The 57,671-nt window shown below is 33.7% G+C and carries 46 protein-coding genes (2 of these 46 cut by a window edge); 22 read left to right on the top strand and 24 right to left on the bottom strand.

Going from position 1 to position 57,671, the window contains the following annotated elements:
* A protein-coding gene (locus tag H593_RS0102975) for an MlaE family ABC transporter permease (RefSeq protein WP_028871056.1) crosses the window boundary here: on the bottom strand, positions 1–413 show its 5' portion. 328 nt of this gene lie to the left of the window's left edge; the window shows 413 of its 741 coding nt (coding positions 1–413); its start codon is at positions 411–413; its stop codon lies off the left edge, out of view.
* A 201-nt stretch (positions 414–614) separates the two neighbouring features.
* On the opposite strand from H593_RS0102975, the gene pafA reads away from it, so the two are divergent.
* The gene (gene pafA, locus H593_RS0102980; protein ID WP_028871057.1) at positions 615–2,279 is read left to right on the top strand and encodes an alkaline phosphatase PafA; all 1,665 of its coding nucleotides are present in this window, start codon (positions 615–617) and stop codon (positions 2,277–2,279) included.
* A gap of 2 nt (positions 2,280–2,281) precedes the next feature.
* Complete coding sequence (locus H593_RS0102985; protein ID WP_028871058.1) at positions 2,282–3,091, top strand: DNA/RNA non-specific endonuclease; 810 nt, start codon at positions 2,282–2,284, stop codon at positions 3,089–3,091.
* A gap of 51 nt (positions 3,092–3,142) precedes the next feature.
* On the opposite strand, the gene H593_RS0102990 is transcribed toward H593_RS0102985, so the two are convergent.
* The 4 genes from H593_RS0102990 to gcvP form a co-directional block, all read right to left on the bottom strand.
* Positions 3,143–3,991: a glycosyltransferase family 2 protein gene (locus H593_RS0102990; protein WP_028871059.1), complete on the bottom strand. Its 849-nt coding sequence runs from the start codon at positions 3,989–3,991 to the stop codon at positions 3,143–3,145.
* A 64-nt stretch (positions 3,992–4,055) separates the two neighbouring features.
* Positions 4,056–4,592: a class I SAM-dependent methyltransferase gene (locus H593_RS0102995; protein ID WP_028871060.1), complete on the bottom strand. Its 537-nt coding sequence runs from the start codon at positions 4,590–4,592 to the stop codon at positions 4,056–4,058.
* A gap of 33 nt (positions 4,593–4,625) precedes the next feature.
* Positions 4,626–5,684, bottom strand: coding sequence for a 3-oxoacyl-ACP synthase III family protein (locus tag H593_RS0103000; RefSeq protein WP_028871061.1), 1,059 nt, complete (start codon positions 5,682–5,684; stop codon positions 4,626–4,628).
* A 106-nt stretch (positions 5,685–5,790) separates the two neighbouring features.
* Entirely contained in the window at positions 5,791–8,643 is a 2,853-nt protein-coding gene (gene gcvP / locus H593_RS0103005; protein ID WP_028871062.1) for an aminomethyl-transferring glycine dehydrogenase, read from the bottom strand.
* 122 nt (positions 8,644–8,765) lie between these two features.
* Here gcvP and H593_RS0103010 point away from each other — a divergent pair, with 122 nt between their 5' ends.
* Positions 8,766–9,599, top strand: coding sequence for a hypothetical protein (locus H593_RS0103010; RefSeq protein WP_028871063.1), 834 nt, complete (start codon positions 8,766–8,768; stop codon positions 9,597–9,599).
* Between the two features lie 235 nt (positions 9,600–9,834).
* Here H593_RS0103010 and H593_RS0103020 read toward each other — a convergent pair whose 3' ends face one another.
* The 8 genes from H593_RS0103020 to H593_RS0103055 all read right to left on the bottom strand — a co-directional run bounded on the left by H593_RS0103020 (position 9,835) and on the right by H593_RS0103055 (position 17,725).
* Positions 9,835–10,386, bottom strand: a complete 552-nt coding sequence (locus H593_RS0103020) for a sigma-70 family RNA polymerase sigma factor (RefSeq protein ID WP_028871065.1) — start codon at positions 10,384–10,386, stop codon at positions 9,835–9,837.
* A 60-nt stretch (positions 10,387–10,446) separates the two neighbouring features.
* Entirely contained in the window at positions 10,447–11,145 is a 699-nt protein-coding gene (locus tag H593_RS0103025; RefSeq protein ID WP_028871066.1) for a YqjF family protein, read from the bottom strand.
* 5 nt (positions 11,146–11,150) lie between these two features.
* Complete coding sequence (locus H593_RS0103030; protein WP_028871067.1) at positions 11,151–12,050, bottom strand: TIGR01777 family oxidoreductase; 900 nt, start codon at positions 12,048–12,050, stop codon at positions 11,151–11,153.
* A gap of 53 nt (positions 12,051–12,103) precedes the next feature.
* Positions 12,104–12,928, bottom strand: a complete 825-nt coding sequence (locus H593_RS0103035; protein ID WP_028871068.1) for a thiol-disulfide oxidoreductase DCC family protein — start codon at positions 12,926–12,928, stop codon at positions 12,104–12,106.
* 270 nt (positions 12,929–13,198) lie between these two features.
* Positions 13,199–13,702 (bottom strand): GbsR/MarR family transcriptional regulator, encoded by a 504-nt coding sequence (locus tag H593_RS0103040; protein WP_028871069.1) that lies wholly within the window; start codon positions 13,700–13,702, stop codon positions 13,199–13,201.
* A 114-nt stretch (positions 13,703–13,816) separates the two neighbouring features.
* Positions 13,817–15,850, bottom strand: a complete 2,034-nt coding sequence (locus H593_RS0103045; protein WP_028871070.1) for a M3 family metallopeptidase — start codon at positions 15,848–15,850, stop codon at positions 13,817–13,819.
* A gap of 208 nt (positions 15,851–16,058) precedes the next feature.
* The gene (gene purE, locus H593_RS0103050; protein ID WP_028871071.1) at positions 16,059–16,541 is read right to left on the bottom strand and encodes a 5-(carboxyamino)imidazole ribonucleotide mutase; all 483 of its coding nucleotides are present in this window, start codon (positions 16,539–16,541) and stop codon (positions 16,059–16,061) included.
* Positions 16,542–16,543: 2 nt separating this feature from the next.
* Complete coding sequence (locus H593_RS0103055) at positions 16,544–17,725, bottom strand: 5-(carboxyamino)imidazole ribonucleotide synthase (protein ID WP_245585004.1); 1,182 nt, start codon at positions 17,723–17,725, stop codon at positions 16,544–16,546.
* Between the two features lie 152 nt (positions 17,726–17,877).
* Here H593_RS0103055 and H593_RS20385 point away from each other — a divergent pair, with 152 nt between their 5' ends.
* From H593_RS20385 to H593_RS0103075, 4 genes are all read left to right on the top strand, one after another.
* On the top strand, positions 17,878–18,987 hold the full coding sequence (locus H593_RS20385) for an adenylate kinase (RefSeq protein ID WP_084142254.1): 1,110 nt from the start codon (positions 17,878–17,880) through the stop codon (positions 18,985–18,987).
* Positions 18,988–19,199: 212 nt separating this feature from the next.
* The gene (gene obgE, locus H593_RS0103065; protein WP_028871074.1) at positions 19,200–20,198 is read left to right on the top strand and encodes a GTPase ObgE; all 999 of its coding nucleotides are present in this window, start codon (positions 19,200–19,202) and stop codon (positions 20,196–20,198) included.
* A gap of 51 nt (positions 20,199–20,249) precedes the next feature.
* A complete protein-coding gene (locus tag H593_RS0103070) occupies positions 20,250–20,960 on the top strand; it encodes an ion transporter (RefSeq protein ID WP_028871075.1) in 711 nt (236 codons plus the stop codon).
* 161 nt (positions 20,961–21,121) lie between these two features.
* Entirely contained in the window at positions 21,122–21,646 is a 525-nt protein-coding gene (locus tag H593_RS0103075) for a DUF4136 domain-containing protein (protein WP_028871076.1), read from the top strand.
* Positions 21,647–22,042: 396 nt separating this feature from the next.
* On the opposite strand, the gene H593_RS0103085 is transcribed toward H593_RS0103075, so the two are convergent.
* Positions 22,043–28,174, bottom strand: coding sequence for an alpha-2-macroglobulin family protein (locus H593_RS0103085; protein WP_028871078.1), 6,132 nt, complete (start codon positions 28,172–28,174; stop codon positions 22,043–22,045).
* Between the two features lie 420 nt (positions 28,175–28,594).
* Between H593_RS0103085 and H593_RS0103090 the strand changes: the two genes are divergently transcribed.
* From H593_RS0103090 to H593_RS0103110, 5 genes are all read left to right on the top strand, one after another.
* Positions 28,595–29,548, top strand: a complete 954-nt coding sequence (locus H593_RS0103090; protein WP_028871079.1) for a tetratricopeptide repeat protein — start codon at positions 28,595–28,597, stop codon at positions 29,546–29,548.
* A gap of 81 nt (positions 29,549–29,629) precedes the next feature.
* Positions 29,630–30,988, top strand: a complete 1,359-nt coding sequence (locus H593_RS0103095; RefSeq protein WP_028871080.1) for a UDP-N-acetylmuramate--L-alanine ligase — start codon at positions 29,630–29,632, stop codon at positions 30,986–30,988.
* Between the two features lie 143 nt (positions 30,989–31,131).
* Positions 31,132–31,815 carry a hypothetical protein gene (locus tag H593_RS0103100; protein WP_028871081.1) on the top strand — a complete coding sequence of 228 codons (684 nt, stop codon included), beginning with the start codon at positions 31,132–31,134 and terminating at the stop codon, positions 31,813–31,815.
* 213 nt (positions 31,816–32,028) lie between these two features.
* The gene (locus tag H593_RS0103105; protein ID WP_028871082.1) at positions 32,029–32,544 is read left to right on the top strand and encodes a hypothetical protein; all 516 of its coding nucleotides are present in this window, start codon (positions 32,029–32,031) and stop codon (positions 32,542–32,544) included.
* A gap of 100 nt (positions 32,545–32,644) precedes the next feature.
* Positions 32,645–33,283, top strand: coding sequence for a hypothetical protein (locus H593_RS0103110; protein ID WP_147231979.1), 639 nt, complete (start codon positions 32,645–32,647; stop codon positions 33,281–33,283).
* Between the two features lie 51 nt (positions 33,284–33,334).
* Here H593_RS0103110 and H593_RS0103115 read toward each other — a convergent pair whose 3' ends face one another.
* From H593_RS0103115 to H593_RS0103125, 3 genes are all read right to left on the bottom strand, one after another.
* Positions 33,335–34,504: an MFS transporter gene (locus tag H593_RS0103115; protein WP_028871084.1), complete on the bottom strand. Its 1,170-nt coding sequence runs from the start codon at positions 34,502–34,504 to the stop codon at positions 33,335–33,337.
* Between the two features lie 137 nt (positions 34,505–34,641).
* Entirely contained in the window at positions 34,642–35,541 is a 900-nt protein-coding gene (locus H593_RS0103120; protein ID WP_028871085.1) for a proline and serine-rich protein 1 family protein, read from the bottom strand.
* 58 nt (positions 35,542–35,599) lie between these two features.
* Entirely contained in the window at positions 35,600–36,196 is a 597-nt protein-coding gene (locus H593_RS0103125; protein WP_028871086.1) for an FMN-binding negative transcriptional regulator, read from the bottom strand.
* A gap of 187 nt (positions 36,197–36,383) precedes the next feature.
* On the opposite strand from H593_RS0103125, the gene H593_RS0103130 reads away from it, so the two are divergent.
* The 6 genes from H593_RS0103130 (at position 36,384) to H593_RS0103155 (ending at position 43,230) form a co-directional block, all read left to right on the top strand.
* Positions 36,384–37,565, top strand: coding sequence for an FIST signal transduction protein (locus H593_RS0103130; RefSeq protein ID WP_084142255.1), 1,182 nt, complete (start codon positions 36,384–36,386; stop codon positions 37,563–37,565).
* Positions 37,559–39,307 (top strand): ATP-binding protein, encoded by a 1,749-nt coding sequence (locus H593_RS18425; RefSeq protein ID WP_051229607.1) that lies wholly within the window; start codon positions 37,559–37,561, stop codon positions 39,305–39,307. The genes H593_RS0103130 and H593_RS18425 overlap by 7 nt, the downstream gene beginning before the upstream one ends.
* Before the next feature lie 154 nt (positions 39,308–39,461).
* Complete coding sequence (gene radC, locus H593_RS0103140) at positions 39,462–40,160, top strand: RadC family protein (RefSeq protein ID WP_028871088.1); 699 nt, start codon at positions 39,462–39,464, stop codon at positions 40,158–40,160.
* Positions 40,161–40,182: 22 nt separating this feature from the next.
* The gene (locus H593_RS0103145; protein ID WP_028871089.1) at positions 40,183–41,490 is read left to right on the top strand and encodes a polysaccharide deacetylase family protein; all 1,308 of its coding nucleotides are present in this window, start codon (positions 40,183–40,185) and stop codon (positions 41,488–41,490) included.
* Positions 41,491–41,541: 51 nt separating this feature from the next.
* Positions 41,542–42,231 carry a YjjG family noncanonical pyrimidine nucleotidase gene (locus H593_RS0103150; RefSeq protein WP_028871090.1) on the top strand — a complete coding sequence of 230 codons (690 nt, stop codon included), beginning with the start codon at positions 41,542–41,544 and terminating at the stop codon, positions 42,229–42,231.
* Between the two features lie 123 nt (positions 42,232–42,354).
* On the top strand, positions 42,355–43,230 hold the full coding sequence (locus tag H593_RS0103155; RefSeq protein WP_028871091.1) for a hypothetical protein: 876 nt from the start codon (positions 42,355–42,357) through the stop codon (positions 43,228–43,230).
* On the opposite strand, the gene H593_RS0103160 is transcribed toward H593_RS0103155, so the two are convergent.
* Entirely contained in the window at positions 43,227–44,507 is a 1,281-nt protein-coding gene (locus H593_RS0103160; protein WP_028871092.1) for a replication-associated recombination protein A, read from the bottom strand. The genes H593_RS0103155 and H593_RS0103160 overlap by 4 nt on opposite strands.
* Positions 44,508–44,588: 81 nt before the next feature.
* On the opposite strand from H593_RS0103160, the gene H593_RS0103165 reads away from it, so the two are divergent.
* Positions 44,589–45,335: a rhomboid family intramembrane serine protease gene (locus H593_RS0103165; protein WP_028871093.1), complete on the top strand. Its 747-nt coding sequence runs from the start codon at positions 44,589–44,591 to the stop codon at positions 45,333–45,335.
* On the opposite strand, the gene rlmB is transcribed toward H593_RS0103165, so the two are convergent.
* From rlmB to H593_RS0103195, 6 genes are all read right to left on the bottom strand, one after another.
* Positions 45,332–46,066, bottom strand: a complete 735-nt coding sequence (gene rlmB / locus H593_RS0103170) for a 23S rRNA (guanosine(2251)-2'-O)-methyltransferase RlmB (protein WP_028871094.1) — start codon at positions 46,064–46,066, stop codon at positions 45,332–45,334. The genes H593_RS0103165 and rlmB overlap by 4 nt on opposite strands.
* Before the next feature lie 214 nt (positions 46,067–46,280).
* The gene (locus H593_RS0103175) at positions 46,281–47,324 is read right to left on the bottom strand and encodes a hypothetical protein (protein WP_157588763.1); all 1,044 of its coding nucleotides are present in this window, start codon (positions 47,322–47,324) and stop codon (positions 46,281–46,283) included.
* A 13-nt stretch (positions 47,325–47,337) separates the two neighbouring features.
* Positions 47,338–48,201 (bottom strand): hypothetical protein, encoded by an 864-nt coding sequence (locus H593_RS0103180; protein WP_147231981.1) that lies wholly within the window; start codon positions 48,199–48,201, stop codon positions 47,338–47,340.
* Between the two features lie 11 nt (positions 48,202–48,212).
* Positions 48,213–49,730: a SusD/RagB family nutrient-binding outer membrane lipoprotein gene (locus H593_RS0103185; protein ID WP_028871097.1), complete on the bottom strand. Its 1,518-nt coding sequence runs from the start codon at positions 49,728–49,730 to the stop codon at positions 48,213–48,215.
* Between the two features lie 4 nt (positions 49,731–49,734).
* The gene (locus H593_RS0103190; RefSeq protein ID WP_084142256.1) at positions 49,735–52,767 is read right to left on the bottom strand and encodes a SusC/RagA family TonB-linked outer membrane protein; all 3,033 of its coding nucleotides are present in this window, start codon (positions 52,765–52,767) and stop codon (positions 49,735–49,737) included.
* Between the two features lie 208 nt (positions 52,768–52,975).
* Positions 52,976–54,586, bottom strand: a complete 1,611-nt coding sequence (locus tag H593_RS0103195; RefSeq protein ID WP_037051415.1) for a POTRA domain-containing protein — start codon at positions 54,584–54,586, stop codon at positions 52,976–52,978.
* A gap of 249 nt (positions 54,587–54,835) precedes the next feature.
* Here H593_RS0103195 and rpsL point away from each other — a divergent pair, with 249 nt between their 5' ends.
* The 3 genes in view from rpsL to fusA are tightly spaced (at most 22 nt apart) and all read left to right on the top strand, a layout consistent with a single transcriptional unit that may run on beyond the window.
* Positions 54,836–55,210: a 30S ribosomal protein S12 gene (rpsL, locus tag H593_RS0103200; RefSeq protein ID WP_008269190.1), complete on the top strand. Its 375-nt coding sequence runs from the start codon at positions 54,836–54,838 to the stop codon at positions 55,208–55,210.
* 22 nt (positions 55,211–55,232) lie between these two features.
* Complete coding sequence (gene rpsG / locus H593_RS0103205; RefSeq protein ID WP_028871100.1) at positions 55,233–55,709, top strand: 30S ribosomal protein S7; 477 nt, start codon at positions 55,233–55,235, stop codon at positions 55,707–55,709.
* A gap of 6 nt (positions 55,710–55,715) precedes the next feature.
* Positions 55,716–57,671, top strand: partial view of an elongation factor G gene (gene fusA, locus H593_RS0103210; protein ID WP_028871101.1) — the 5' portion only. The gene runs 171 nt beyond the window's last position; the window shows 1,956 of its 2,127 coding nt (coding positions 1–1,956); the start codon lies at positions 55,716–55,718; its stop codon lies off the right edge, out of view.

The following is a 57,671-nucleotide window of genomic DNA, read 5'->3' on the forward strand; positions in this document are numbered from 1 at the left end:
GCAATAAATTTTGGAAATACAAGGTAGTTTAAGGAGTTGATACCCATAACTTCTAAGGCGTCAATTTGCTCTGTAACTCGCATCGTACCAATACTAGAGGTAATAAAAGACCCTACTTTACCAGCCATAATAATAGAAATAAAAGTAGGAGCAAACTCTAGTATAATAGATTGTCTCGTAGCGAAACCTATGAGGTATTTAGGGATTAGAGGATTATCAATGTTTAATGCCGTTTGAATAGTTACAACACCACCAACAAAAAAGGAAATAAAGGCGACGATACCTAGTGAGCCAATGATTAAATCATCAATATCTTTCAATATCAAGGTTCGCATAACCGACCACTTAGTGGGTTTGCGAAACATCTCGGCAATCATTAAAAAATAAGCACCAATATTATGAAGGTATGACATAGTAAAATTTGTTATGGTAAAAGTAAAAAATTACAAAGACTTTTTTAATGTAAAGGTTAAAAGATGCTAAACAAAAAACTGTATTTTTGAAGATAGAAAATAGAACAATTTTATGAAACGAACGTGTTAAAAGTTATTTCATCTAAAGTGATGATTAATAGCCAATAGCGTGTAGCTTTTGAAAATAATAAATATAAATACATGAAAGTTATAATTAATCTTCTTCTCATGCTTGTGGTATTGACCTCATGTCATGCACAAAAGCCAATTTCCGAAGTAAAAAAGGAACAAACTACAATTAATAATAGCAATCCTAAGCTGGTTGTAGGTATTGTAGTTGATCAAATGCGTTATGACTATCTCACAAGATTTGCGAGTAAATATGGTGACGGCGGATTCAAACGTATGATTAATGAAGGGTTTAACTGTAAAAACAATCACTTTAATTACATCCCAACATATACGGGTCCCGGACATGCGTCAGTTTTTACAGGAACTACGCCTAAAAATCATGGTATTATTGGTAATAATTGGTTTGATAAGGAGATTAAAGATATGGTATACTGTGCTGGAGATGACAGCGTTTCTTCTGTTGGAACTCAAGATGATGCTGGTGAAATGTCACCACACAGAATGAAAACAACCACCTTTGGTGATGAAAATCGACTATTTACTCAAAAACAAGGAAAAACAATAGGTATCTCACTAAAAGATAGAGGTGCAATTTTACCTGCAGGTCATACCGCAAATGCCGCCTATTGGTTTCATGGTAGAGATGAGGGGTCTTGGATAACAAGTACGTTTTATATGAGTGAACTCCCAAAGTGGGTTTTAGATTTTAATACTTCAGATGCAGCAGAGTCTTACTTGAGAGTTTGGGATACCTTTTATGATATTGCATCCTATACTGAGAGTGATAGTGATGAAAATGAGTTTGAAGGTGGTTTTAGAGGAAAAGAAAAAGCGACATTTCCTTATGATTTGGCAAAATTAAAAGATGAGAATCGTGGTTTTGATATCCTTAAAGCGACGCCCTACGGAAATTCTCTAACTACAGATTTTGCTATAGCAGCCATTAAAGGAGAGCAATTGGGACAAGATGATATTACAGATGTGTTGACCGTAAGTTATTCCTCAACAGATTATGTAGGACACAATTTTGGTGTGAGTTCTAAAGAGATTGAAGACACGTATATCCGTTTAGATAAAGATTTAGAACGCTTTCTTAAATTTTTAGACCAGCAAGTCGGAGAAGGCAATTATACGGTTTTTTTAACCGCAGATCATGGAGCAGTTGAAGTGCCTTCCTATTTACAGAGTATGAAAATCCCATCTGGCTATTTAGATAATAAAGAAACAAATGCGCGTTTAATTGATCATTTAAGCGCGAAATTTAATTCATCAGATTTTGTTGAGAATATCAGCAATAACCAAATATTTTTAAACCGCAGACTTATTGATAGTTTAGATCTACATATAAATGATGTTCAAGAAGCCATTGTTAACGAGTTAATTGGATATAAGCATATTGAAAAAGTATTTTCTGCTCATACAATGACAACTACTAATTTCACAACTGGTATAGAGTTATTATTACAAAATGGTTACAACCAAAAACGTTCTGGAGATATTATATTGCTTTCAGATCCTGCATATATTTCATACGGAAAAACCGGATCTACACATGGTAGTGGATTAAATTATGACACACATGTACCTTTATTATTCTTCGGAAAAGGTATTAATCAAGGTGAGACCTATGATAAAACAGTAATTCCAGATATTGCACCAACGATTTCAGCACTCTTAGGAATTAGTTTTCCTAATGCCTCTACGGGACAAACTTTGGGATTTGTTATTGATTAGTAATGACTAAAAAAACAATTTATTCTTTAATCGCAATTATAATTGTTCTTGGTGTTTATGGTTACGAGCACTTCTTAAATGTTAAAGAAAGTACCGAAATCATAGAAGAAGGAGAAACAGTAAAAACTAGTACTAACGAATATTTCCTACCTACAAGTACAACAGGTCAAATTGTGCATCATGAAGGCTACTCATTGTCGTATAACGAAACACATGAGCAAGCAGAATGGGTTGCTTACGAATTAAAAAAAACACACTTATCTAATACTAATTTTAAACGTCCCTATTTTGAAATTGATAAAGCGGTAAAATCGGGTGCAGCGCATTGGAGAAATTATAAAAAGTCTGGTTATGATCGTGGGCATTTATGTCCTGCAGGTGATAGAAAATATACAAAAACTGCTCATGATGAAACCTTTTTAACCAGTAATATTAGTCCGCAAGAACATAGCTTTAATGCTGGTATTTGGAATACGCTTGAGCAGAAGGTTAGGTATTGGGCCAGTAAATATGACGGCGTATTTGTGGTGACTGGAGGTGTTTTAAAAGGAGCTATGAAGACCATTGGGGAGGAAGAGGTAAGTGTTCCAAATCAGTTCTACAAAGTAATCATTGATAATAATACAGGTCAAACAAAGATGATTGCCTTTTTGATATCTCATCAAAATTCTAATCAACCCTTATATAAATTTGTAGTTTCTGTTGATGTCATTGAAGAATTAACTGGAATAGATTTCTTTGCAGAGCTAGATGATAGCATTGAAAATAAACTAGAGGCTTCTAGTAGTTATAAAGAGTGGAGTTTTAATTGACACGACAGTGTCATCTTGAACTTGATTCAGGATTTCCTTATTGAATATAATTTATTTCAATTTACTCAACATCCCATTCCAACGTAATTTTCTAATAAATTGACCTTGCTCTTGAGTTACTAATCGGTCTAATTTATTCCGTTTCCCTCTAAAATAACCAGTCATATAATCCTTGAAAAGTACGACACTTTTCTTTTTGTAGGCTAGTTTTAATGCAGAAATTAAGGTGATTGTAAATCCGTAACGCATTTTATACATGGCTTCACCTTGCAAATATTTAGACGCTTTGTTGTAGCTAACTCCCGTTGGTTTTAAATGTTTGACGTGAAGTGATTCATCAGTTAATAACTCCCAATCATAATATTTTGCTAGTAATTCATCAACGGTATCCCAACCCATTGATCGTTTGAGTTTGTCAATATCTAAAAAACATTGTTTTCTGTAGGCTTTTAATGCACCTCTAATATGATCTTTATGCGTTAGGTTCTCTAAAATCCAATCGTTATTTTTCTCTATGTAGCAAAAACCTGCAGCCATACCTAAGCGTTCATTTTGTTTAAAATGAACTGCTAATTGCTCTAAGTAGTGCTTCGGAAATATCAAATCTGCATCAAATTTGCAAATCACATCATAGTTATGATCTAGGGTTTCATAACCTTTATAAAAGGCATTGATGATTTTAGAACCGGGTAAGTGTTTGTTTGAAGAGACTGTGTTTACTATAGAAATATTTGAATATTGACTAACATAGTTTTCTACGATGTATTGTGTGTCATCAGTAGAATTATCATTTACCACTACAATCTGTTTTGCGGGTAACGATTGCTTGACCAAAGACTCTAAAGTTTGAGCAATGGCATCTTCTTCGTTATGCGCAGGAATGATGATGTAGAAGTTCATTTAAAATATTAAAATAATGAATATGTGATTTCAAATCTAAAGAAAAGGATTTTGAATTGGGAATTTAAGATTTTGATTTTGAATACCTTTCAGCATAAACGATATAATATCTCGGCGTGAACCATCTTAGAATTGGTCTAATTCCTATTTTCTTAGTTGGGTTTGTCCATTTGTCGGTAGCAATTATTTTCCATCCTGCTTTTTCTAATAGCCAATCAAATTGCCAATCTTCAAATTCATGATAATGTCGATCACGCATATCTGTTTTACTTCTGTAAGCTGAAGAAAACCATAATCGCATTGGGATACTAGCAACGAGTTTATCTGCTTTGATAGATTTTAGTACTGTAAAAGGAGAAAGGAGATGTTCAAAAATTTCAAATGCTGTAACGACTTCATTTTGAGAATTTTTAATTTCCGAAGTATTAATATCTAAATCTATTCCTGAAGTATTCTTAACAGTGTAACCATGAGATTTTAAAATATCTGATAACGGATTCTCAATACCTAAATCTAATATAGATTGGGAAGTATCAATATGTTGCTTTAAAAATTCAACGGTATGCTTAAATCGTTTGTTTGGAAATGTGTTTTCGTACATATTACTTTTCCGTAGAAATAATTTTTTTGATAATTATTGCTTATAAACAATCGCATTAATATTCATTCCGGCACCAACACTGGCAAACATAATGACATCACCTTTGTTAATGTTATGGTCTTTTAGCTCACCTTTCAAAATCATATCATATAATGTAGGAACCGTCGCTACACTAGAATTACCAAGTAAATTAATTGTCATTGGCATGACGTCTTTTGGCATGTCCATATCATGAAGTTTGTAAAAACGTTTTACAATAGCTTCGTCCATTTTTTCGTTAGCCTGATGAATCAATACTTTTTTCACATCTTTAATAGAGTAATCACTTTTATCTAAACAGGCTTTTAAAGCTAAAGGCACATTAGTCAATGCGAATTCATAAATTTTACGACCGTACATTTTAATGTATTTACGTTGGTCTGTGTTTTCTGGTTTATTAGTTTTACCAAAGAAGATAAAATGAGCTTCATCTAGTGCAAAGGTCGCTGTTTCGTGAGTGAGAATTCCGCCTTCTTCAGTAGATTCTTCAATAATAACTGCTCCTGCACCATCACTGTAGATCATAGAGTCACGGTCATGTTTATCAACAACACGAGACAAAGTTTCACTTCCAATGACTAAACAGCGTTTAGCTATCCCAGATGCAATAAAAGCTTTTGCTTGGATGACACCTTCAATCCAACCAGGACATCCAAATAATAGATCATAACCAACACATCTAGGGTTAGCAATTTTTAGTAAATGCTTAACTCTTGATGCTATACTTGGTACAGTATCGCTTTGTTGTGTGTTATACGTAACGTCACCATAATTATGAGCAACAATAATATAGTCTAATGTTTCTTTATCGATTTTGGCATCTGCAATAGCTTTTTCTGCAGCATAAAATGCGATGTCAGAATTTAATAATTCTGGCTTTATATAACGTCGTTCTTGGATGCCAGTTATTGCTTTAAATTTCTCAACAATAACTTCATTTGGGCTATTAATGGTAGAGCCGTCTAAATTTAAAAACTCGTGATTATAGAAATTTTCATTTTTTTGAATTCGACTAGGAATAAAGCTTCCGGTACCAGTTATTTTTATACTCATAAATTGGGATTTCCTTTTACTAAGAAATAAACAAGGCAATATACTAATAGTTCTTCAAATGTTAATTTTACTACCTTGTTATTTTACGATGTTCAAACCTCTAAAATTATACTTCTTCCATGTAGGCTTCAATTGGCGCGCAAGTGCAGACAAGGTTTCTGTCACCATAGGCATCGTCAACACGACGAACACTAGGCCAAAATTTATTATCCCTAACATACTCTAATGGGAATGCAGCGTGCTGACGAGTATATGGTAATAACCATTCATTATCAGTAATCATAGCCAATGTATGTGGTGCATTTTTGAGTGTATTATTGTCATCCTCCTTTGAAATATCATCAATTTCATGTTTAATGGCAATCATTGCATCACAAAAACGATCCATTTCTTGTTTGCTCTCACTTTCAGTAGGTTCAATCATCATGGTTCCAGCTACAGGAAATGATACTGTTGGTGAGTGAAAACCATAATCTATTAATCGCTTAGCAATGTCTACAACTTCAATGCCGTGCTCTTTAAAAGGTCTGCAATCGATAATCATTTCATGAGCAGCGCGTCCGCGTTCTCCTGAATATAAAGTTTCAAAAGAACCTTCAAGGCGTTTCTTAATATAGTTGGCATTAAGAATGGCAACTTCGGTAGATCTCTTTAAACCTGAAGCACCTAACATTTTTATATATCCGTAAGAAATCAAACACGCTAAAGACGAACCAAAAGGTGCAGCAGATATAGCTGTGATTGCTTGGTCTCCCCCTGTTTTTATTAATGGATTTCCTGGTAAGAAAGGAACGAGTTGTTTTGCAACGCAAATTGGTCCAACACCTGGTCCACCTCCACCATGAGGAATAGCAAACGTTTTATGTAAATTTAGATGACAAACATCTGCTCCAATGTTTCCAGGATTTGTTAATCCTACTTGAGCATTCATATTGGCACCATCCATATAAACTTGTCCGCCATTATCATGAATAATCTGTGTGATTTCTTTAATTGCAGATTCGTAAACGCCATGAGTTGATGGGTACGTGATCATTAATGCAGATAGATTATCTTTATGTAATTCTGCTTTTTCACGTAAATCGTCAACATCAATATTACCATCTTCCGATGATTTTATAACCACAACTTTCATTCCTGCCATAACTGCACTTGCAGGATTAGTTCCATGAGCAGAAGAAGGAATTATACAAATGTTTCTATGATGGTCATCACGAGATTCATGGTAAGCTCTAATAACCATTAGGCCTGCAAATTCTCCTTGAGCACCAGAGTTTGGTTGTAAAGAAGTGCCTGCAAAACCAGTGATTTCTGTGAGTTGGTCTTCTAGAGCTCGAAGTACTTTATGATATCCTTTTGCTTGATTAACTGGTACGAATGGGTGAATTTTACCCCATTTAAACCAACTTAATGGCAGCATTTCGGCAGCTGCATTTAATTTCATAGTACAAGAGCCCAATGAAATCATAGAGTGATTTAATGATAAATCTTTTCGCTCTAAGTTTTTGATATAACGCATCAATTCAGTTTCGGAATGATGAGAATTAAATACAGGTTCTTTTAAAAATGTAGTATGACGTTTTAGGTTCCCTTCGATACTATTTCCTTCAGAAATTTTAGAAATCACAATCGTATCTTTTTTAATGCTTTTAGCAAAAATGGAGACTATTGTATTTAAGTCTTCAATTGTAGCAGTTTCATTTAAAGAGATGGTTACACTATCTTTACTAGGATAGTAAAAATTCATTTTATTTTTTAAAGCAATTTTTCTAATCGCTTTTGCATCTGCCTTAATATGAAGGGTATCAAAGAACGATGTATTTGTTTGTTCAAAACCTAAATCTTCGAGTGCGTTGGCAAGAGTTGTTGCTTTGTCATAAATTTTGTTGGCGATAAACTCTAAGCCTTTTGGTCCATGATAAACAGCGTACATACCAGCCATTACTGCTAATAATACCTGAGCAGTGCAAATATTTGATGTCGCTTTGTCACGTTTAATATGTTGCTCACGAGTTTGCAAAGCCATACGTAAGGCTCTATTGCCATTTAAGTCTTTAGTTACTCCTATAATACGTCCTGGTAAATCTCGTTTATAAGCGGTTTTTGTAGCAAAATATGCGGCATGAGGTCCTCCATAACCCATTGGGATTCCAAAACGTTGTGTGGTACCAAGAACGACATCTGCACCAAATTTACCTGGAGCTTCTAATTTGATAAGACTCATAATATCGGCGGCGACAGCAACTTTTATTCTAGATGCATTTGCTTTCTCAATGAACGTTTTAATATCGGTTATTTGACCGTGTTTACCAGGATACTGTAAAATGGCACCAAAATATTCCGTAGAAAAATCAAAATCAGATTCGCTTCCAATTACGAGCTCAATTCCAATTGGTGTTGCTCTAGTTTGCAATAGCGACAATGTTTGAGGTAGTATGTTTTCTGAAACGAAAAACTTATTAATACCAGTCTTCTTTTGGTCTCTCTCTCTAACGGCAAACAATAAACTCATAGCTTCTGCGGCAGCAGTACTTTCGTCAAGTAAAGACGCATTGGCAATTTCCATACCTGTGAGGTCAGTGACCATCGTTTGGAAATTTAAAAGGGCTTCTAAACGTCCTTGAGCAATTTCTGCTTGATAAGGCGTATATGCAGTGTACCAACCTGGGTTTTCTAAAACATTACGCTGTATCACTGCAGGTAAAATAGTAGGATGATACCCTAAACCAATATAGGTTTTATAAACTTTATTCTTTTTTGATAAATCATAAATATGCAGCAAATATTCTTGTTCACTCATTGGTGCGTCAAGATCTAAATCTGATTTTAAACGAATTCCATTGGGTATAGTTTCATGGATTAATTGCTCCATAGAGTCCACCCCAATTATTTGTAACATTAGTTTTTGATCCGCTTCTCTAGGACCAATATGACGTAGTGAAAAATCTTCTGTATTCATTCAATTATTTAAGTTGTGTTTTGTTTTGCAAAATTAAGGAAATAATGAGCCTTAGTTGTTAATGAAAATGAAACTTTTCAACCAAAATAATGGTTTATTAACAGTTTGATTATTTTTGTACAATGCGAGTCCTTAAAATATTTTTAGATTTTTACATTAATAGCAGTATTCACGTGGCTTTAGCAGTATATGCTTTATCTTGTTTGACCTTGCTACAATTTGATATTCCATATGATGAAAATGTGCTCAATTTTATTTTTTTTGCGTCTATAACTGGATACAATTTTGTGAAGTATTTTGGATTGGCAAAATTTCATCACCGAGGTTTGGCGCAGTGGTTAAAAACTATTCAAGTATTTTCTGGAATCTGTTTTATAATAATGACTTATTATGCACTTAAGTTAGAACTAAAGACATTACTTTATATTGGTTTTTTTGGATTGGCAACTTTTTTATATGCGATACCTATAATTCCTAAAAAAATCTTCATTGATAAGCAAAAGAATTTACGAAGTATTGGTGGTCTTAAAGTGTATATTATTGCAATAATATGGGCAGGTGTTTCTGTTTTCTTACCATTGTTTAACAATCAATTTAAAATTACAGATGATGTCATTATCACTGCTTTTCAGCGTTTTCTTTTTGTTTTGGTGTTGATGCTTCCGTTTGAGATTAGAGATTTAAATTATGATGGTTTGAAACTGGCAACCATTCCTCAGAAAATAGGAGTAAAGCAAACTAAGCTAGTCGGCATGTTACTATTAGTTCTATTTTATGCATTGAATTATTATAAAGACGACCTCAATATTAGAAGTTTATTGAGTTCTTTAATTATTTCGTCAATCACACTATTGTTTTTAGTGTTTGCGAAACAAAATCAAAACAGCTATTATAGTGCGTTTTGGGTAGAGAGTTTACCACTAATATGGTTAGGAATATTATTTATGCTTAGCTAATTCTTTTTCAAAAGCTGTCCTTAAATTTTCTTTAGAAATGGGATCTAAATTTACAGGACTTTTAATCATAAGTTTAGTCAAATTCGCATTGTTCTTTGAGTATTTTCTACAAACTTTACAATAAATAAGGTGTATATTTAATAAGAATTTCTCCCACAACGTTGCCTCCTTATATTGTGTTTTATCACAGACATGATTTGCTTCTTTGCAAAGGATTATAATTTTATTACCCATTTTAAAACCAATTTTTTTCCAGGCAACTTGCCATAGCCGTTCGTGCTCTATGTATAATTACCCAAAGATTAGACGCAGTAATATTTAATTCATTACATATAGCTTCGGTTTCGTAATTTAATATTGTTTTCATCTCAAAAACTTGGGCTTGTTTTGATGGAAGTTTTTTTAAGCAGTTGTCGATTGCTAAACCTAACTCTGTATTTTCGATCGTATCCTCTGCAGTTTTATCAAAAGGATCTGCAACACGCTCTTCTAACCAATCACCTTCGTTTTCTTCGCTATTGTAGGATATTCTAACTTCCGCTTTACCTTTATTAGAGTTGATTTTACGGTAGTGATCTATAATTTTTCTTTTTAATATCGAAATGAGCCACGTGCGTTCACTGGCTTCTGCTTTAAAATTCTTCATAGATTTTAAACCAGCTACAAAAGTATCTTGAACTAAATCTTTAGCTTTTTCACTGTCATTGACACGAGTAATCGTGTAATTAAAAAGATAATCCGAATAGCGATTAATCCATTGATTAGGATCGATAGTGTGTTTTGGCATTTGTTTATCTAAACAATTTCATTTCAAAAATAACCTAAAAAATTGATTTTATCGAAAGTATTACTTGTGGATTGTTTTTTTGTTTTTCACACTAGCTTTAGAGCCTTCAGCAAGAATAACAGAGGTTGGTATTACGTTTTCTAAGTGTTTAAATTGAGATCCATAGTTGCCTTCAAAGTCTATATTAACAACATAATTATTAACTTTTAATTGACGCCAAGAAGGATGTACAACTTCATATTCAAAAGTTTTGGTTTTGTATTTCGTGTAACCAAAATAATGCTCTGTAATAAATTGTTCTTCTGAGTTTTCGGGGATTGAAGAAAACTCAGTTGCTGTTTCCACTGAAATAGATTGCCACTTATTTTTTAGTTTCCATTGGTATTCAAAGTTTTTAGAATTGTCATTCTCTGACCAATGATGCTTCATTTTGGCAGTGTAATAATGCTCGTGATACAATGAATTGGCTACTAAGGTGATTAGTGGTTTAGGAACTATTTCTTTAATAAAAACAACTCCTCGTTCGCCATTGCGTTGCACATAAAATCTAAGATTTACTTCTTCGAAATTGACGTGAAAGGGTAATTTTATACCTAATACTTTAGTGTCCATAAATAGAAATCCAACAATACTTACAAAGTATTTTCCGTTGTAACTATCTAGTGTTGTTCCCATTGGAAGTAAGGGTTCTAAGATCTTAGGATCCACTTCATAATTGATGAGTATTAAGTTTTTCCAGTAGGCTTCTAAAAATGTCATAATATTTAGTTTATAAGGTTATCTAATGCGATTTCTATATCTGAATGAATGAATTTAAATTCGTTTTCTAATAGTCGTTCTGGGATTACATTTCTACTTTTCATAACCAATTCTGGCTCTGTACCAATGAGTTTTGCTCCAAGTTTGATTAACCATTCGGGATGCGAAATTCCAAAAGGTATGTTCATCACTTTTCTAAAAGATGTCATTAAGGTTTTATTATTAGTTGGAGTGGGTACTGCTAAATTAAAATTGCCATCTAACGCGTCATTCACAATTAAAAAGTCAATAGCCCTTGCGAAATCTAACTCATGAATCCAACTTATTTTTTGATTTCCAGAAGCTTGTTTTCCTCCTAAACCAAATTTAACTAAGTTTTTTAAAGGCTCAGTTGCTCCACCATGTTTTCCCATAACAATAGATGTGCGTAATGCAATTTTTCTGGTTTTAGGATTGGTAACAGAGTAAAACGCTTTCTCCCATGACTTAGCAATATTCATTGAGAAATCATCACCAATCTCACCCATTTTTTCAGTCATTTGCAGATCTGTAGAATGTCTGTAAATTGTAGCAGTTGAGGAGTTAAACCAAACCTCTGGTGGGTCTTCACAAAGATTAATAGCTAATCCTAATGCATGTGTAGAATCTATACGGGAGTTAAGGATTTGTTGTTTATTGTCTTCGTTATATCTACAGTCAACAGACTTTCCTGTAAGATTGATTAACACATCTGTTTGTTCTAGAATTGTTGTCCAATCTTCAAGATCTTTAGCATTCCAGTAGATATCATTTTTACGCTGTACTGTTCGTGTTAAAATATAAACATGGTCTCCTTTTTTTGTAAAGTAGTCTTCTAGAATTTGTCCTAGAAATCCACTGCCTCCAGCTATTGTTATAGTTTTCATGTGTAATATGTATTGTTTCTTAACGGTCATTTACTTGTAGTATGCGCGTTTCATCAGTTTGAAATTATAATGGTTATTAAAATAAGTACTCTATAAACAACCCAAGTGTAAGAGAGAAAATTCGCTAATTTAAGTAATTTGACACGTCTAAAATGTTCTTTAAACATAATAAAGATCGTTATTCCAAACCCTATTAAAAAGATGATCTCATTAAGAGGAATCACTAGATTTATAAGTAGTAAAAGTAATAACATCAAACTACCTATAAGTGATACAGTCATCAAATTTCCTAAGTAATTGACAATAGTTTTCTTATCCAATTTATAAAGGAGTATCCCTTGGAATACCAATTGACCAATGGTGATAAATCCTTCTCTTATCAATGGTCCTTGAGGAAGTGTTGAGATCTGTTTGCCATAATAAAATAGAGTAAACATGGTAACGATTACTGAAAATAGTAAGTATAGTAATCTATAGGTCACATTAAATGTGGGTAAGCATTGTAAGTGTTCTAATTTGTTTTCTTGACTTGGAATAATCACTTTACGGTTATAAGAAATAAAGCTATAGAGTTTTTTTAATAGGAATTTTACGGGTTTTATGTGTCCTATTTTTTCAATAGTTGGAAATCTATAACCCAGTACTTTTAGTAAACTATCAATACCATATATTACCGTTTTATGTTTATTATCAACTAATGCAATTTCGTTAGATGCGCGTTTCACATCGATGAAATTTTGATTTTCTAAAGATATGGTGCTGAACGGTTGTCTTCCATTTTTATCTAGCATACCAGTTTTTATAAAACCAGAGGTATAGACCTGGCATAATGGGCAATCCTGATCGTAAAGGAGTGTGTGATTTTCTAGTGTTTTCATGCTACTGTTCTTTAAGTTTTAATATAAAGTGGTCGTGTGTTGCGTGTGTAGAACATCAATAAAACAGTTGTTTTTAGTACTGGTTTAGAAGGGTGTCTCGATTGTCGAGGGCTTATAGAAAAGAATAATAAGTTGCTAGATGACATCCAACCCAATTTTATGATAATCACTGTGATGTTTGTAAGGTATATACCATATGTGAGGAGGCTATAATTTATTATTTTTTGTTTTAAACTTTCAGAAAATTTTGAAAGCATATTTTAAATTTTTTTATTTTATGAGTTTTAGTAAAGATTTAGTAACCCAGTTTTGTTTTTGATTTACCAATTTGTTAATCATATCATCTGCAGTTTCTGTTAAGTCATGTAACGCTTTTGTTTGTTTTATAAGTTCTTTTGTTTTTTCTGTTCCGTCATCTGCTATAGAGGATACTTCTTTTAATACTTTCACAACGGGTTTTATTTCTCGGCGGCTACGCTCCTTTGCGATCACTCTAGCTAATTCTTGCACCTCTTTTTCTGTCGTAAAATATTCTTTTCGTTCACCGGGAATAATTACTTTAGTGACAATTCCCCAGTCCATTAATTGGCGTAAGTTCATACTAGTATTACCACGTGAAATTTTGAGTTCTTCCATAATGTCTTCCATACACAATGGTTTTATAGAAATAAAAAGTAATGCTTGTATTTGAGCCATGGCTTTATTGATTCCCCAGAGGGTACCTAAGCTGCCCCAAGTACTCACAAATTTAGTTTTAGCTTCGTCGTAATTCATATTCTTAATTTTATTAACAGCATAAAGGTATATTAAATATTTCAAACTTTCAATAATTATTGAAAGTTTGTTTTAAAATAAAAGGTTGAATTTTTATTCCAACCCTTTAAGTTCTTATTTTTCTATCAATCCAGCACGTTTCAACAACGCATCTGGTCTTGGTTCTTTCCCTCTAAAACGTTTATATAACGTCATAGGGTCTTCAATGCCACCTTGGGATAATACATTATCCTTGAATTTTTGAGCAACCACTTTGTTAAAAATGCCTTCTTCTAAGAAATATTCAAAGGCGTCTGCATCTAAAAGTTCTGCCCATTTATAACTGTAATAACCAGAACTGTAACCACCTTGAAAGATATGAGCAAACGAAGTACTCATGCAATTCTCCTGAACATCAGGATAAAGTTTTGTGTTTTCAAATGCTTTAAACTCGTGAGTTTTTATATTTGTAATGGCGGTTGGATCTTGTCCATGCCATGACATATCCAAGAGGCCAAAACTAATTTGTCTTAAGGTTTGCATACCTTCATGAAAGGTAGACGATGCTTTAATTTTTTCTATAAGTTCCATAGGAATCACTGCTCCGGTTTCATAGTGGGTTGCAAATAACTCCAACGCTTCTTTTTCATAACACCAGTTCTCCAATACTTGACTTGGTAACTCAACAAAATCCCAAAACACGCTTGTGCCTGAGAGACTAGGATAGGTTGTGTTAGCAAGCATTCCGTGTAGGGCATGACCAAACTCATGAAATAATGTTGTTACTTCATTAAATGTAAGCAATGACGGTTTACTTTTTGTTGGTTTTGTAAAGTTGCAAACATTAGAAATATGTGGTCTGTCATTAACGCCATCCTTAATGTATTGTGGTTTATACACTGTCATCCATGCACCATTTCGCTTTCCTGCTCTTGGGAAGAAATCGGCATAGAAAATAGATACTAAATTTCCTTTGTTATCTGTTACTTTATAAGTCAGAACATCTTTATGATATTTGTCAATAGTATCAATTTCTTCAAATTTTAAATCAAATAAACGCTCTGCAATCGTAAAGGCGCCATTAATCACGTTTTCTAATTTGAAATAGGGTTTTAATTGTTCATCATCTAAACTAAATAATTTTTGTTTCAGTTTCTCAGCATAATAAGAACCATCCCATTTTTCTAATCTATCAATACCATCCAAGTCTTTCGCAAACTGCTCTAAATTTTCAAATTCATTCTGGGCAGCAGGCTTTGCTTTTTCTAAAAGTTCATTTAAGAAATTTTCAACGGTCTCAGGTGTTTTTGCCATGCGCTCTTCTAATACAAAATGTGCATGCGTTTTATAACCTAATAAATTGGCACGTTCATGACGTAATTTTACAATTTGTAAAACGTTATCTTGATTATCTAACGCGTCACCTTTAAATGCTTTTGAACCTGCAGAAATAGCGAGTTCTTTTCTTAACTCACGATTATCTGCATACGTCATAAAAGGGATATAACTAGGGTAATCTAAAGTAATCAACCAACCTTCTTTATTTTTAGATTCAGCCAATTGCTGTGCGGCTTCTTTTGCGCCTTCTGGTAATCCTGTAAGATCATTTTCATTAGTAAGGTGCATTTCAAATTTATTAGTTTCTGCTAAAATGTTTTCACCAAAATTAAGCTTCAACTTGCTGGATTGCTTGTCAATCTCGCGAAGTCTTGTTTTCTTTTCTTCGGAAAGATTTGCACCATTTCTAGAAAAGCCTTTATATTTTTTGTCGAGAAGCGTACTTTGCTCCGTAGTCAAGTCTAAATTAGACTTTTGGTCATAAACTGCTTTGACACGTTTAAATAAAGATTCGTTAAGCGTAATATCATTACTAAAGTCAGAAAGTAGAGGAGACACCTCTTGAGCAATCTTTTGGATGTGGTCATTAGTTTCAGCACTATTCAGATTGAAAAATATGCTTGATAATCGATCTAATTCCTCTCCCGAAAAATCCAATGCCTCAATAGTGTTCTTAAAACTAGGTGTTTCGGAAGAATTTGCAATCGTATCGATTTCTACTTTGGCTTTTTTAATCGCTTTTAAAAACGCAGGCATATAATCCTCATTCTTAATTTTCGAAAAAGGAGCAGTATGGTAAGGTGTGTTGAATGTAGTATTTAGAATATTCATTTTTAAAAATATAATTAAAGATTTTTGTTAGAATTAATGTTGAAATGTTTATAAGTATTTGGAAACCATTAACTAAACCTTAAGAATTCCCCGTTAAATTATAAGTACATTTGCATTGTTATTTAATATTACTGAGAAGAAAGATTTAATAACATTGATTAATAGCTCTAAAACCTCGTATAAAAGCGAGGTTTTTTTATGCTGTAGATTAGCCTAAATTCTTAGAGGATTCGATCACTTTAATTTTTAAACTTTCTTTATAATCAATAATAGTTTTGCGCACCTCTTCATTTGAAACGCCAATAATTTGGGCAGCAAGAATTCCAGCGTTTTTTGCACCGTTTAGAGCAACTGTTGCCACAGGGACTCCTCCAGGCATTTGTAAAATAGATAGTATTGAATCCCAACCATCAATTGAATTACTGCTTTTTACGGGAACACCAATCACAGGTAATGGAGATAAAGAAGCGACCATTCCTGGTAAATGTGCGGCACCACCCGCGCCTGCGATAATAACATTGATACCTCTAGAATGTGCGTTTTTACTAAAATCGAATAATTTTTCAGGCGTTCGATGTGCAGATACAATATCTACTTCAACCTCTATTTTAAACTCTTTTAAGATGTCAATGGCGTCTTGCATGACAGGAAGGTCACTTTTACTTCCCATGATTACTGCTACTTTATTCATATTTATTTACTTATAACTTTTATCGTTTTCTTGACTTGTTCAGCAATTCGTCTGGCGTCATTAAGATCTTCATTTACAATGGTAACATGTCCCATTTTACGAAATGGTCGCGTTTGCTTTTTTCCGTAGATATGTGGCGTTACGCCTTCAAGTGACATGATTTCTTCTATGTTTTCGTAAACAACATCACCAGTGTGTCCTTCTGCACCCACTAAATTTACCATAATACCACCAACTATGCTCTCTGTTTTACCTAACGGTAGATTTAAAATAGCGCGTATATGTTGCTCAAATTGAGACGTATAGTTGGCTTCAATCGTTTGGTGACCTGAGTTGTGTGGTCTTGGAGCGACTTCATTTACTAATATGTCATCGGTTTCGGTTTGAAAGAGTTCTACTGCTAAAAGTCCCACGTGTTTAAATGCTTCGGAAACTTTAAGCGCTACGTTTTTTGCTTTTTTAGCAACAGCTTCGTCTATTCTAGCAGGACAAATCACATACTCAACTTGATTGGCTTCTGGATGAAATTCCATTTCTACAACGGGATATGTTTTCACATCGCCATTTGGGTTTCGTACCACAATAACTGCCAACTCATTTTTAAAAGGTACTAAATCTTCTGCAATACATTCCCCTTTTGGTAAATCTTCTAAATCTGAAAGTTGTCTCACTATTTTTACACCATTGCCGTCATATCCAAACTGTGCGGCTTTCCAAACAAATGGGAATTTTAATCCGCCATTATCAATGGCATCTTCAATTTCCGATAGGTAAGCAAAGCGCGTAAAATCTGATGTTGGAATCCCATGGTCGCGATAAAACAATTTTTGTGTGGCTTTATTTTGAATAATACGAAGATTCTTTGATGATGGATATACTTTGATACCTTCTTTTTCTAATTTCTCAAGGGCATCAACATTGACGTTTTCAATCTCAAATGTTACAAGATTGACTTGCTTTCCGAAGTTATAAACCGCATCAAAATCCATTAAATCACCTAGTGTAAAATGATTACATGCGCTTCTACATGGCGCTTCTTCACTAGAATCCATGACGTGTGTTTTAATGTCAAATTTTCTCGTGGTATACAACATCATTTTACCGAGTTGTCCACCACCAAGAATACCGAGTTTGAAATCTGAAGAGAAATAGTTTGCCATTTGCTTTGCGAATATTAATGTCATATCGAGCGTAGTTGAGATACTATTTTAGCAAAAATCTACGCTTTGCCATTACAAAAATACACTAATTATAAAACAATATTCTAAAATCATAAATTGAAAATCGGCAATCGTAAATCAAATCCGTATCTTTGGATTTTTAAAATCAAAAACAAGTGATTAAACTACACGATTTATACTTTAAACCATTCATTTCTGAGCAAGAATTAGATGCTACAGTACAACGTTTGGTAGATGAGATAGCAAACGATTTACAAGACGAAGTCCCGGTATTTGTGGGAATCTTGAACGGTTCTTTCATGTTTGTAAGTGATTTTGTAAAAAAATATCCTAAACCTTGTGAAGTTACTTTTATAAAGTTGGCTTCTTATGAAGGTTTGAAGTCAACTGAAGATATTCATAGGCTTATCGGTTTAACACAAGATTTATCTGGCAGAAAAGTAGTCATTTTAGAAGATATTATTGATTCTGGAAATACATTAGTAGAAGTGCATCGTATTTTTGAAAATGAAAACGTGGATGAATTAAAAATTGCTACTTTATTTTACAAGCCAGAAGCTTATAAAAAAGATTATAAATTACATTATGTAGGTATGGAGATTCCTAATAAATTCATAGTTGGTTATGGATTAGACTATGATGGTCTGGGAAGACATTTACCGGCTGTATATCAATTAAAAACAAGACAACACATGACTAATTTAGTCCTATTTGGACCTCCAGGTGCAGGAAAAGGAACACAAGCTAATTTTTTAAAGGAAAAATATAATCTAGTTCATATCTCTACAGGAGATGTGTTTCGGTTCAATATAAAAAACAAAACGGCATTAGGCATGTTGGCAAAGTCTTTCATGGATAAAGGAGCATTAGTTCCAGACCAGGTTACTATTGATATGCTAAATGCAGAAGTGGAGAAAAATACAGATGCTCAAGGGTTTATCTTTGATGGTTTTCCAAGAACAAACGCTCAGGCAGAAGCTTTGGATCAATTAATGGATCATAAAGATTCTAAAATAAATGCGATGATTGCTTTAGAAGTGGATGATGAAGTGCTTGTTGGACGTTTATTAGAGCGTGGTAAAACTAGCGGTAGAAAAGATGACGCTGATGAATCAATCATTAGAAACAGAATTACAGAATACTACAAGAAAACAGCAATATTAAAAGACTATTACGAATCTCAAGACAAGTACTTTGGTGTTGATGGTGTTGGTAGTATTGAGGGTATTACAGAGCGCTTAAACGTTGTGATTGATAAATTATAAGGTAGCTTACTTTATAAGCAAACGAGTATAGATAAAAAAGATTATGACTGAAGATTTGAAATTAAAAGGAGGACAGCCAGTGGCTGTCAGGTAATTTAAATCTAAATGATGAAATCAAGATAATAATATGACTGAAGATTTGAAATTGAAAGGAGGACAGCCACTGGCCGTCAGTAAATTTTAGATCAAAAGCTTGAAATGAAGATAATAATATGACTGAAGGTAACTTCGTTGACTACGTAAAAATACAGGTTTCTTCTGGAAAGGGAGGACAAGGCTCTGCACACTTGCATCGCGAAAAATTCATAGAAAAAGGTGGTCCAGATGGAGGAGATGGTGGTCGAGGCGGTCATGTCATCATTCGTGCGAGTTCTAACCTATGGACACTTTTACATTTAAAATTTAAGCGCCACGCACGAGCTGGTCATGGAGGATCTGGAAGCAAGAGTAGAAGTACAGGTGCAGATGGAGAAGATGTCTATATTGATGTGCCTTTGGGAACTGTTGTGAAAGATACAGAAACCGATGAGACCTTATTTGAAATTACTGAGGATGGTGAAGAGCAGATCATCGCTCAAGGAGGACGTGGAGGATTAGGAAACTGGCATTTCAAAAACTCCCGTAACCAAACACCTCGATTTGCGCAACCTGGAGAAGATCTTGAAGAAAACAGAATTACTTTAGAGCTTAAAATCTTGGCAGATGTTGGTTTAGTAGGTTTTCCAAATGCTGGGAAATCCACATTGCTTTCTGTAGTTACCGCAGCAAAACCTAAAATTGCAGACTATGAATTTACAACCTTAAAACCTAATTTAGGGATTGTAGAATATCGCGATTACCAAACATTTGTAATGGCAGATATTCCTGGAATTATTGAAGGGGCTGCTGAAGGGAAAGGACTTGGTCATTACTTTTTACGTCATATAGAACGCAACTCGATTTTACTATTTTTAATTCCTGCAGATGCTAAAGATATTCGTAAGCAATATGATATTCTCTTAGATGAACTCAGGCGTTATAATCCAGAAATGTTGGATAAAGAACGTATGATTGCGATATCTAAAAGTGATATGTTGGATGATGAACTTCAAGTAGAATTGGCAAATGAATTAGATAAGACACTTCCAATTGAATACATGTTTATTTCCTCTATAGCTCAAAAGGGTATTGTCGAATTGAAAGATAAACTTTGGAAAATGCTTAACGGTTAATAGTCTTGACTTTCGTAAAGATTCATGTATTATAGTTTTAGTCTAATAGTTATGAAAGAGTATATCAAAAGCATTGTAGAAATTAACGATAATCCAGTCAGCCGTTTTTTTTCCTTGTGTATTCAAGCATTGATTTTGGTGTCAATCGTAACATTTTCTATGGAAACGATACCAGATTTGGATCCAAAAACCAGATCTATACTTCATTTTGTAGAAACATTTTGCGTCATTATCTTTACCATAGAATACCTATTGCGAATCTATGTTGCAAACCATAAATTGAAATTCATTTTTAGCTTTTTTGGTCTTATTGATTTTCTAGCTATTCTCCCATTTTATTTAGCCTTTGGAGTAGATTTAAGATCATTGCGAGCTTTACGTTTTTTAAGATTATTTAGAATATTTAAACTCGTACGCTATAATCGTGCGATGACTCAATTTACAAGAGCTATAAAATCTGCAAAAGAGCAAATATTTTTATTCATTTTTATTACATTAATTCTTATTTATTTTGCTGCTGTTGGTATTTATTATTTTGAAAACCAAGCGCAACCAGAGCATTTTTCTTCCATTTTTGATAGTTTATGGTGGGCAATTATTACGTTAACTACAGTGGGTTATGGTGACGTATATCCGATCACCATAGGAGGTAAGATGTTTACCTTTTTTATTCTTATGATTGGTTTGGGTATTGTAGCTATTCCAACTGGTATTATTTCTTCAGCATTGACAAAATCTGTAGACCCTGACGATAAAAAATAATTTTTTATGGACGTTACCCTTTTCCGTAGAAAACTACAAAGGGTCTGGCTCTCGCAAGTCGCTATCAAAGATGAGCTCCAACAATTGCTCCATCCTTAACGCACTGGTAAAGAATAATAAAGCATAAGAAATAATTTTGCTACTTTTAAAATAAAAAAGCCATGAAAAAGTTATTCATACTCTTATTTCTAATAGTATTGACATCTTGTTCTTCAATTTACGTCAATTATGATTACGACAAAACCACAAATTTTAAGAGTTATAAGACCTATAATTATTTTTCAGATGTGAATACAGGAATGAGTGAATTAGATTCAAAACGTCTATTTAAAGCATTAGATAGTGCCTTATTAAGTAGGGGTTATATGGTATCTGAAACTCCAGATTTTTTGATAGATATTAAGAGTATCGAATTTCAACAAGCAAGAGGAAGCACAGTAGGAGTGGGAGTTGGTGGAGTTGGTAATAATGTAGGTGGCGGACTTTCAATAGGATTACCAATAGGCCAAACAAAATTAGGTAGAGAAATTATTTTTGATTTTGTTGATGAAAGTAATGACGCGCTCTTTTGGCAAGCAGTTTCAGAATCAAATTTTAAACTAAACGCATCTCCCGAAAAGCGCGAAGCTTTATTTATTGCTATTGTTGAAAAGGTTTTAAAAGGCTTTCCGCCAGAAATAAAATAGATCTTAAAATATAGAGCCTTTTTTCCGTTCGTATAAATCATTTTACCGTTGGTCATAATAACATGGCTAAACGTTCTTCTGTTATTTTAATTGGATTTTCGTTAGCACATGCGTACAATTTTAGAGAAAATATTGTAATTGCAACGTCCTTGTTATTTGGCGCTTTAGTCCTCGTCTTTTTATCTATTAAAGGTTTCCAACAAAAAAATGTATTCGTAAACCTGTTTGGTTGCGAGCATTTAAAAATTTAAATACTATATGGCTAATCATAAACATTCACCATGTTAAAAAAGTGGTGCCTTGGTTGAATTGGAAACTAAAAATAGAAATATAATCTGGAGAAGAAATTGAAATCTCCAGACGACAATCGTATTTGTTTAAAGAGCAGTTGAGTTTTTAATCAACACTAATCCTAATACCTTCACTGTGACTGCTAAACTCTGGAGCATACATACTTTGAATCGTCGTGATCCCATTACTCATATTACCAGCGTTATTTACTCTTAAATCATATTCAAAAACATAAACACCTTTGGGTAAATAGTCAAAAAAGAAATTGGTTGATGCGTCTTTTGTACTTTCATAATAACCCAGCCCATCTTGGTATTGATACTGAGACAATACATTAACAGGTTCTAATCCTGCAGCTCTCATGTCTTTCATGTGAATGAATTCCATTGGGCGATCACTTCGTAATTCTATGCGAACGCTTACCAAATCGCCAACTTTTAAATTGGTTTCTGCTGTGATTTCTGTTATTTGTTCACCAGTATCTGTGTTGGTTTTCTTAAAGAGTTTTTTGCTAAGTTTAAGAGGTGTTTCCGCTGAGGTTATTTTATCTAAATCTTCAAAATATTGCCAGTATAAACCTCCCCAAGCAATGCCATCCCCTTTCTTTATTAATTTGACGGTTGCCATGTCTGGTTCAATTTCCGAAGAATTCCAACGCGTTTTAAAATACCCAGTTCCAGCTTCAACCTTGACATCTTCTAATTTTGAAGGAGCAATTTGCTGCCCGCCAATAACGATATCCACCATGTCTGTGACACTCAACCAATCGCCGCCTTGCAGCAGCAAAGCATAAACAGCTGCCGTAGTGGCTTTTGTGGTTTTCCAGCGGTTGGTTTGCTTATTTTTAAGCAACCAGATTTTTAGATTATCAATATCTTCAAGATTCTTCGTTTCACCCTGAAAGGCAGTACCAGCTTCAGAAAATACTTCAATCAATAATGCTTGCGTTTCAATTGGCGCTTGATACCAGTGCCATGAACTTGTGTTTGCTTTCCAGTACATACCTAATTCTTTTGAAGTAATACTCGTTTCGCGTAGAGATTTCATAAGTTTTGCAGAGGTACTGCTGTCATCCATCCTATAAAGCACTAACGCCATTAATCCTTTGGCATATAGCGATCGACTTATCCCGTATTTCTGGATTTGCGTCTGGTAATAATCTGTAATGGTCTCCACTTCTTTTGATATTTTTATCTCCGGAAAAAAGCTACGCATATACAAATAGTGCAGTTGCGTATAGCTCAGGTGATCTTTACTTAAATCGGCATCCTTGTTATATTTTCTGATGTCTTTATATTCTTGAATAAACTCAGCGTCTAGGTATGCGATTGCTTTTCCAATCATTGGCATCTCGTCTTCACTCGTCGTGACAGATAACTTATCTAAATGACCGAACCCAGTAATGATATGCTGTGTGATATAGCGGTTTGATCGTCCTCCATTGAACCATGACCATGCACCATTACTCATTTGACCATTTTTGAGTTTGCGCATTGCAGAGTCTAACTCATTATTCATTTTATTTAAATCGAATAGGAGAGCAATACGTTTTTTCTGTTCGGTTTCACTTTGGGCATCACGTAGCCAAGGTGTTTCTTGAATTAAAATGGATTTCAATTCTTGGTTCTTTTCTAAATTAGAAAGCAAAGCATCTGTATTTCGCCACAGATTAAAAACCTCTTGAATTCTAGGATTGCTATTCGCAATATGACTTGCTAGAGCATTCGCGTAGTAACGACTAAAAGTTTGCTCGTTACACTCATAAGGATATTCCATCAAATAAGGCAAGGCTTGCACGGCATACCAAGTAGGATTTGAGGTCATTTCTAATGTCAGTTTGTGATGCTTCAAGGTTGTTGATGTCGTTGTCGCCAACTTATCTAAAGTAAACGTTCGTGTCTCATTACTCTTAATCCACATGGATAATGTTTCTGTGACTAACCTTCTATTACTTAATACAGGTAGTGCGTTTTGTTCGCCATCACTAAAACCACCTGATTTTGCGATAATTTTATATCGTACAGCGTCAACATCGTATGGAATATCAAGATTCCAAGTGACATTTGTATTTCCTTTGGCCGAAACTATGAAACCTAATTCATTAAAAGCATTTGATAGTTTTTGATCAATAGATTCACCAGTAAGTGCATCAAATAACTGAAGTACTGCAACACCTTTGAGTGGGCCGTCACTAAGGTTTGCAATTTTAGTACTGATACTAATTTGATCACCTTCTCTTAAAAAACGAGGCGCATTTGGGATGACCATCAATTCTTTTTGAGTCACAGTTTCTAAAGAAGTTATGTTACTTTTTAAAGATTTTGTGTGTGCTAGTAATTGTAATTTCCATTTGGTCAGAGCCTCAGGTGTGGTGAAACTAAAACTCACATTCCCTTCTTTGTCTGTTTGTAACTGCGGAAAAAAGAAAGCGGTCTCCTGAAGATTTTTACGAATTGTTACGTTGTTGAAGTTTTGTTTTTCTATAATATTAGGATTATCATCAACTGAACTCCGTCCTCTTATCACTACGTTTGCGCTACTTCCTGGTTGTCCACTGCCAGTTGAAACGCTCACACCAGCAGCTTGGCCTTTTGATAAATAACCAATTTTAGTGTTATCAATTTCCCTTTTGGCATCGTCGACTGATATTTCTCTTACATATTCAAGAGCAACGGAAGACGATTTCATTAAATAGTTAGTTCTTCCATTTCCTAAATAAAGCCCAAAGAAATTCAAAGCATCATAGTCTTGAACACTATAATTGCCAGTATTATTTTGTAAATTATCAATACTAAACGGATTCACTACAAAACTTCTACCAGAATTTGTTCGATAATACGAATAGTAAGACGGTTGTTGGATCGGGTTAAATGACCAATCATGAGTTTTAAATTGATTAAGAGAGGCGTCATACATGCTGGCAAGAAGCTCTGCAGCGACTTTATCACCTTTAGGTCCTTTGATCTTAAAACGCCAAGTTTCATCGATTCCAGGTTGGAGTTTGTCTCTAAAAGTAAGTGTTTCAATTTTTAAATCTGTTTTTGGATAGGGTACAGCAATATTGAGACTTCCATTGTTAAAACTATTTTTAAACGCATAACTGTAATGCACAACAAAACCACCTAAGTCGTTTTCATACACTGGGATTGTTATCGTTTGTTTCTCGTTATGGAGTGCAACGACATGCTTGCTTATAATGTTATGATCTTTCTCAATTTCTATAGTAACAAATAACCCTTCTGCAGAAGAGCCAATTAAAAGTTCAACAGTATCATTAGTGCTATAAGAATTTTTGTTCGTAGTAATTTTAAAGAGTTGATGATCTGCTAAAGTGTTGTCGTCGTTACTATAAACCATAGTTTGAACTTCATCTTTAACCTCTTGACCAAAACGATCTTTACTTTCTAAAAGCACTAGGTAAACCCCAGACGTCCATCGTTTTATTTTGCCTAGTTGGAGTTCTTTGGAAGTTTCAGTATTAAAATCTTTAGAATACACGAGTTCTCCTTTGTCCCAGTTGTTAGAGTTATCTTCATTGATATAGGCTTCATTTGGGAATAAGGTCTTAAATTCATCGTTAGTAAACTCTTGATAATCTGGAGCTTCCCAAGGTCGAGGTCTTAAAACCGTATTTGACGCTTTAAGTTTATAGATTTTGATGGTTCCTTTTGCTGGAACAAACTCACCATTTAGATTTCTAGTATCTACGGAAAACGTTTGCTTGTTGTCTTGTTTATCTATTTGGTTCGTGATAATAATTTGAGCAGTTAACGCATGATAACCTACGTTTACATTGGTGGTTGCACTGCGAGTTTCGCCATTAATATCTGTGATATCTGCTGTGACCTCATAATTAAATGTTGGTAACCCAGATTTATCTTGACTTGCATCTGGAATAGCTTTAAAATCTATTTCAAATTCACCATCTGTATCTGTGGTGGTTTCGCCATGAGCAATTTCTTGTGGCTCAGAATTAAAATAAGGTCTGTACCAATTGTACCATCTTAGATATTGCACTTTTCTATGAACACGATATACGACTTTTGCACCTGTAATATTACTGCCAGCATAAGCACGCGCATTTCCATTGACAGTAACCGTGTCATTAACTTTATAGGTATTTGTAACAGGTGTGAATTTTGCTTCAAACTTTGGTCGTTTATAGTCTTCTACCGAAATAGATTGGTAGGAATTTAAATTGTTTTCACCTTTAAGCCTAATAGAGAAATTACCTGTTAAACCATCGTTAGGGATGATAAATTCCCCAGCAACAGAACCATATTCATTCGTTGCCAATGCTAAAGATTTGACTTCTTCTCCATTAGCATTGTAAAGTGTAATATCAAAAGTTTTGTTTGCTAATACTTCGGTTTTGTCATCATTTGTTGTCATAACAATCGCTTTAAAATAAAGTGGTTGTCCTGGTCTGTAGATGCTTCTGTCGGTGAAAATAAAGCCTTTATAAAGTGGGTAATTAGGTTTGTTATTTCCGTAGTTATAATAACGATTGAGATTTAGTCCATCAAATAAAGCAGTGTCCTTGTTTACTTTAATTTTGAGTTTGATTTGAGAGCGGTTGTAATCTGTTTTTTTGACCATAAACTCTCCATTATCATCTGTAGAGAACTTATCTGTTTTGTAATTCCCTCTATAATTTTTAATATCATCTAAAGTGATAGCTGCGTTAGGTATAGGTTTACCATTTGTTCTATCAATAATTTGATAGGTAACATCGCCTTTATTTTCTTTCTGGATATAGGCTAGATTTGAAACTTGAATTTCCTTAACTGCATATGTGTTGTTATCGTTTTGTACTTGTGCATAGATAATATAGCGTCCATTTTTTAACTTGGGAATGGTGATTTCTGTTCGATGTTGCTGGTAGTCATTGTCATCTTTTAAATTGGATGTCCAGCTTTGTATCGTTTTCATTCTGGTTAAAATAGTCAGTTTATCGTCAACTTGGTTGTAGGAGCGAAGTACTTTTAATTCGTCATCAGTTACTGTTCCAATTTTAAAGTTGATCTTTTTAAGATTTTTATAGGTAATTAATGACAGAGCATTCTCATCTATAGGCAGGACATCTTCAGTAATTATTTGAAGGGATGGCGTTAGTATTTGAGATTTTAAAATATTGCATTTTTCAGCACCTTGACTATTTGGATACTTAGTAATTACGTTATCACAAAGTGCAATAGCTTCTTTAAGCTTCCAGCGATGGGTTTCACTGGTGTTAGGTCGATAGGTCTCGCCTAGTGCTTGATATACGTTTGCAATTTCAAAATCGTATAAGGCTGCGATACTGTTGTTTAATGCATTCCATTTTTTGCTTTCATTCTGTAAAGTTTTTAATACTAACGTTTCTTTATTATCAAAAATAGCAAATTGTGAAACGAAATTTAGACGTTCTAAATCTACATCAGCCAGTGCTTGAGGCGACGTATCATTAAGATGAAACTGTATTAAATTTTGGTATATTTTTAAAGCATTAAGCTGCAAAGATGTGGAGTCTTTAGATTCTAATTGCATGACTGAAAAATCATTGGATGGACCAATAAGTTTTGGGTCTGCAATTTCAAACTTATAAGCGGGTCTAATAATATTAGTTTCAGAAGTTTTGTAAAATTCTAAAGCTTGATGTGATAATATATCAAAAAGTGTAGGTCTATAAATTTTAGAATTGGTTTGAGAGATAATAATAGCCTCAAAATCATTTATACTTGTTTGTTGAAGTATATGTGCGTTTTGTAAGGAGTGCTCATAATTTTTATGAACCTCTTCAATTAAGGTGCGTAAATCCCAAGTCCTAAAGTCTACATTTTCGGTTAATGAGCCTGCCGAATTGTCGAGTTTGGTTCTATTATAAAATTTCCATCTATTTTGATTGAAATATTGCCAATATAAAGTCGCTAACATATTTTGAAGCACATTTTTTGTTGGCGATTTACTTTTTGCTATGGCGTCTTTAAATTCTCCAATGATCTTAAATTGCGCTTCTTCTTCAAGTATAAGCGCATATTTACTTCGGAAAAGTAACGTCTTAACTTCTTGAGGCGTATTCTTGCTAGCTTTTGCTTTTTTTTCAATAGATGCGACAACCTGTAATGCAGATTTTGGTAAACCCTGCAGGTCAAAGGCATCAACCTGAGTCCATAGTTTGGTGTAGTCTTTGGTTTGAGCGTTAGAAAAACTCGCAAATAATAATAATATCATTAATACACTTATAATTGGCTTCATAATTCAGGTTTTTAGGGAATTTATGCCCTTAACTTTAATCAAAAAACAATAAATGAGTCATTGCTTAGTTTGGTTGAGTGAAGTTAATAATTTCAAGAGTGAATATGACCTGCTCGTTCAATTTATTAGAATGAAACGCCCTTTTTTCTTCCGATTTTGTCAAAAACAGAAACCGTAACTAACGCTATGCTTTATTTTTTTTGTGCCATAGAAAGAAAAAAATATCATTTTCTTTAACATTAAATTCAAATATTAGCTGGTACAAACTATTTATCTTTGTAGAATGAGACTCAAAAATAGTACCACATTAAAGGGGTCATAATTGTGGTGCTCTTTTTGCTCTAGAGCATATTATAAATCGGGCATGCAAAAGCTTTTAGCACCCTGATACATTATTAATAAAGAACAGTATACAAACAAATGAAACATTTTTTATTTTTTCTACTAGCTCCTGTTTTGACTTTTGGTCAAGCATTCGTTAATGATGCTAAACAATTAATTGATAAAAAGGAATATAAGAAGGCAGAGCAATTACTTTCAGAATACGTTAAAACCAATAAAAGCGATCTTGAAGCTATTGAATTATATGGCGATGCTTATGGTCACCAGGAAAAATGGGATGATGCCATCGTTCAGTATAAGAAATTAGTAGACGGGAAACCTAATAACGCAAATTTTCATTATAAATATGGTGGGGCTCTAGGTATGAAGGCGCTTAGTGTCAATAAAATGAAAGCACTCGGTATTATTGGAGACGTTAAGGGTGCCTTTTTGAAAGCAGCCGAATTAGACCCTAAACACATTGACGCACGTTGGGCTTTGGTAGAATTATATATGCAACTGCCGGGAATTATTGGTGGAAGTAAAAGTAAATCTTTTCAATATGCTAAGGAGCTGGAAGCACTGTCTAAAGTAGATGGGTACTTAGCTAAAGGTTATATTTATGAATATGATGACGAACCCGAATTAGCCGAGAAATATTATAAATTAGCCATTACAGAAGGTGGCTCATTAAACTGCTATGATAAGCTCACCGATTTATATGAAAAAGAAAAGCAGCCGGATAAAGTGATTGGCAACTTAGAAGCTTCAGGAGAAAAGCATAAACGCAACGCGATGCACTATCAAATAGGGAAAGTATGCGCAGAATACAATATACAGTTGGATAAAGGGGAGAAGTGTTTGCTTATTTACATTGAAAATTATTCGGCAGAAGATGGCGTTCCAAAAGCTTGGGCTTATTATAGGTTGGCACAGATTTATAAATTCAAAAGAAACAAAGATGATGCCTTGAAATGGATTGATAAAGCAATTACTAGTTTACCTCAAATTGATATTTTTAAAACTGAAAAAACAGCTATTCAAAGTTTATAAATCTCCGGAAAAAAGTTATCGAATTAGACTTTAGACTTAACACTTCAATTAGTATCTTTGAAGGTTTGCAAAATTCAACACATGAACGTACATTTTATAGCTATCGGTGGAAGTGCCATGCACAATCTTGCTCTAGCACTTCACAATAAAGAATATCACGTTACAGGTAGTGACGATGCTATTTTTGAGCCTTCAAAATCAAGGTTAGAAGCCAAAGGATTGCTGCCAAAAGAGTTTGGTTGGTTTCCAGAAAAGGTGTCTTCAAATTTAGATGCTATCGTTTTAGGAATGCATGCTAAAGAAGATAACGCAGAACTTAAAAAAGCTCAAGAACTCAATCTTAAAATTTATAGTTACCCAGAGTTTCTCTACGAGCAGTCCAAACATAAAACACGTGTTGTTATTGGAGGAAGTCATGGTAAAACGACTATAACGTCTATGATTTTACATGTGATGCATTATCATGATCGTGATGTTGACTATATGGTTGGCGCACAATTAGAAGGTTTTGATGTGATGGTGAAACTCACAGAGGATAATGATTTTATCGTTTTAGAAGGTGATGAATATTTGAGCTCTCCAATTGATAGACGACCAAAATTTCACTTATACAAACCCAATATTGCCTTATTAAGCGGTATTGCTTGGGATCATATCAATGTGTTCCCTACTTATGAGAATTATGTGGAGCAATTTTCCGTATTTGTGGATAGTATTGTTCAAGGCGGAAGCATCAATTATAATGAAGAAGATCCTGAAGTAAAACGAGTTGTAGAGGCCAGTGACAATCAAATTAGAAAATTAGCCTACCAAACGCCAGAATATGTTGTAGAAAACGGACATACATTACTCGCAACACCAGAAGGTGACATACCTATAGAAATATTTGGAAAACATAACCTCAATAATCTCGCAGGTGCCAAATGGATTTGCCAGCATATGGGAATTGATGAAGATGATTTTTACGAAGCTATTTCTACCTTTAAAGGAGCTAGCAAACGACTAGAGAAAATTACCGAAACGTCTACGAGTGTTGCTTATAAAGATTTTGCGCATTCACCAAGTAAAGTGGAAGCCACTACAAAGGCACTCAAAGAGCAATATCCAGATAGAACTTTAGTGGCTTGCTTAGAATTACATACGTACAGTAGTTTAAATGCTAAATTTCTAAAAGAATATAAAGGTGCTTTGGATGCAGCAGATGTAGCAGTTGTTTTTTACTCACCTCACGCCGTAGAAATCAAAAAGCTTGAAGAGGTTACTCATGAACAAATCGCCAATGCTTTTGAGCGTGATGATTTGATTATTTATACCAATCCAGAGGATTTTAAGGACTTCTTGTTTGCTCAGAAATTTGATAATAAGGCGTTGTTGTTGATGAGTTCTGGGAATTATGGAGGTTTGGATTTTGGTGAGCTCACCACATTCCTGCGTAATTAGGATTCTCAGAGTTTTGACGACAATTTTCTAGTAGACAATTATTTTATTTTGAGTTGTTGGTGAAGAACACCAATAATGGCCCAATTGTGTTTTAATGTAACATTTCTTGAGTTATACCTACTCATTACTAGAAGCACTCTTTAATGAAATTCAATAAACGATTTTATGATGACAACTTGAATCTTAGAAACGTTTCTAAGAAAAAACTAGCACTCTCTATTATAATAGGTCTATTGTCTGCTTTAATTATCTACAGTTTCTCTTATGTTCTAAGAGAAACAATGAGAGTGATGTCGTTCAAGTTTGATTTATATCCCAATATAATCAGTGAAGTAGATAGGCGTTTTTATAATTTATTTTTTGCTTTTTCATCAATTATCTTTGGTAATTCAATGGCTGTGAGTTTTTTGTTTAGCCAACCTCAAAATTTGATGACAAGGAGAAGTACAAAGCGAAAACGAATTATAAATGAACAAATTTTTCTTAATTTTAATTTTGCTTACGGGTTCTGTAAATTAGGCTTCATGTTTGGAGCTTTTTCAATGTGTTGTATAAACTTTCCATTTTCATCAACTCCAAAATATATTGCTATTCTTTTAATTATTGCCTTATATCTAGAATCAACTAAGACAATAAATCAAGTTTTAAGAAATAAAAAATGGAAGTTTTTAGCTGTTAATGTTCTATTCCTTTTTTTGCTTTCACTTGGTATGAGCAAAATTGATATTGTCAATTATAAAGCAATTGATGTGATGGCTTTGAAAGCTAATCCAATTTTGGATTTGCCTCATTCTTTTTATTATCAAAAGACATCTAATACAAAATAGCCGGTTGTAACCCTCAAAATAGTTCGAGATATAAATGATAAAAAAACTATTAGAAATGAACTTAATGAGGAGATCTAAATTCATGAAATATCAAGTGAGATTAATAGAGTACGTAGTTCTGTTTACAGAGAGGAGTTAAAAGATTTTTTAGAGGTTAAAATATCAGTTGACAAGACTATAGAGTTAAATTATATTAAACAGATCGAAGCACACATGTTTTCTGGTGGTCATAAACGAATAACTTATAATGTGTATAATGAAGACGAACTCACTCGAAGCTTTGAACAAAGAGGTTTTAGGAAAATAATTACTCCTGATGTACTTCAATTTAGGCCTAAAGAAGCCTCTTTTTATCCACCATTAGTGCCAGATGCAATTCCATATGACCCTTCGTTTAAAGATACTCTAAATGTACATGTTAAAAATTCAGTAGTTATAGATGGATTAAAGGTTCCAAATCAAATGTTAGTTAGAACGTTTAAAAATAGTATAACTCAGGATAGAGTGGTAAATTATATTATTTATCAAGAAACAATTTATCAGGATTATATTACTGTATTATCAGCTCAATGGAAAGCTGCACACGAGTTACGTGAAAAAGAACAAAAAGTTTCTGACGAATATAAGAGCAGTAAAGCCTATTATGATGAACAAAGAGAATTGAGAGGAAAATATCCAATAATGTCTATAGAAAGTTATGATAAGTATGATTTTCCTTCAAAAACATAATAACTCCAAGATTGTCTCGTTATTCTTATAAATCAACCAAACCAACAACGTCTATTCTACATAATTACGTTTATTAATTTCTTATAAATCAACTAAAATTATGAAACGTATCCTTATTACAGTATGCTTATTCGCATGTTTTTTTTCATGCTCAAACGATGACATGACGACACCAGAAGCTCAAGACTCTAATTTTTATGCCTTAACCGTTGGTAATTCTTGGGTGTATAAAAATTATAGGTACGATCAAAACTCAGAAACTTATGAAGATACTGGAGTAATAGACTCGGTAAGTATTATTTCTAAGGAAGACATTGAAGGAAACACCTATTTTAAGTTTAGACGACTCACTACAGGAAATGAAGATCAAATAACATTTTGCAATCCTAATGGTGAGCACTTTGAGAATCTAAGAGAATGGGAAGGTAATCTTGTATGGAGTGACGGAACAGTGAAATTTACTAATACTGATTATTCATTACGAACTCTAAACGAAAATGATTGGGGAAATATAGTGGAACAACTACTAGAAAATACAACAATACTCAATGTTGAAGCAGAAGATTTTGCATGTGTCAATTCCGAGCGCTATGTTATTTTGCCAGATGGAGAACAAGCTCCAGGTTTAGATCGCTTTTATTATGCTGATGGTATAGGCTTAATTTATGATTCGACTTCATTTGTTTCTAGTGGGATACCTGTTATCGTTAGACGTTTGGATTCTTACGATATTCAATAATAGCTATCGATTTTATATAGTAAGCCTTCTGTTTTAAATTGAAGGTTTTATTCATTTTGACGAGCGACTCAAGCCTATCAAACCGAGTGCAGGCCCAACTCCTAAAACCATATAAACCATTAAAGAGTTAGTTGAGTTTACTAAAGTATTTAAGAGTAAAATACTCACAATCGTAATCGCAAAACCTATACAATTTACTATTGTAAGCGCTGTCCCTTTTAGTTGTGGTTCTGCATTTTGGGCAACTAATGTTGAAAATAGAGGAGAGTCGGCAATCACAACAATTCCCCAAAAGATAAGAAAGCCAATAAATAGAATTTCAGAATTAACAGCGAAGAAAAACGGACATACAAAGCAGCAAATACAAGACAATAAAAGTGCTGTAAATGCGGTTTGTTTTGTTCCGAAGTATTCAGATACGTAACCTGCGATAATACATCCTAATCCGCCAATAGCAATAATGATAAATGAGAGAAGTGCAATATTGAGTTCTATATTTGAATGCAATTGACTATATGTTTTTAATAATATAGGTACGAAAGCCCAAAAAGCATAGAGTTCCCACATATGTCCAAAATAGCCAAAAGCAGCAGCACGAAATTTAACATTCTCAAAGACTTTTGAAAATGAGGATAAGTGCAGACTTTTTGTTACGATTCTGTTTGGACCGTCAGGAACTAAGAGCAAGATTAGGAATCCACCTAATAGCGCAATTGTTGAGGTTGTAATAATTATAGGTTTCCAAGTGGCAAGGTCTATAAAACCTTTTAATATATGTGGAAATGCAGTGCCTAGAACTAAAGCTCCCACTAAAAAGCTTAAGGACTTACCCAGACCTTTTTTGTAATAGTCTGAAGCAATTTTCATTCCAACAGGATAAATACCAGCAAGAAAAAAACCTGTCAAAAACCGAAATGCTAATAAGCTAGTCAATGTATTGCTATCCCAAATGATAGCGCTATTGCATAAAGCACCAAGAATTGCGGATATAAAAAACACCTTGGATGGTGAAAATCGGTCAGCTATGGTAAGTACCGCAAATATTAGGGTGCCTACAATAAAACCAAATTGTACAGACGATGTTAAATATCCAATAGCTCCGTCGTTAAGGTCGAATACTTTTACAAGGTTGCTCATAACAGCATTGCTTGCAAACCAGAGTGATGTGCAGCAAAATTGGGATATTACAATAATTGGAAGAATGTTGTTTTTCCTTGTCATTTTAGCCTCTAAGGGTTTACTATCAATCGAAAAACTTCATTATCAACTAAGTATTTCTTTTAAAAAAAAAGCAATTTTTATTTCCAAGGATTATAAGACGACTAGATTCCTTTAGTGTTCTAAGTTAAAACCAGAATTTAGTGTCCGAAAGATTCGATATGTTCATTTAGTTCATCAATTGTAGATTCAAATTCAAAAGCGTTATTTACTTTCCAATAATTCTCCGGATTATAACAATATGAATAGGCAAACTTTGCATATTCTAATTTACTATCCTCAAAATCAAACAAGCTTGTAATCTGAGTAATTTGACCTGAAGTTAGACAGCTACCTTTAGTAACCTGTTTTGCGAGAGTTAATCTAGAATCTGAAAACGTTTTGCTTTTAATCGATGCTAATGCCTGACCGAAATCCCAACGAGACATGGCATAACATCCTGTGTCTTCAAAAATGACAACATCAGCTGGTCCCCCAATTGTCGTTGTCGTTGATTGGGTTGTGGTTGTAGATGATCCAGCATTAACATTGATTCCTATACCTACATTAGTACCACCAGCATTAACACCAACACCAATATTAATCTGGTCGCCATTACCAGAAGACATCGTGGTGGTGGTTTGTGTTATGGTTTGAATTGGAGGCAGAGGCATAGCATTATAATGAATGACAGATACATTACTTGGAGGTGGTAAAATAGCTTGGAAAGGTGTAAACGAGTAAAAACGTAATTTTTTACCGTGTTCAGTAGTTTTGATTTTATAAATAAACTCACCTCGTCTATTGTCAACATTCACAACCATAAGATGTCTTTTGTTAAGGATAGGAGTAGAGTCGTCGGCAAATATAATTTTAGTATCATAATACTCATTAATTAAATAATCTACAGCAATATTTACTAACGGTTCTTTATTTTGTCTGACGCCATTGAGAATCAAATAAAATGCATCTCCATCTTCCGAAAAAATGGTTAATCGAGATTCTTGGGCATTTGAGAATAGACTAACTAAAAGTAAAGCTAAAATGGTGATTTTTTTCATAATGGTTTCTATTTAAAAAAGTGCTTAATCCAAAACTTGTGCCAAAAATAATAATTTATTAAGAGATAAATACTTTATCCAAAAACTGTGTCACACTCTCTTGATTAGCTCTAATTAATTCTTGCCTAGCATTTTTAATATCACTAGGTTTTTTATCCTGCGATAATTTGAATTTACCTTCCCAAGAGGTGATTTCAATCTCAAACATTTCAATATAATTTAGATTGCGATCTAGTCTTGGATTATCGGGTTCTAACACATATTTATGATCTGGAGTTTCAAGAAACTCAGTCATAGTGATTAAGGATTGTTTTAAAGCAGCATTACTTTCTATAGCTTTTACATGTCCTTTGAGATGTAATTTAATATAGTTCCATGTCGGTAGTTGAGTAGTGCTGAATAAGCTAGGTGATATGTAACACTCTGGTCCTGAGAATAGAATGGTAACGTCGTTATTGTCTTTTAAAAGCTGTGCTTGCGGATTATTAATATCAATATGACCAATGAGTTTCTCGCCCTCTAAAATTAATGGTAAATGCGTTATCAATGGCTTATTATTTTCTACGGAAATGAGCGTAGCTAAAGGATACGTCTTAATAACTTCATATAAATGCGCTTTGTTATTATCCTGATGATGTTTTGGAGGGTAATTCATTTTATATATTAATTGTGTTTGAAATTTACAATTATTGTGTAATTAAAAAGGGATTATTTTGAAATAATGATTTCGGTAGTTGTCAAAATAATATATCAATATTATTAAGAATTATTTAGCTAACCATATGATTAAAAGGGTTAAAATATTTTCATAATCAAAAATAAATCATTAAAATGTCGACGAAATGTTCATTTTAAGCGATGAATTGCTTATTTTCACGATCCCTAATAACCTATTTATGAAAGTTCAACAGCTATCCATTACTCAAGATAATTGGTTCGAGAGTTTAGAATCTATTAATATTGATGCTAATTTATTCTTACTTTTTGTATCACCTGAGTTTAAATTGACTAAAATACTTTTAAGTTCTTTAGTCAAAAGTCACCCTAATGCCATAATCACGGGATGCTCCACTGCAGGAGAAATATCAGACGTTACCGTCAAGGATAAAACGATATCCTTAACCGCCATCCAATTCCAAAAAACTAATTTAAATAAGGTCTCTGTTAAAATAAAATCTATGGATCGCAGTTTTGAAGCTGGTCAAAAAATAGGAAGCCAACTTTATAGTACAGACTTAAAACATGTAATTGTTCTCAGCGACGGATTAAATGTTAATGGAGCAGACTTAGTTTCTGGTTTAAAATCAAAGCTACCTAATGTAAGTATTACTGGTGGGTTGGCAGCCGATGGATCTGCCTTTGATAAAACATATATAATTGAAAATAATGAAATGTGTGACAAGACCATTATTGGTCTTGGGTTTTATGGAGAAGATTTAAAAGTAGGTTTTAGCTCTAGGGGAGGATGGAATAGTTTCGGGATTGAAAGGTTGGTTACTAAATCTCAGAAAAATGTATTGTTTGGATTAGATGGTTTACCAGCTTTAGAAATTTATAAATCATTTTTAGGCGACGAAGCTCAAAATTTACCAAGTTCAGGTCTCTTGTTTCCGTTGAGCATGAGAAACAATGAAAATGAAACACCTTTAGTAAGAACGATATTGGCAGTTAATGAAGAAGATCAAAGTTTGACTTTTGCTGGTAATATACCTCAAAAATCGTATGTCCGATTAATGAAAGCAAACATAGATCGATTAATTGATGGTGCTGAAGACTCTGCTATTTCTGCTAAACAACATGTCAATGAATCATGTGAATTGGCAATACTTATAAGTTGTGTTGGTCGAAGACTGGTTTTAAAACAATTGGTTGAGGAAGAAGTTGAAGTTGTAAGAGGCATTCTGGGTAATAAGCCAAAAATAACAGGATTTTATTCTTATGGAGAAATTGCACCATTTGGTGAGTTTTCACCTTGTGAATTACACAATCAAACCATGACAATAACAACACTTTCGGAATGTTAAATAATGAATATCATCGATTATTAAAGAGACAGATTCGAAAAGCTAACTTAAATCTCTTGGCTAATCCAGATTTTGCCATTTTTTTAAACTCGGTTAATGATGCCTATAATAGTTTTGATAAGGATGTAAAGCATGTTGAAAATATTCTTGAGGAGAGTTCTAAAGAATTATTTGTAGCTAATCAAAAATTAAGAAACGAAAGAGACGTTTCTAAAACTAAATTAGAGAACCTAATTGATAATGTTGGAGGTGTTATTTTTGAAACTGATCTTAATGGGAACTTCACTTTTTTAAATACTGCTTGGGAAGAATATTCAGGGTTTACAATAGAAAATTCGATTGGTAAATCTTTTAAAGATTTCCTAAAAGGAATAAACATAGAGGGTAATAAAGAGTTTAGTGCGTTGTTTTCTAAAGACAACAAGTATATTGAATTTATTTTTCGTAAAGAAAAAGAAGGAAAATTAATGTGGTTTGAATTGAAGTGTAAACTTGTAAAAGGTCATGATGGCTTATCCAAAGGTTTTACTGGTATTATGGTAGATATAACTAATTTAAAATCTACAGAAATAGAATTGCACAAGGCAAGTAAATCTAAGGACGAATTTTTATCTACCATGTCTCATGAAATTAGAACACCCCTAAATGCTGTTACCGGTTTAACGAATATTTTGTTAATGGAAGATCATTTGCCAGAACAGGTTATAAATCTAAAAGCATTAAAATATTCTGGAGAGCATTTATTAGGTTTGATTAATGATTTATTAGATTTTGATAAGATTAAGTCTGGTAAAATGAAGGTGAATGAAAAAGTATTTAGTCTTAATAATTTTTTAGAAAATATTAAATCCCATTTTGTATTAAGAACCCAACAAAAAGGTATAGAATTTGATATTATTAATGAAAATAAACTACCTAATAATATTATTGGTGATAAACTGAAACTTACTCAAATAATAAATAATTTATTAAGCAACGCTTTAAAATTTACAGCAACAGGAAGCATCATCATTAAGATTAAAAATTTAGGTATAAGTCATAATAAAATAAATCTCCAATTTAAGGTCATAGATACTGGGATTGGAATACCACAAGAAAGACAGGGTAGTATTTTTGAAAGCTTCATGCAAGCTAATTCTGAAACGTCCGTAAAATATGGAGGTACTGGATTGGGATTGTCAATCACCAAAAAATTATTGAATTTACAGAGTAGTGATTTAAACGTGGAGAGCGAAGAAGGTAAAGGCTCCAATTTCTCTTTTCAAATTACCTATAAAGTCACTAATAGATTAAATCTTTACGAACCAGAAATGGTTAAAATTCAAACAGAATATGAGCCGTTAAACATGAATGTTTTGGTTGCTGAGGATAATAAGATGAACGTGCTTATTATGGAACGATTTCTTGAAAAATGGAAAGTAAATTATAAAATAGCATTTAATGGTAAAGAGGCACTCGAGTATATCCAAAATTCAAAAGTAGACTTTAATCTTGTATTAATGGACTTACAAATGCCTGAATTAAATGGATATCAAACAACAGAAATTATTAGAAGTCTAGAAGATGAAACAAAAGCAAATCTACCAATAATCGCTTTAACCGCTTTCGCACAAACAGATATTAAAGAAAAAACAAAACTTCATAAAATGGATGGATTTATGGGCAAACCTTTTAATCCAACAGTACTATACGAGTTACTAAAAAAATATAGTAATAAACCTGATGTCGTAAAGATTACTTAATTTACTTCTAAATAGTATTTATAAAAATGGCATGTAACTTTTTGTGAGATTCCAGCTTCATATATGTTGTTTATTAAAATACAGAATAAGATGATACACAAAGTTATCTAGATAACAATTCTTATTCTTTTTGAAAATTATGTAGATTTACTGCATGGACGACAAACCATCATCTTTTTCGATAAAAAATTGGTCTCAAGGTGATCAACCTAGAGAGAAACTTAGAGATAAAGGTAAAGCCATCTTAAGTGATGCAGAATTAGTTGCTATACTTTTGGGTTCTGGTAACAGAGAAGAAAGTGCTGTGGCCTTAAGTAAGCGTATATTAGCAAGTGTTGATAATAATCTTAATGCTCTTGGAAAACAATCTTTAAAGCAACTCATGACCTTTAAAGGTGTTGGAGAGGCAAAAGCAATTTCAATTGCTGCTGCTATGGAGCTTGGTAGAAGACGACGAGGAGAAGAAGCACTTCAACAAATGAAAATTACATCTAGCGCCTCTGTTTTTGAGTTTATGCAACCTATAATTGGAGAGTTGCCACATGAGGAATTTTGGATTGTTTATCTCAATAATTCTAACAAAGTACTCCAAAAAAATCAACTTAGTAAAGGTGGTATAACAGGGACTTTGGTAGATGTTAGGTTAGTTCTTAAGACAGCTCTAGAAGTTGGTGCAGTAGGTTTAATATTGGCACATAATCATCCTTCAGGTACTTTGACACCGAGTGAAGCAGATAAAAATTTAACTCAAAAATTAAAAGAAGCTGCGCAAAGTTTAGATATTAAAGTCTTAGATCACCTTATTGTAACTGAAAAAGCATATTTTAGTTTTGCAGATGAAAACATATTATAACCTAACCCATATTTAAACTAACTTGCTACTCGTTTATACACATAAAATCACACCTAGAGTTCGCTATGCCTTTAAGCATTTGTGTACTAGAATTCTTGGTATACCTGTTTCTTTTACGACTACAATAGAAGATTTTATTGCACATGACAGTATGAAAATGTCTTATACAAGACAGCCACTAAGTAATGAGGTGTTTATTAGGAATCACGAGTTGCTTTTTGAACAAGGTTTATCAGATGTAGATATTAATGTGCAAAACTGGAATGACACAAAATGTTTTTTCCCTACAGGAGAAAAGAGTGCATTGCCTTTTGATATTTTTGCAGCATCTTTTTATTTGTTGAGTCGTTATGAGGAATATCTGCCGCATGTAAAAGATGCGTATGGACGATTTACAGCAACAGAAAGTTTAGCTTATAAAGAGAATTTCTTAAAACAACCAGTTGTTGATATTTGGGCTTATAGCCTGAGAGACCTCTTAGAACAAAAGTTTAAAGATTTCACGTTTCCGAAGAGAAAATATAACGTACAACCAGTTATAGATGTACCTGTAGCTTATTACTTTAAACAAAAGGGCTTATTACGAACTGTTGGAGGTTGTTTAACAGATTTGTTTCGATTTAAATTGCGAAGTCTATATCAACGAATTTTAGTCTTATTTGGATTTCAACGAGATCCATATGATACGTTTAAATGGATAATAAATAAACAAAAACAATATAAATTCAAATTTATAGTGTTCTTCTTAATTGGCGATTATTCTACGTATGATAAAAATATAAATATTAATAAAAAGAAGTTCATATCGCTTATTAAATCAGTTGCAGACTACAGTAAAGTTGGGTTAAAGGCTTCTTATTTTTCGCTAAATGATATTACAATTCTCAAAAAAGAGAAGAAAAAAATAGAATCTATTACAAACTACGAGTTGGAAGCTACAAGAAATTCGTTCTCTAAAATAAATTTACCAGTATCGTATCGCAATTTGATAGCGCTTGAAGTAAAGAAGGATTTTACAATGGGTTATCTAGATCATTTTGGATTTAGAGCTGGGACTTGTACACCGTTTTTATTTTATGATTTAGACTATGAGACGCAATCGCCATTGCTTGTCAATTCGTTTCATTGTCTAGATTACACATTGTTGAAATATCAATCGCAATTGGATAAAAAAGAAGAGTTACAAGGTCTAATTAATACAGTGAAAAAAGTCGATGGAACGTTTACACCAATTTTTCACAATTATTCCTTTGGACCTGACGATAGATGGGCAGGTTTTAAGCAATTATTTACTCAAATATTGGAATCTGTAGACGAATCAGCATCATAATAAGTTTTAAACATTGTTCCATACCATTCAAATACATCAAACAATTTACAAATGAAATTAAACGGAATTAAACATATATTTTTTGATCTAGATCATACCCTTTGGGATTTTGACAAAAACTCAGCATTGACATTTGAAAAAATATTTGAAGTTCATTCTTTAAATCTCAATACTAATGATTTTTTAAAGGCTTATGAGCCTATAAATTTAAATTATTGGAAACTATATAGAGAAGAGAAAATAGATAAAGAGAATTTAAGATATAAGCGTTTAAAAGACTCTTTTGATGCCATCGGTTTTAGAGTTTCTGATGATATTGTAAATCAATTATCAGAGGATTATATTACATATTTGACTACTTTTAATCATCTTTTTGATGGTGCTTTAGATGTTTTGCATTATCTCCAGAAAGCGTATGATTTGCATATCATTACCAATGGTTTTGAAGAGGCACAACAGCGAAAAATGGATAATTCTAATCTTTCGAAATATTTTAAAACCATCACAAACTCTGAATCTGCAGGTGTGAAAAAGCCTAATCCAGTTATCTTTAATCATGCCTTAGAAGTTTCTAAAGCTAATCCAGTCCACAGTATTATGATTGGTGATAATTATGAAGCTGATATTTTAGGTGCTATCGGTGTTGGGTTGGATGTGATTTTATTTAATTATCATAATTTTAATGCAGAGCCTCATATTAAACAAGTGACTCAACTTGTTGATTTGAAAAAGTACCTCTAAGCACCTCATTATATATTGGTGTTTTTATTTGTATTCTACGGGAAATATTTAGTTAGAATTACAAAATATTTCTAAGTCGCAAAGTGTATCTTTACAATTCGTGATGAACCTAATTTTATTCAGATGACTAGATTGCTTTATATTCTTATATGCTTTATTGCCTTTCAAACGCAACTTGCTGCGCAGGTTTCTCTAAATTCTTATAAGTACATAATTGTGCCAAAGCAGTTTGATTTTTTGAACTCACAAGATCAATATCAAACGAGCTCGTTAACTAAATTTTTGTTTAATAAATATGGGTATACCGCTTTTTTTGATGACGATGATTTGCCACAGGATTTAAGTGAAAATAGATGTTTAGGTTTGAAATCTGATATTAAGAAAATTAAAGGGTTTTTGATTACTAAACTGCAAATTGATTTAATAGATTGTAACGGGAATATTGTTATTAGTTCTGATATAGGAGAGACTAAAGTAAAAGAATATAAAAAGTCTTATCAAATAGCCATAAGAGATGCTTTTACGGCCTTCCAGTCTTTAGATTACAACTATATTGTAAACGAAGATATTACAGTTTCTGAAAGAAGCAATACGAATGCTTCTGAAGTAAAACAAATAGAACAACTTAAAAAAGAGGTTGAACTATTAAAGGCTAAGAATGATAAAGTACAGCCGATTTCCGAAGTAAAAGAACGTGTTGTGCCAAATACAGTTAAGAACCTTAAAGAAGGGGTAAAGGAGGTTGTTAATGAAACTGTAATACCCGAAATTCCATCAGCATCAAAACCTGAGATTCTTTATGCTCAACCCATAGATAACGGATTTCAAATTGTAGATACGCAACCTAAAAAAGTTATGATTTTATTAAATACGGGTACTCCTAATATCTATATCGTAAAGGGTAAAGATGCTATTGTATATAATAAAGAGGGCTCGTGGGTTTATGCTCTGTATAATGAAGGGAATTTAGAATTAAGCGTAATAAATCTCAAATTTTAGTAATCATATTTGTCTTTCCAGCGTAGTTTTAAAAACTCACGTTGAGCGTTTTCTCTAGCATTATTTCCTGGACTGTACAATTTAGTGTTCTTTATGTCGTCTGGTAAAAATTCATGCGCCACAAAATTGTTGTTATAATCATGAGCATATTGATAATTATCTCCATGTCCTAATTCTTTCATGAGCTTGGTTGGTGCATTTCTAACAGATAGAGGTACAGATAAATTCCCTGTGTCTTTAACCAACTGTTGCGCTTTACCTATGGCCTCATAAGCAGCATTGCTTTTAGGTGAGGTTGCTAAATAAGTGGCGCATTGACTTAGGATAATTCTAGATTCTGGATACCCAATAACAGATACTGCTTGAAAGGCATTATTAGCAATAACTAAAGCTGTTGGGTTGGCGTTTCCAATATCTTCACTAGCTAGAATTAATAAGCGACGTGCAATAAACTTAACGTCTTCACCACCTTCTATCATTCGTGCGAGCCAGTAAACTGCTGCATTAGGATCACTACCTCTTATAGATTTTATAAATGCAGAAACAATATCATAGTGCTGTTCTCCAGATTTGTCATATCGTACAATATTATTTTGAACGCGTTGTGAGACAAGTTCATTGGTAATTATAATGTTTTCATTTTGATCAAATGATGTTACAATGAGCTCAAATAAGTTTAGTAATTTTCTGGCATCTCCTCCAGAAAGTCTAATTAAAGCCTCTGTTTCTTGTAGTGTTATGTTGCGTTCTTTGAGTATCACGTCTTCTTTTAGTGCACGATTTAAAAGGGCTTCTAAGTCGGCTTTTGAAAACGATTTTAAAACATAAACCTGACAGCGAGATAGAAGTGCAGGTATGACTTCAAAACTTGGGTTTTCTGTGGTTGCTCCAATCAATGTCACCCAACCCTTTTCTACTGCTTGTAATAATGAATCTTGTTGAGACTTACTAAACCTATGAATTTCGTCAATAAATAGAATAGGGTTTTTAGTTGTAAATAAACCACCACTTTGCTTTGCCTTATCTATAACTTCTCTAATATCTTTTACACCGCTATTTATAGCACTCAGCGTGTAAAAAGGGCGTTTAGATTCATTAGCGACAATGTTAGCTAATGTTGTTTTCCCTGTTCCTGGAGGTCCCCAAAAAATCATAGAGGCAATAACACCTTGGTTTAATTGTTGTGTCAAAACGCCAGTTTTACCCACTAAATGTGACTGACTTAAATAATCATCAAGTGATTGCGGTCGTAATCGTTCTGCTAAAGGTTTGTTCATAATGTAAAATTACAAAAAACGAATGTGACAATATTTCATAGTTTTGATAAATGGAGAGCATTTTGCTAAATAGTTTATAATATGAGCAATCAACAACAATTTAAATATTCAACAGGAGTTATAGCCTACCCTCTGCTTTTTGTGCTTTCAATTTGGATGGTCTTCTGGATGCAAGTGCGATTTTTCCCGTCTATAAAACGTTTAGGCGTTTATCCTCAGCAGCTAGACGGATTGCTTGGTATCTTTACAAGTCCCTTTATTCATGCAGATATAGAGCACTTGTATCATAATAGTATTCCTCTTTTTATTTTATCTGTCGCACTATTTTATTTCTACAGAAAAATCTCTTGGAAGGTTATTATCTTCGGAATAATACTTTCTGGTTTATTTACTTGGGTCATTGGCAGACCAGCAAATCACATTGGTGCCAGTGGATTAGTTTATGTACTCGTTAGCTTTATCTTTTTTAAAGGAATTTTCGCAAAGCATTTTAGGTTGATAGCCTTGTCGCTAATTGTTATTTTTCTCTACGGAAGTATGATTTGGTACGCTTTTCCTGTAAAGGATGGTATGTCTTGGGAAGGACATCTTGGTGGTTTGCTCTCTGGATTATTGTTCGCTATAGTGTTTAGAAAAGCCATCGCAAAGCCAGAGCGTTATGTTTGGCAGCAACCAGACTATAATGAAGAGGATGATCCTTTTCTACGGCATTTTGATGAAAACGGTAATTTTATGGAACTCAAAGAGCCAGAAGTAGAGCAGGAGCCAATCTCCGAAGATATTAACTCACATATTACTTATGTTTTCAAAGAAAATAAAGACGACTAACGACGTTGTCTAATAGCTTCATATAAAAAGGCACCACAAGCAACAGAAACATTAAGAGATTCAATTTCTCCCAGTAGAGGAAGTTTCGCTCTTTCGTCTGATACTTTTATAACTGACGGATTTATACCTTTACCTTCAGATCCCATGATGATTGCACAAGGCTCTTTGAACGAGATATCATAAACTGTATTATCTGTTTTTTCTGTGGCCGCAATGACTTTTATACCACTTGCTTGCATATGAAAAACAGCATCTTTAATGTGGTCAACCTTGCAAATAGGAATTTTAAATATCGCGCCTGCACTCGTCTTTATAGCATCACCATTTACGGGAGCACCACCTTTTTTTTGGATAATAATACCAGAAACCCCTGTACATTCTGCTGTTCGAACAATAGCTCCAAAATTACGAACATCGCTTAGCTGATCTAATAATAGAAATAAAGGAACTTTACCAGATTCTATAACGCTAGTTACTAATTCTTCAATATCATGAAATGTAATGGGAGCTATTTGGGCAATAACACCTTGATGATTCTTTTTTGACAACCTGTTTAATTTTTCTACAGGCACATAAGAACTATTTAATCGTTCTTTGTTCAACAAGTGTTCTAGCTCAGTAAAAAGTTCTCCTCGCAAACCTTTCTGTAAAAATATTTTATCAATATTTTCACCAGATTTTATTGCTTCAATTACTGCTCTTATACCAAAGATGGTCGTTTCTTTTTCCATGGCTCAAAGATATAAAAAAACCATTCTAAAAATAGAATGGTTTTTTATATTATAATTCACATTTATTCACTCATAATCTTTTTACTAATACTTCGATATCCAGAGTATGTTTGCAAAAAAAAACAGATGCTAATCTTAAATGCTTATATATTTATTACAGCTTAATTTTTACGGTTCATAATTATAGTTTTTCGCTATTAATATTATTAGAGCATTAGTTTTTTAACAGTCTCTTTTCTTCTATTGATAATCTGTAATCTGCAAATCGACCTTGCGCAATTTGTGTGTTATTGCTATCAGTAATAGTATAGGTATTTCCAGTTTTTTCTACAAAGAAAGAGGTAATAGCGTTTCCGTTTCCATCACTTAGTCCTCCATCATTCAGGGGGAAAATTGATGATAAATCAACAGATTCTACAAACACTCCAGCTTTCAGGAAATCTATAGATACTGGAATATTATTGCCATCTACTGAAGTATTACCATTGGAAGTCCAAAAACTGGCATCAATTGTATAAATACCATCAGTATCAGAACTAAGAATGATTAGTTCTTCGGGACACTCATTATAGCTTGTTTGTACATATGCACCGTCAAAAATTAATTCTAAATCCATATCTAATCCAGAATTAATATCACAAGGATCTGCAGCACTATCAAGATAGTCTCCGGCCCAATTCAAGCGTGTAACTAAGTCATTTCCGACAAAGTCATTAATTGTTAGGGTAACATCTTCTTGTATTGTGGCTTGCATTAACGAGGTGGCAGACAGTCTTAAATTTATGGTTTGAGTTCCGTCTTGAATAAAATCCTGTAGGGTTTCAATATTCAATTCAATAGTTTCAGTAAATGCAGGAAAGGAGGCTATATATCCTGATCCTCCTTGATATCCATATTCAAAATAACCAGATTCAAACCAGGTAGGATAAGGAACTTCAATAGCTTCAAACTGAACTCTATCATAAAAACCATTTCCAGTTGTTGCATCTCCATCGGTTGGGTTTGCTGTGACCACAGGATTTCCGTCGATATCTAAGATATCAATTCTAATATCTATTTTTTCAGAAACGGCATATTCTACATCTAACGTAAATGTAGCGGTTTCTCCTTCGGTTACGGTAACCGAATTACTCATAAGTGTTAACTCTGGTTTTCCTCTTCTAGGAATTGAATCGTCATCTTCACATGAAAAGGTTACGAGTCCTAATAGGAATACAATAATTAAAGAGTAGCTTGTTTTTTTATGTATATTTTTCATATTATTTTTTGTATTAAAGAGGTGTGTAAACTGAAACTCCATTTTCGCCGTAAGCTTCACAAAACCATGATATTGTAACCACTCCAGTATCTTCATCAACAGAATTAACGCCTCCTTCTAAAGGTATGACTGCGCCATAACCATCGGTTTGACCTTGCCAAGAGATATCTCCACAGTTTTCTGAAAATATAACATCAAAACTAGTAGGTCCAGTACCATAAGCATCTGCATAAAGACCAGAACTGTATAAGCCGCTAGACATATCAAATACTCTGTATAAACCGTCTCCCAAGGCTTCGATTTCAATATCTATCGTAAGTGGATTAGAGTCTGGTAAGAAGTCGTGATAACCAAAAGTTGTTGTCACATTATACAGGCCTCCAATATCAGAAAAACATATCCCGTTTATGGTAATTGTTAACGTTTGAAATTGGCTACCTATTACGGCATTGTTATCTGCCGAAGCAATATTTAAGATTAAAACTTTCGGGTTGTCGATATTGATGTTTTCCGAATAAAAATTAATATCAAGTGCAGCAAATTCCCTGTCTTCAGCAATAGTTACCGATTGAGAACCGTTAACAAAATCAAAGTCTGTACCTGCAACGGCAGTTGATGTTGGATCTATTTCAAAATTCACAGTAATACTTGGGTTAGTTGAAAAATCGTCACCACCAAATAAAACTATATTTTCGCTATACATGTTTACCGCTCCATCTGTTAAAAATGCAGGCGATGCTTCACTGTTATTAAAACCTACTACATATGGTGTAGTTCCTAAATCAGCTTCTAACTGCTGAGGATTGTCATCTATGCTACATGAGATCATAAGTCCAGCGCTTAGAATTGTTATTAGAATACATTTAAATTTTTTCATTTTCATTTTTTTTAGTTTACGTCCCAAAAGATGGAATTATTAAATGCTGAATCTACATTCTGATTGTACACACTAACATTTGCCGAATTCCCCGTATATTCTGATGTTGGATATAATAATCGTATTGGTCTATTAGGTCTGTTTGTAATATCTGGTAATGGCATGTTACTTGGATACCCTGTTCTTGTGTATTCTATCCAAGTTTCAACTCCGTTTGTTCCACCTAAATCAATCCATTTTTGCGTAATTATTGCTTCAAGTTTATCTGCTGTACCATCCCAACCAATACCATTTACATTGTTGGCACTGTTTAGGTAGCCTCCAATTGAAGCACCTAATCTATTATACGATGATTGAATTGCACTTTCAAATAATCCTTTAGCATTTCCTGAGGACAATAATCCTTTAAATACTGCTTCAGACTGCAGGAAAAGTGATTCAGATGCTGTCATAATATAGCCATCTTGTTGTGGAGAACTTAATAAGCCAGGACCAATTCTTGATGGTTGCTCTCCACCACCTTGAGTATTTCCTTGAATAGAAGCTTGTCCAGCTCTAGGCGTATATAACCTCTCTAGCCTTGAATCTGAAACACCAGTTGTTGTTCCATTTAAAAATTCAACTAAATAAGTTGTTGGTCCAGCTCTAAGGTTAGAGAACGTTTCATTTGCTGTATCTCCAAACTGTCCGGCAGCATAACCAAAAGTTTCTACAAAAGGATTCATTCTATTTACTTCATCAGAATATCCAGGATTTATAGTAACGTTGTCTCCGATACCTAAGAATTCAGCATTATTAAGTGATGCAAATTCAGTATTAAGAATAGTTTGTAATTCTGGAGTAGATTGAGCCGCATTAGACATTCGTAATAATAGTCTTAGTTTTAATGTGTTTCCAAACTTAATCCACTTACTCATATTCCCACCCATAATGACATCGTTTGATCCCATAGGTACAGCTGAATTTACATCTGTATTTTGAATTTGAGCGAGAGCATCATTCACATCAGTAATTAGTGCAACATATACGTCTACTTGATTGTCATATTCGGGAAACAATAACTCGCCACGTTGATGAATATCAGTAAATGGAATATCACCATATAAATCAACTAAATACTGAAAGTAGAATGCTCTATATATTTTAGAAGCACCTTTAAAATAATCATAGTTACCATCATACTCGTTGGTGATAATTTGAGTTAGGTTTCCAGTTCTCGCCATAAGGTTGTCCCATATATTATCGTAGAAATCTGTAGTTAATTGATATTGGAATTCTACAAAATAAGGCGCCTGAACCTGTTGGGCATTTCCAGACCATGTTGCTACCATAGTGTTGCCTAATCCATTCATTGTTGACATTAATGTCTCTGAAGGTACAGTAAGGGCACCAGGTAAGATTACCTCTGGAGGTAATTGATCGATAACCACACCGTTAGGGTCTTCATTTACAAGAACGTCGCTACAAGAGAATGTAAGACATACAAGTGTCAAAGACATGATGTACTTTATATTTTTTATTTTTTTCATTTTCTTAAAAGTTAAGTTTTACATTCATTGAATAAAATTTGGTTGGAGGTGTTTGACCATATCCACCTATTCCTGATCCAATTTCAGGATCATTGTATCCTCTATTTTCTTTGGGAAGAAGAACAAGTAAGTTTCTCCCACTAATACCTATCGATAAACCTTCAATAAACGTATTTTCTAAAGCTTTACTAGAAAGTGCATAACTTAGCGCGACTTCTCTTAATTTGAAAGCTGTAGCATCAAGAATAAAGTTTTCATCTACACCTGTAAAATCACCACTTTGAACAAAAGATTGGTATTGAGCATATGATGAAGGTCCACCATAAGATGGTCCAGTAAGTACAGATGTGTTTGTAGTTCCAGAACCTAGAACTGTCGAGTTAGGGAAGATAAAGTGTCCTCTTCCATTTTCCGCAGTTATAAAACTACGACCTTGTCCCGTTAGGTTGTTATAAATGTTTGAATAAAAGACGTGTCCAGTTCTAAAATCTGCTATCGCACTTAATCTAAAACCTTTATAAGTTATATCTGTTCCAAAATTTAAAATATAATCTGGAGTAGTTCTACCAAGTACTTGTAAACCAGAAGCTGTTCTTGGAGAACCATCAGGGTTTAATACAATTCTACCGTCTTCATCTCTCTCATATGCACTACCTCTTATCAATGGAAATTGTTGTCCTTGGATGGCATAAATACCTGGCGATCCTTGTCCTAGTATGTCTGCATCATCTGTAATTTTTGTTGCAATTGTTCGTTGAGAAGCGTAACCCATGTTTAAGTTCCACCTCAAATCATCGGTTTTAATTGGTGTTAAGCCTAAATCAACCTCATACGCATTTGTTTGGGTTTCACCTACATTAACACCTGCACTAAAAACACTAGTAGCCGATGATACAGATGCACTCAAGATTTGATTATCATTCGTGTAAAAAGAATAACTACCATCTAGTGTAATTCTAGGAATTCCTCCTCGTTTTAGTAGTTCTAAATTAAGATTAGCTTCGAATGTGCTAATGAATTCTGGTTCAATGGCATTATCAAATGTGCTTGAAGGGATTATGAATGAGTTAACACCACCAGAGTAAGGAAATGCTGCGGGTCTAAATCCAGTATCAAAAAGATCGTGAGCTCCTAGAGCAGAGATGTTTGCCGATTTAACATAACCTCCAGATATTTTCATTCTGTGTAAAAAATCAGATTTTATTTCTGGGAAAGCTTTAGTTGGTATAAAAGAAGCACCTACAGAGTAGTAGAAGAAGCCAATATCTCCAATAGTTCGACCAGCAGACTGTAATCTAGAATCCCATTCTTGTCGCCCCGTTAAATTGAGGTACAAATAATCTTTATAACTTAAATCTACATTGGCAAAAATAGCTTGCTGCCGTCTCAAGGAACTAAAATCTGATACTGAAATACCACTTGATATATTTTCAACAGTATATAATCCTGGTAGCGTTAAGATGTCTCCAGCTGTTGTTTGAGAAAAACCTCTACTTTCAGTACTATTTAGTCCGATTAAAGATTTAAGGCCAATATCTTCAGTTAATTGATAGTTGAAGTTTGTTATTAAATCTGTGTATAGAGTTCTCGTGCTATTGCTATTAACTCTTAGTGAAGATTGAATATCTCTACTATCACCAGTAATGGTGTATTCAGAAACATAATCATTAGCATAAGTAATACCTTTACCGCTTGTACTTACAACATTACTTCTTAAAATAGTACTGATGTTGTCATTAAATTGGTAGGATAGTTCTGCAGATAAATCAGTTCTTGTATTTTCAGATACATTTCTTTGGTTGTCTCTAACCCAATATGGACTATTACCAAAAGCGGTCCAATGATCACTATTACTTCCCGAGTTAAAATCGGTAACATTAACATCACTCGGTAATTGTGCCAATTCAGCATAAACACCACTTAAACGAACATTGTCGTTGGTATCAAAAATAGTTGCAGAAACATTTTGATCTTCAGCAGTAAAACGAGCATTTCCAGACATTGAAAATTTTCCAAAAGTTTTACCTGCACTTAATGCGAAAAAGTCTTTTGTATAGGTATCATTAGGAATTAGACCATCTGTCTTTCTTCTATTGGCACTTAAAGAATAAAACCCCTCGCGATCCCCTCCAGCGAGTGTTATTGTATTTTGTAATGCTGTACCTGTATTGAAAAAGTCTTTCATATTGTCTTTCCTAAATTCATAAGGCCCACTTCTAAAATCATTAAAAGTAGGATAAGGTAGTCCTACAGGTTGAATAGATCCGTCATATTCTGGTCCCCAAGACCCTTGATCAAAAGCATCAATTTCTCCCCAATATCCTTTTCCATATCTGTCCTGTAATTGCGGTAAAAAAGCAATGTCTTCTATAGTAAGGGTAGTAGATAAAGAGATGCTGAGCTTGCCTTGTCCTTTTGTGCCTTTTTTTGTAGTTACAATTATGACACCATTACCACCAGCAGATCCATAGAGCGCTGCTCCATTAGGTCCTTTAATGATATTGATTGATTCTATGATTTCGGGATCTAGATCAGACAATATTGTAGCTGATGAAATCACATTGTCAATAACAACTAAAGCCGAGTTTGAACCAGATAATGAACGTGTACCACGTAAACTAATTGTTGTCGATGGATTAACACCTGTATTAGTGGTGTTAATTTGTAACCCAGAAACCTTACCAGCTAGAGATTGAACTGCATCTGGATTGTTAGCAGAAACAATTTCTTCAGACTTAAGATTCTCATAGGCAGTAGTGATTTCATCTGGTTTTCGTTTGATACCAACAGCGGTAACTATAACTTCGTCTAATGAATCTGCATCTTCGAGCATCGTAACATTAATGGTGTTTAGTTCACCAACTTTGATTTCTTGTGTTTTTAAACCCACATAAGTAAACACTAGAATATCTCCTGGCTTACTATTAATGGTGTAAACACCGTCAAAGTTTGTTTGAGTTCCAGTTGAGGTGCCTTTAATAACTATATTAACTCCCGGAAGTGGAATAGTAGATTGATCTGAGACCGTTCCAGAAATTGATTTTCTTGCGCAAAACTAAATTGCACGACTAATGCTAATAATAGCATTAGAATTCCATTAAACTTTGTTTTCATAAAATAAATTTATTTGAATTAGCCTTATTCAAATATCTTAATAAAATGTTAAAAAAAATAGCGTAATTGCTAAATTTTTAATATTATTTTAAATATTTTGTTAAAATGGTAGAAATAAATCAGGATTATTTCTAGAACGTTGTGGTTAGGCTCAAATGAATTTTAGAATCAGATAATTTGAACCTCTGGCTTTCAGTTTTGCCGCTGGTGTAGTTAAATCTAAATAGTCCGGCTTTTGTTATAAGCCCAAATCCAAATCCAAACCCAAAGAGTTTTTCTTTCTGATCTGTAATTTGGTTCTCAAAGTACGCAGCGTCTATAACGGAGTGCACATAAATGCTATTGTTTAACTTATATCTGTACTCTGTATTAAGAACGCCATACAAGTTTGCTATTAAGCTGTTTTCTTCGAAACCACGAATCGAATTGATACCACCAAATCTAGGAAGCTCATTTTCTAAATAGGAGTCAGATACCAGGTAATTAAAATTAACTTTTCCGTAAATGCTATTTTTATCGTTAAGATTAAAAATTTTGAACGTATTGAGATAAAAATTAGATTGTTTTTCGTTGAAATCCTCATAAGATCTATTCCCAATTCCTGTAGATACATTAAATAAAAAATTTATTGGAAACAGAAGATTGAAATTTTGTCTATTTGTATACATATAATTTACAAAGTATTGATTTGAACTGTAATCGGTAATTAAAGAGGAAGAAAGATCAAGTAGGTCTGTTGAATTAACAGATGTAGTTCCTCCTGATATAATATGTTTACTATTAATTTGATAATTAAGCTTTATAGCTTGGGTAACTGTTACAAAGGATGAATCTCTTTTAAAAATGTTTAAATTTAAATTAATACCAATTGGCGTATTCAATATATAGGGTGCATCCAATTCTAAATCAAAAGTTTGTTGATCACTTTCATCGCTTTTGTATAATAGTTTTAAGGACTCACCATAATTTAAGTTGTTAGTGAGATTCAAATTTAGATAACCATCAAATTCAATCTTATCTGTAGCCTCGTTAGTTCCAAAACCTAAAAACCCATCAAAAGTATTGCTTTTTGCTTTTTCTAAATACATATATAATATGGTAGAATCTTTAGTGAAAAGAACTTCAGGGTCTCTAATTTGGTTAGCGAAAGCCAAATCATTAAGTGCTTTAGTCTTTTCTTTTATTTTTTCTAAGCTAAAGGTTTGATTAGTTTTAATCTTTAGATAACGTTTAATGAATGATTTTGGGAATTTCTCGTAACCCTTCAAAACAAGTTTGTCCATGGTCCGAGTATTTAATTCAGAGACAGATAAAGAACCTTTTAAGTAGCTGTGATCAATACTTATGATGTCGGTTAAAATAAGTGAACTAAAAGGATTGCCTTTATTTGCTAATTGAGAGTTTATAAACTCTAAAGTAGATTCAATATTTTCAATAGGAATAATTAGGTCGTTACTTGTATCTAAAAAACCAGTCGATTTTAAAATAGGTAAGTCTACTAGATTATTGTGACTAATAGTAATGGAGTTGTATTTATTTCTTAAACTGAAATGTGCGTCATATGAGGAATCATTCTGTTTGATTAAATGGAGTTGCTCAATTTCAATATAACCAACTTTGATAAGTGTTTTTTTAAGATTAGAAACTTCGGTTTCTAATGAAGAATAATCTTCAAACATGTTTTTGTACCCCAAAGAGTCTATAGATCTTGTTTCATTTTCTGAAGAACCTAAACATGTCAAATATAAATTTTGCCCAAGTGTATTAGAGAAGTACAACAAAAAAAGAAGTGAGGTAAAAAGATATTTTATTTTTGGCATTAAACTTTCTATTATTCAAATTTAACGCAAAATAATTACTAAAAATATCTGTATACATAAATAATTTAAAAAACTTTGTAAAATTAATCGTTTGGAGTTTGAATAATTCATATTTATTTTTACCTTTGCAGCCCTCTAAAGAGAGGTTTTAATAAAATTATATAGAAATATATGCCAACAATTTCACAATTAGTACGAAAAGGAAGAGCCAAAATAACCAAGAAGAGTAAATCGGCTGCTTTAGATTCGTGTCCACAAAGACGTGGTGTGTGTACTCGTGTTTACACAACGACTCCTAAAAAACCTAACTCAGCAATGCGTAAGGTAGCAAGGGTTCGTCTGACAAACGGAAACGAGGTTAATGCATACATCGGTGGTGAAGGACACAATTTACAAGAGCACTCGATAGTATTGGTTAGAGGTGGAAGGGTAAAAGATTTGCCAGGAGTTAGATATCACATTGTTCGTGGTGCCTTAGATACAGCAGGTGTCGCAGGTAGAACGCAACGTAGATCTAAGTATGGTGCAAAACGCCCTAAGAAGTAATTAAAAACTTTAAGAAGAAGACATGAGAAAAAGAGCAGCAAAAAAGAGACCGCTTTTACCAGATCCTAAATTTAATGACCAGTTAGTAACTCGTTTCGTTAATATGATGATGTGGGATGGTAAGAAGTCTGTCGCTTTTAAAGTATTCTATGATGCAATTGATATTGTAGAAGCAAAAAAAACAGACGAAGAAAAAACAGCTTTAGAAATCTGGAAAGATGCCTTATCTAACGTTATGCCTCACGTAGAAGTGCGCAGTCGTAGAGTAGGTGGAGCAACATTTCAAATTCCAATGCAAATTCGTCCAGATCGTAAAGTATCTACGGCCATGAAATGGTTGATTAGCTACTCGAGAAAAAGAAATGAAAAATCTATGCCTCAAAAATTAGCTGCTGAAGTTTTAGCTGCGGCAAAGGAAGAAGGAGCTGCTGTTAAGAAAAGAGTTGATACTCACAAAATGGCAGAAGCAAATAAGGCATTCTCACACTTTAGATTTTAATTTAGGATGGCAAGAGATTTAAGATATACAAGAAATATAGGTATTGCTGCGCATATTGATGCAGGTAAAACTACGACTACAGAGCGTATTCTTTATTATACAGGTGTTTCACACAAAATTGGTGAGGTGCATGATGGTGCTGCGACTATGGACTGGATGGAGCAAGAGCAAGAAAGAGGTATTACAATTACTTCTGCTGCAACTACTTGTACATGGGTTTTTCCTAAAGAAAATGCAGAGCCTACTGAGGACGCAAAGGATTATCATTTTAATATTATTGATACACCAGGTCACGTAGATTTTACGGTTGAAGTCAACCGTTCACTTCGTGTTCTTGATGGTTTAGTATTTTTGTTTAGTGCAGTTGATGGTGTTGAGCCTCAGTCTGAAACTAACTGGAGACTTGCAGATAATTACAAAGTACCTCGTATAGGTTTCGTTAATAAAATGGATCGTCAAGGGTCTGATTTTATGATGGTTTGTGGTCAAGTTAAGGAAATGTTGGGTTCTAATGCGGTTCCTATTGTTTTGAATATTGGTGACGAAGAAAATTTTAAGGGTATTGTTGATTTAGTAAAGAACAGAGCTATCATATGGCATGACGATACTCAAGGGGCAACTTTTGATGTTATTGAAATTCCTGAGGAGCTTAAGGCGGAATCCAAAAAATACAGGGCTTTACTTATTGAAGAGGTAGCTAGTTACGATGAGAACTTATTAGAGAAGTTCATGGAGGATGAAGATTCTATTACAGAGGATGAGGTGCATGCTGCACTTAGGGCTGCTGTAATGGATATGGCTATTATTCCTATGATTTGTGGATCGGCGTTTAAAAATAAAGGGGTACAGTTTTTATTAGATGCTGTATGTCGTTACTTGCCTTCTCCAATGGATAAGGAAGGTATAAAAGGAATTAATCCTGATACAGAAAAAGAAGAATTACGTAAACCAAGTGTAGATGAGCCTTTTGCGGCTTTAGCATTTAAAATTGCTACAGATCCTTTCGTAGGGCGTTTGGCATTTTTTAGAGCATATTCTGGTCGTTTAGATGCGGGTTCTTATGTACTAAATAATCGGTCTGGTAAGAAAGAACGTATTTCTAGAATCTATCAAATGCACGCTAACAAGCAAAATGCAATTGATTTTATTGAAGCTGGTGATATTGGAGCTGCTGTTGGATTTAAATCTATAAAAACAGGAGACACGTTAACAGATGAAAAACATCCAATTGTTTTAGAGTCTATGGACTTCCCTGATCCGGTAATTGGTATTGCGGTTGAGCCTAAAACTAAGGCAGATGTTGATAAATTAGGTATTGGATTGGCTAAGTTAGCTGAGGAGGATCCTACATTTACTGTGCGTTCAGACGAATCTTCAGGACAAACTATTATTTCTGGAATGGGTGAACTTCATTTAGATGTGATTGTAGATCGTTTAAGACGTGAGTTTAAAGTTGAAGTAAATCAAGGTCAGCCACAGGTTGAATATAAAGAGGCCATAACAGCTGTTGCTGATCATAGAGAAGTTTATAAGAAACAATCTGGTGGTCGTGGTAAGTTTGCTGATATTGTGTTTACTGTTGGGCCAGCTGATGAGGGTGTAACAGGATTACAGTTTGAGTCTGTAATTAAAGGTGGTAATGTACCTAAAGAATTTATCCCGTCAATTGAAAAAGGATTTAAAATGGCAATGGTTAATGGACCTTTAGCAGGTTACGAAATCGATTCTATGAAGGTAACATTGAGAGATGGATCTTATCATGATGTGGATTCTGATCAGCTATCGTTTGAATTAGCTGCTAAGTTAGGATTTAAAAATTGTGCTAGAGCTGCGAAAGCGGTAATAATGGAGCCTATTATGAAGCTTGAGGTGATTACACCTGAAGAAAATATGGGTGATATAGTTGGAGATTTAAATCGTCGTCGTGGACAAATGAGTGATATGGGTGATAGAGCTGGTGCA

The sequence above is a fragment of the Psychroserpens burtonensis DSM 12212 genome (assembly GCF_000425305.1).
Classification (GTDB): Bacteria; Bacteroidota; Bacteroidia; order Flavobacteriales; family Flavobacteriaceae; genus Psychroserpens; species Psychroserpens burtonensis.

What these genes read in the sequence shown, in the direction of transcription:
- pafA (WP_028871057.1), top strand. Translation starts at nt 615, where the DNA reads ATGAAAGTTATAATTAATCTTCTTCTCATGCTTGTGGTATTGACCTCA.
- H593_RS0102985 (WP_028871058.1), top strand. Translation starts at nt 2,282, where the DNA reads ATGACTAAAAAAACAATTTATTCTTTAATCGCAATTATAATTGTTCTT.
- H593_RS0102990 (WP_028871059.1), bottom strand. Translation starts at nt 3,991, where the DNA reads ATGAACTTCTACATCATCATTCCTGCGCATAACGAAGAAGATGCCATT.
- H593_RS0102995 (WP_028871060.1), bottom strand. Translation starts at nt 4,592, where the DNA reads ATGTACGAAAACACATTTCCAAACAAACGATTTAAGCATACCGTTGAA.
- H593_RS0103000 (WP_028871061.1), bottom strand. Translation starts at nt 5,684, where the DNA reads ATGAGTATAAAAATAACTGGTACCGGAAGCTTTATTCCTAGTCGAATT.
- gcvP (WP_028871062.1), bottom strand. Translation starts at nt 8,643, where the DNA reads ATGAATACAGAAGATTTTTCACTACGTCATATTGGTCCTAGAGAAGCG.
- H593_RS0103010 (WP_028871063.1), top strand. Translation starts at nt 8,766, where the DNA reads ATGCGAGTCCTTAAAATATTTTTAGATTTTTACATTAATAGCAGTATT.
- H593_RS0103020 (WP_028871065.1), bottom strand. Translation starts at nt 10,386, where the DNA reads ATGCCAAAACACACTATCGATCCTAATCAATGGATTAATCGCTATTCG.
- H593_RS0103025 (WP_028871066.1), bottom strand. Translation starts at nt 11,145, where the DNA reads ATGACATTTTTAGAAGCCTACTGGAAAAACTTAATACTCATCAATTAT.
- H593_RS0103030 (WP_028871067.1), bottom strand. Translation starts at nt 12,050, where the DNA reads ATGAAAACTATAACAATAGCTGGAGGCAGTGGATTTCTAGGACAAATT.
- H593_RS0103035 (WP_028871068.1), bottom strand. Translation starts at nt 12,928, where the DNA reads ATGAAAACACTAGAAAATCACACACTCCTTTACGATCAGGATTGCCCA.
- H593_RS0103040 (WP_028871069.1), bottom strand. Translation starts at nt 13,702, where the DNA reads ATGAATTACGACGAAGCTAAAACTAAATTTGTGAGTACTTGGGGCAGC.
- H593_RS0103045 (WP_028871070.1), bottom strand. Translation starts at nt 15,850, where the DNA reads ATGAATATTCTAAATACTACATTCAACACACCTTACCATACTGCTCCT.
- purE (WP_028871071.1), bottom strand. Translation starts at nt 16,541, where the DNA reads ATGAATAAAGTAGCAGTAATCATGGGAAGTAAAAGTGACCTTCCTGTC.
- H593_RS0103055 (WP_245585004.1), bottom strand. Translation starts at nt 17,725, where the DNA reads ATGACATTAATATTCGCAAAGCAAATGGCAAACTATTTCTCTTCAGAT.
- obgE (WP_028871074.1), top strand. Translation starts at nt 19,200, where the DNA reads ATGACTGAAGGTAACTTCGTTGACTACGTAAAAATACAGGTTTCTTCT.
- H593_RS0103070 (WP_028871075.1), top strand. Translation starts at nt 20,250, where the DNA reads ATGAAAGAGTATATCAAAAGCATTGTAGAAATTAACGATAATCCAGTC.
- H593_RS0103075 (WP_028871076.1), top strand. Translation starts at nt 21,122, where the DNA reads ATGAAAAAGTTATTCATACTCTTATTTCTAATAGTATTGACATCTTGT.
- H593_RS0103085 (WP_028871078.1), bottom strand. Translation starts at nt 28,174, where the DNA reads ATGAAGCCAATTATAAGTGTATTAATGATATTATTATTATTTGCGAGT.
- H593_RS0103090 (WP_028871079.1), top strand. Translation starts at nt 28,595, where the DNA reads ATGAAACATTTTTTATTTTTTCTACTAGCTCCTGTTTTGACTTTTGGT.
- H593_RS0103095 (WP_028871080.1), top strand. Translation starts at nt 29,630, where the DNA reads ATGAACGTACATTTTATAGCTATCGGTGGAAGTGCCATGCACAATCTT.
- H593_RS0103100 (WP_028871081.1), top strand. Translation starts at nt 31,132, where the DNA reads ATGAAATTCAATAAACGATTTTATGATGACAACTTGAATCTTAGAAAC.
- H593_RS0103105 (WP_028871082.1), top strand. Translation starts at nt 32,029, where the DNA reads ATGTTTTCTGGTGGTCATAAACGAATAACTTATAATGTGTATAATGAA.
- H593_RS0103110 (WP_147231979.1), top strand. Translation starts at nt 32,645, where the DNA reads ATGAAACGTATCCTTATTACAGTATGCTTATTCGCATGTTTTTTTTCA.
- H593_RS0103115 (WP_028871084.1), bottom strand. Translation starts at nt 34,504, where the DNA reads ATGACAAGGAAAAACAACATTCTTCCAATTATTGTAATATCCCAATTT.
- H593_RS0103120 (WP_028871085.1), bottom strand. Translation starts at nt 35,541, where the DNA reads ATGAAAAAAATCACCATTTTAGCTTTACTTTTAGTTAGTCTATTCTCA.
- H593_RS0103125 (WP_028871086.1), bottom strand. Translation starts at nt 36,196, where the DNA reads ATGAATTACCCTCCAAAACATCATCAGGATAATAACAAAGCGCATTTA.
- H593_RS0103130 (WP_084142255.1), top strand. Translation starts at nt 36,384, where the DNA reads ATGTTCATTTTAAGCGATGAATTGCTTATTTTCACGATCCCTAATAAC.
- H593_RS18425 (WP_051229607.1), top strand. Translation starts at nt 37,559, where the DNA reads ATGTTAAATAATGAATATCATCGATTATTAAAGAGACAGATTCGAAAA.
- radC (WP_028871088.1), top strand. Translation starts at nt 39,462, where the DNA reads ATGGACGACAAACCATCATCTTTTTCGATAAAAAATTGGTCTCAAGGT.
- H593_RS0103150 (WP_028871090.1), top strand. Translation starts at nt 41,542, where the DNA reads ATGAAATTAAACGGAATTAAACATATATTTTTTGATCTAGATCATACC.
- H593_RS0103155 (WP_028871091.1), top strand. Translation starts at nt 42,355, where the DNA reads ATGACTAGATTGCTTTATATTCTTATATGCTTTATTGCCTTTCAAACG.
- H593_RS0103160 (WP_028871092.1), bottom strand. Translation starts at nt 44,507, where the DNA reads ATGAACAAACCTTTAGCAGAACGATTACGACCGCAATCACTTGATGAT.
- H593_RS0103165 (WP_028871093.1), top strand. Translation starts at nt 44,589, where the DNA reads ATGAGCAATCAACAACAATTTAAATATTCAACAGGAGTTATAGCCTAC.
- rlmB (WP_028871094.1), bottom strand. Translation starts at nt 46,066, where the DNA reads ATGGAAAAAGAAACGACCATCTTTGGTATAAGAGCAGTAATTGAAGCA.
- H593_RS0103175 (WP_157588763.1), bottom strand. Translation starts at nt 47,324, where the DNA reads ATGAAAAATATACATAAAAAAACAAGCTACTCTTTAATTATTGTATTC.
- H593_RS0103180 (WP_147231981.1), bottom strand. Translation starts at nt 48,201, where the DNA reads ATGAAAAAATTTAAATGTATTCTAATAACAATTCTAAGCGCTGGACTT.
- H593_RS0103185 (WP_028871097.1), bottom strand. Translation starts at nt 49,730, where the DNA reads ATGAAAAAAATAAAAAATATAAAGTACATCATGTCTTTGACACTTGTA.
- rpsL (WP_008269190.1), top strand. Translation starts at nt 54,836, where the DNA reads ATGCCAACAATTTCACAATTAGTACGAAAAGGAAGAGCCAAAATAACC.
- rpsG (WP_028871100.1), top strand. Translation starts at nt 55,233, where the DNA reads ATGAGAAAAAGAGCAGCAAAAAAGAGACCGCTTTTACCAGATCCTAAA.